The following is a 49,602-nucleotide window of genomic DNA, read 5'->3' as shown; positions in this document are numbered from 1 at the left end:
CATTGTCTGCACATCCTAGAGGGGCATGAGCATTGGGTCGATGCCGTAGCCATCAGCCCAGACGGGCGTAGTGCTGTTTCCGCATCGCGTGACAAAACCCTGAGAGTGTGGGATTTCAACTCTGGGCATTGTCTGCACATCCTAGAGGGGCATGAGCATTGGGTCGATGCCGTAGCCATCACCCCAGACGGGCGCAGTGCTGTTTCCGCATCGGCTGACACAACCCTGAGAGTGTGGGATTTAAACTCTGGGTGTTGCCTGTACACCCTGGGACATAAGGATATGGTCGATGCTGTAGCCATCACCCCAGACGGGCGCAGTGCTGTTTCCGCATCGCATGACAAAACCCTGAAAGTATGGGATTTAAACTCTGGGCGTTGCTTGCACACCCTGTGGCATGAGCATTGGGTCAATGCCGTAGCTATCACCCCAGACGGGCGTAGTGCTGTTTCCGCATCGGACAATACCCTGAGAGTGTGGGATTTAAACTCTGGGCGTTGCCTGTACATCCTGGGGCATGAGAGTTGGGTCGATGCCGTAGCCATCACCCCAGACGGGCGCAGTGCTGTTTCCGCATCGGCTGACACAACCCTGAGAGTGTGGGATTTAAACTCTGGGTGTTGCCTGTACACCCTGGGACATAAGGATATGGTCGATGCTGTAGCCATCACCCCAGACGGGCGCAGTGCTGTTTCCGCATCGCATGACAAAACCCTGAGAGTGTGGGATTTAAACTCTGGGCATTGCCTACACACCCTAGAGGGGCATAAGGATAGAGTCAATGCCGTAGCCATCACCCCAGACGGGTGCAGTGCTGTTTCCGCATCCGATGACGATACCTTGAGAGTGTGGGATTTAAACTCTGGGCGTTGCCTGCATATCTGGACTGGTGATAGTGCTATTCGCTGCTGTGCCGCCTCATCTGATGGCGTTACATTCGTAGCGGGTGAACAATCAGGACGGGTACATTTCCTACGCTGGGAAGGATTGAACTAGAAAAATCAAAACCCAACATAGAAGAAAGTCACTGGTAATGAATATATCCAATGACCCCCTTGTTATTATCGACCGCATTTTAGCAGGCAATGTCACAGAAGCCGACCTTGCAAGTTTACGCCAGTTACTAACTCCTAATAGCAGCCAAAATGTAGTGCAGTTAGGCAAATACAACGTCAACATCGGACAGGGGCAAGACATTCACATAGGCGATAATATTTACCAAGGCACTGATGCAGACACTATTAAAACAATTATTCAAGCTGTATTAGAAGAATTTGAACTTCCCCACCAAGGAGCAGATAAAAAATTGCAAAAATGGAAATATTTGCACACCTTCAAAAGTCATTCAGGTGCAATCAACGCTTTAGCAATTAGTTCTAATGGGCAAACATTGGTAAGTGGTAGCAATGATAAAACACTCAAGATTTGGGACTTGAGAACTCTGCAATTACTCTACAGTTCTCCCCCCAGCCAAACTGCTATTACATCCCTAGCTATTAGTGCAGATGAAAATACTATTGTAGCTGGTAGTCAGAGAGGCACAATCAGAATTTGGAACTTACAAACTAGAGAATTAATTAGCAATCCCACCAAATTACATGAAGGCTCAATCAACTGTGTTACCATCAATCCTGATTGTCAAACTGTTGTTACCTGTGGCTCTGATAGAAACCTCAAGGTAATAAATTTATTGACTAAAGATATAATTCACAACTTACCCGCAGGAACAACCCCCATCAAAGCAATTAGCATTAGCCCAGATAAACAAACACTGGTAACTACTAGCGAAGCAGGCACAATTAAAACTTGGAACTTAACCACAGGAAAATTAATTTATTCTCTTGCAAAAGCTCATGAAAGTTCAATAAATACAATAGCATTTACTCCTCATGGTCAAAAATTTATCACAGGTAGTTCCGATAAAACCATTAAAGTCTGGGCTATAAATTCCGCTCAACAAATAGAATTGCTACACACTCTAGACAGAGGAAAAACCCCAGTTAAATGTCTAGCAATTTATCCAGATAGTCATACTCTCATCAGTGGTAGTGAAGGCGGCGTAGTCAAATTTTGGGATTTAGAAACACAAGAAATACTGCACACACTCCTAGAAGTTCATCTAAGCTCAATCAATTGTCTTGCGATTAGTTCAGATAGCCAAAACTTTATAACTGGTAGTGAAGGCGGTAACATCAAACTTTGGCGCAGGTATTCTTAAAGATTTAGCTGAAGCAGACAATAGCGATCGTCAATCTTATAAAGAATATTGAAAGTGAGGAAGATGTGAAAAATCTCAGAGAATGCAATTGGTAAGTTATTGACAATCAAACAACTAGATCAATTTATGAAAAATAGTTTATGTAATATTTAAGATAACTTAATTATTGACTAGATTTTTTGAATGAAATACCTTATGGCTATACGATAATTTACTGTTTAAATTAAAACTAATGACATCCCCTGAAGAGTTAAACTCTATACTAGAGCGCATAGTAAAATACCAGCATACTGAAAGCGATATCGCGCTTCTACAACAGTGGGTCAGTAGTGGTAGTCAGATTGTCTCACAGCAAGGGAAATATGCGGTTAACCTGGGACAAGGACAGGAAATACACATAGGCGATCGCATTTATCAGGGTGCTGATGCCGAAGTTGTCAAGGGAATTTTACAAGAAGTTTTACAAACAGTTCAGCCTAATCTTCAACTGGCTGGAATTCCTGAGAACTTGCCCCGTAGCGGCGTAGTGCAGTTTGTCGGGCGGGAGCAAGAACTGGAAACTCTACACCAGCAGCTACAAGAGAATACACCAGTGGCAATATCTGCGATCGCAGGGATGGGCGGCATCGGTAAAACGGAACTGGCACTACAATACGCCTTGCTACGCAAGCAAACTTACCAAGGCGGTATTTGCTGGTTGCGTGCAAAAGGATTAAATGTAGGCACTCAAATTGTGCAGTTTGGACAATCACGGCTTCAACTCCACCCACCTGAAGACCTAGACTTAATTGGTCAAGTAGGATTTTGCTGGACTCACTGGCCAGCAGGTGAGGTGTTAGTCATATTCGACGATGTAACAGACTACGAAATCATCAAACCTTATTTTCCTCCTGCTGAACCTCGGTTCAAGGTAATGATTGCAACTCGCTTACGGTTAGGTAAATCCGTCAAGCAGTTAGAGATTGAAGTACTAAGCGAATTAGCAGCCCTAGCATTATTAGAATCGTTAGTGGGAACAGAACGCATTCAACGCGAACTAGATAATGCCAAAAAACTCTGTGCCTGGTTGGGATACTTACCTCTGGGATTGGAGTTGGTAGGACGCTATCTTGACCGTAAACCCGACCTGACTGTGAGTGAGATGCAGCAACGGTTGGAGAAGAAGAGATTGGATGAGCGATCGCTTTCTAAACCTGATGCTGACATGACCGCATCTTTGGGAGTCGCTGCTGCCTTTGAACTAAGTTGGGAGGTACTTGATGAGCCAACAAAACAGCTAGGTTGTTTACTTAGCTTATTTGCCCTCGCTCCCATTCCCTGGTCGTTAGTCGAGTCGTGTCTGCCACAAGATAAAGAAGACTTGGAAGAACTGCGGGATGATAACCTACTGAACCTGAACCTCATCCAACGTAAAGGTGTAGCCATTTATCAACTGCATCAACTGATTCGAGAATTCTTCCAGGCAAAGCAACATAGCATCACTAACTCTGAGCAACTCAAATGGCAATTCTGTCAAGCAATGGTAGCTGTTGCCCAAAAAATTCCAGAAAATCCAACTCGTAACTTGCTTCTAGAACTAGCACCTACCATGCCCCATGTGGCTGAAGCTGCCACAATATTAAATAATTACTTAGCTGATACAGATATACTCAAACCATTTGAAGCTCTAGGTCGGTTTTACGAAAGACAAAGTTTTTATCAACAAGCCGCAGACTGGTATGAAAGGTGTCGTAGCCTAACTGAGCAACGCTTCGGTAGCGACCATCTTGATGTTGCAACGAGTATTAACTATCTGGCATATATTTACAGGTTGCAAGGTCGTTACGTAGAAGCTGAACTGCTGTGTCAACAAGTATTAAAGATTAGACAAAGTTTGTTAGGTGCAGAAGCTCCTCAAGTCGCTGACAGTCTCAATCAACTAGGAATGCTTTACTTCCAACAGGGAAAATACGATGATGCAGAGGCTTTATACAAGCAAGCATTGGAGATGAAGCAACGTTTGTTAGGTTTTGAACATCCAGATGTAGCAGAATATTTAAATAACTTAGGGTTCCTCTACCTTGCTCAGGGACGCTACAGCAAAGCAGAACCACTATTTGAACAAGCAATTATTTTTTATAAACGTACAAAAGCAGAAATTTATTTGGCTACAACTTTAAATAACCTGGCACGGCTTTACGATGCCCAAGAACGCTACGCCGAAGCAGAAATTTTGTATATACAAGCACTAGAACTTTTCAAAAGCTTATTAGGAGAAGAACACCCTGATATTGCTATCTGCCTTAACGACCTAGCATTTATCTATGGACAAAAAGGTGATCAAGAAAGGGCAGAAACTACATACATTCAAGCATTAGAGATGCGACGAAAGCTTTTAGGAAATGAGCATCCTGATGTAGCAGTTAGCTTGAATGATTTAGCCAAATTCTACACTTCTTTGAAACGTTATGCCGAGGCTCAACCACTTTATCTGCAAGCCTTAGCAACCCTTGAGGAAAAACTCGGTAAAGAGCATCCATTTACAGTCAAAGTGTACCAAAATCTATTGGAATTAAGGTATACAGCCGACACAATTTAATTATAATCAGGTACTATTTTATGCGTTCACGAACTTTTACTCTGTTTTCTTTATTTACTGCTGCTTTAACTGGATTTTTATTTTGTGCTTGTCAAAAGCAACAAATTGTGAATCAAGGCAAACCTGAGCAAATTACTAATACAAATATTAGTAAAACCCCCCAAAAATCTATTCAAAATTCAGAAAAATGTGTTGTTGAAAATACAGAACAAGATACTAATACTAATTTAATTAAAAGTGAACAAATTACTGTTGAACAAGCAGATAAGCTCTGGCAAGAGGGAACTAATCAATATACAAAAGAGTTTAAATATAATAATGCATTAAAAAATTTTGAAATAGCTCTGAAAGTTTACCAAAAAGAGAAAAATTTTGATAAACAAGCAATTACCCTTGGTAGTATAGGAACTGTTTACTATCAAATAGCAGATTACAATAAAGCGATTAATTGTCATAAACAACGTCAAATAATTGCTGGTGTAATAAAAAATGGAAAAGAAGAGGCAGCTGCTTACGGTAGCTTGGGAAATGCTTACTATGCAATGGGTAATTACCCAAAAGCTCGTCTTTATTACAACAGAATTTTAAAAAGAATTGTTAGAAATGAAAAGATTTCTATGGATAAGGATGATCGAAAGCGAGCGGAAGCGATCGCTCTAGCAGGACTGGGAAGTGTTGCCCACAGTGTAGGTAACTATACAAAAGCAATAAAACTTCATGAAGAACGTTTGAATATTGTTAATGAAGCTCTCAATAATCAAGACTTAACTGAAGAAAATCGAAAATACTTTATTAAATTAAAGGCATCTGCTTTCGGTGGTTTAGGTAACGCTTACCACAAACAAGGCAATGATGAAAAAGCAATAGAATACTATAAAATACATTTGGAAACTGCTGTAGATGACAAAGATAAACGAGAAGAAGCAATTGCTTTAGGGGAATTAGGCAGTGCTTATCATAGAATTTGGCAGCGTAGTAATTTTAGAGAAGCAGATGATTTAGATAAGGCAATAAAACATTATGAAGAGCGTTTAAAAATTGCTGAAAGTATTGGCGATCGTCGTTTAGTAGCATCTACTTACGGTGGTTTAGGTAATATTTACTATTCAACAGGTAATCTTGAAAAAGCTAATCTTGAAAAATCCCATAATGATTATAATGAAGCTATTAAATATACTAATAATTATTTAAATATTTCAACAGGTATTAAAGATAAGCCTGGCATGGGTAATGCTTTAAGTATATTAGGAGTAACTTATTTTCAGATTAATAATATCCTTAAAAACCAGGAAAAAACACTGAAAAAAGCTGGCAGAATTACAGAAGCCGAACAAAAATTTGCTGAAGCTCAAGAAAATCTGGATAAAGCCATAAAAAACTTGAATGAAGCGATAGAAGTTAGGGAATCCCTGCGAAAAGGGTTAACTGAAATAGAAAAATATTTATTTTTGATACTCAACAAACTACTTACCTCAATCTCCAACAAGTTTATGTGAATAAAGGCAATTATGATCTGGCATTAGAGATTGCAGAAAGAGGAAGAGCGAAAGCGTTCGTAGACGTTTTGGCAAAGCAGTTAAAAATGAATAGAGAAGTATCTAGTAATTTGAAGATTCAAGATATTAAAAAAATTGCTCAAGACCAGCAAGCTACTTTAGTAATTTACTCAAATATATTAGAAAAAAATTCTATTACTAATCATAGTGAAAAACTTTATATTTGGGTAGTTAGACCAAACCAAGAAAAAGTAAATTTTAAACAGGTTGATCTGCAAGATCCAAAAGTTTCTAAAAGCCTGAAGGAAAGTTTTACTAAAATCAAACAGAATTTTCCACAAGGTGATAGACCAATTGATCTTTTAGGAGGTTCCATTCCTCGTACATATCTTCGTGGTACTAAAAAAGATATAAATTCAGGTCAACAAACTTCTCAAAAAACTATAGAAGTATTAGCAGCCTATTATCAACTTTTAATTGAGCCAGACGAAAAAGGAAAAATATTAACAAACGAAGATAAGAAAGTTATCTTCATTCCTCAAGGAACTTTATTTGAAATACCTTTTGCTGCTCTCTACGATAATCAAGCAAAACAATACTTAATTGAAAAACACACGATTTTGGCTTCTCCCTCGGTTAAAGCATTAGATATGCTCTACAAACGACAGCAAAAGGGTGAGTTGAACAGCAAACCTTTACAAAACAAAGACTGGCTAATTTTGGGCATAGAAGAAGCAAAGCCGACACAATTATGTTCTCAAAATGTACAGTTAAATAAATTACCAGGAGCAAAACAAGAAGCAAAAGATATTGCTTCTGTTATTTTCCAAGGAGAAGCAATGGAGGAGAAAACAGAAGCCGCAGTTAGGCAAAAAATGCCTCAGGCACGAATGATTCATCTGGCGACTCACGGCTTACTAGATAATTGTGAAGAAGACGCAGAAGTTCCAGGTGCGATCGCTTTAGATGCCTCTGAGAATAATGACGGTTGGCTGACTGCCAGTGAAATTTCACAAATGAAGTTACAAGCTGAGTTAATTGTTCTCAGTGCTTGCGATACTGCACGGGGACGGCTGACTGCGGATGGTGTGATTGGTTTGTCTCGGTCGGCGCTAGCTGCTGGTTCTTCTAGTGCGATCGTTTCCTTATGGAAGGTAGAAGACAAATCAACATCTTTCTTGATGAAAGAGTTTTATACACAATTGAAAGAACAGCAATCAAAATCAGGAAAATTCGACAAAGCAGAAGCTTTACGTCAGGCAATGTTGAAGACAAAAAACTATGTCGATAAAAATACAAAAAAGAAAATTTACTCTGAGCCTTATCAATGGTCTGCCTTTACCCTAGTTGGTGAACCTACAACACAGTTAGAGACGCGTCAGTGATGACTATCGACGATGAATTAACTTAAAGCCATCCTTGCTCGCATCGTCAAATACTAGACGACGAAGACAGATATGACATTTTTGCGGCAGTAGTTAAGTGGTAGTCAATTTCAACGATGTAATTACAATTTAGTTACGCAAAAGTATCAAATGGCACATATTGACCACCTCAAGCAAATTCTGGATCGGGTTGAAAAAGGAGAACAAACCGATGATGATATGAAGTTTCTACATCAGAAACTGCTGACTGGCGATCGCCTAGTTGTATCACAACTAGGTAAGTACAACGTCAATATCGGGAAAGGGGAAGATATACATATAGGCGATCGCATTTATCAACAACTGTATTTACCTTAGAACCAGATAAAGTTGCTACTTGGGCGCAAATGTTGTCGGGTAAGGGCAGTATTTGGGCATTGGGATATGTGTTTAAGTTAAGTGCAACTCCTGTTAATAAAGAAATTAGTTTATTTAACCTTACTCATAGTGATTTGAGTGCAGAACAGCGTGTACAGGCGTTTCGGGTAACAGCTTCACCAATGGCACGAAAACTCGCAGGATTATTAGCTTCTGCACCTGTGATTAGTTTGCCAATTGTGCGATTGATTCAAGAAGCAATGTTAAAAGATTCTCAGCAAGTTCATGTAGCTGAGGTATTTTTAGGGGGATTATTAAAACCATTATCTGAGATTAATGCAGATACTTATCCTGATTATGTTCAATATGAATTTATGGATGAGGTACGGGAGTTATTAATTGATTCTGTTCCTTCTCAGTATGTTTTGAATGTAGTGGATGAGGTATCAAAATATGTATCGAAAAAAGCAGGTTTATCACTAGAGTCCTTTGCTGCTGTATTAAGGAATCCTCAGCAAGTTATAAATGCTGATATTGCAGAGAAAGCAAAATATTTTGCAACAGTTACTGCTCAAGTCTTAAGACGTTTGGGTGGGAAGTATGCAAGAGTTGCGGATAATTTAGATGACTATAATAAGTATGCAAGAGTTGCGGATAATTTAGATGACTATAATCATGACTTGGAAGCAATATTGGATGAGTTCAGAACAATAAGAACAATATTGGGTGAGTTGGAAAGAATATCGAAACACTCTCAAGAACTTGAAGAATTTGGGGAACTAAAAAGAACTATACCAGATTTTAAAATACTTGTAAATTCTCTATTGAGTAATCCTCAGCAAGCTATAAATGCTGATATTACAGAGAAAGCAAAATATTTTGCAACAGTTACTACTCAAGTCCTAAGAGATTTCGATAGAGACTATAGATATAGACATTTGGGCGGAGACTATGCAAGGGTTACGGATAAATTAGATGACTATAATCATAAAGATTACGAACAAATTAATGATTTGACAAGTGTATTGTATGATTTGAAAGAAATTTTGGAAAGATTGGAAAAGGATCTATAACCTGCACGCTTTAGTGTACTAAGGACTAAGATAAAAGATTCTGAAATTCTTATAGATTCTCTTCGCGACTTAGGTATTCGTGTTAAGTTAGAGGCTGATACTCGTGGTCGTCATGGTATGAGAGTTCGTACTGATATTGTCGCTGTTCTTGAAGGTGAGTGCGACATAGGTTACAGTAAAAACAGCGACGGCTCTTTTGACTTAATCGCTGACTTGTGGGGAGTCGCCAAGAAACATAATCACACTGTATTGGTTAACTCTATTAACCAAAAATATGCTGTTAATAAAACAATTAAAGAAGCCAAACAGCGAAAAGGGAAAGAAGGGAAAAAGGGAAATGCTTCTATTTCCATGAGTAGCAGTGAACCCATTAGCAGTTTTAATATAAAAAATAAATGCCCTAGATGTGGCTCTAAGCAAACAATTAAATATGGATATTTTCAGGGTAAACAAAAATATAAATGTCAGAATTGTGGTACTGAATTTTCATGATGATAATATTTGATCGTCTTAGGTTTTACGCAGACAAAATATAGCAAGATTAAATGAAATAACAAAATACCTAAAACTAATATTTGTAACGATTAAACTCAAGCATAATTGCTTTTCTTAGGATATATAAAGGTTAACAAAGTAGCGTTAATTGCTAGGTATGATGGAAAAACCGTCAAACCTCCCAGTAGACAATGAATTTACCTGAGCTAGGCAACTATCTGGATCGGATTGTCAATTTCTGTTCCAGTGGAAAGACCGTGTTGGCTGGCGATCGCATACTGCTTGAACCATAATCAAAATGACCACCTTTGAAGAATTAAACGCCATACTTGAGCGCATCGTCAAAAAACAGCAGACTGAAACTGACATAACAGTTCTGCGAAAATGGCTCAGTGGTAGTGGTCAAATTGTCTCTCAGCAAGGGAAATATGCAGTCAACTTGGGACAAGGACAGGATATTCACATAGGCGATCTCATTTACCAAGGTGCACTTGCTGAAACGATACATTAGTTATTTGAAATAAGCGATAAGTTGCATCTGAATGACTGGGATTCTCTGGAATATGAGTAAGGAAATATTGCGAATCATTAATTGCTAACGCTGCAAAATACTCCTGAAATGTTGGATGAAAAAACGCATACACTGCCTTCCTTGGAACCTGCACATCCACTCCTACCTTATTCAGCCATCCCAACTGCAATGCTAACTGAAACAGCGAATTGGGTTCATCCGGTTCACCCAAAAACTTACATAAAAAATCATGTCGCAATCGAAATCGAGTTTCTTCTTTATCAATTGCCTCCCGTGCCAACTCACCCAACCCTGCATTTAACCGCCTGCGCTGTTCCGCTGTCGTCGAAAATTGCTCTCGCTTCCACTCATAAAAATCCGCCACAAATTGCTCATACAGCCCCGCTTTCGTCTCTGGTAGCGTTCCCTCTCCTAAATAGCAGTTAAAACACAGCATCGTCAGCCGCAGCGGATTTTTCACCAAATCCCGAATCCGTTCCTTCGCCGGCACCTTTAACGCCGCACACAACTGTTCTGCCTGCGTTCCCTGCTCTTCTGGTAACGCCCGAAACCACTGGCCAATAAACTGCTCCACCTGCTGTGGATAGGCAAACTCTAGTGTACGATAGGTATCAAATGTATCCAGCGTATTACAGTTGCTATCCCATAGATTCAATCGACAAGTCAGCAAAATTCGTGCCTGCGAAAGCAATCCTCCTATCCGAACCTGCCGCTCAATCTCTCTCAATGAATTGCTGAATGGAGCCTGCATTTCATCAGTTCCATCTAGCAACAGCCAGACTCGTCCTTGCTGAAACTGGGCAACAAAGGCATCCTTAATTTCTGGAGGGACTTCTGCTTGACCAATCTTTCGGATAATAGCTTGTAGCCATCGCTCCAATAAATACGGTTCTAGTTCTTGCCCCCGTAAATCTGCCAGTGGCACCCAAATCGCCATCGCCTCTTCTATTTCTTGTGCCACCCAACCAGCGATCTGCTGTAGTAAGGTAGTTTTCCCTGCTCCTGGCTCTCCAATAATAGCAATGCGTTTTCCCTTACTCTTAGGACTTTGCCCTTGCCGCAGCACCTGCTCAAGAAAATCTTGATGCGCAAACTGCTGGGTAACTTCTGTTTCTTCATACAAGGCTGAACCCTGCTCTGGTAATACATCCTCTCGCCGTCGGCTTTGTCTCTTACGTTCCACCAGTCCCAGGGGTACGTACACCTGTTCTGTTCGATAAGCAATCCCCTCAATACTAGTTAGCGGATTAGTGGTAAGTCGCTGCTGCTCCTCTAAGATTTCTTTACTAAGTGAGTGCCAGTCAACTTCTTTTTGGAAATTTTGCGGAGAGAGTACCTCTTGTAGTATTGCTCGGATAGATTCGGCATCCACTCCTTGATAGTGGCGATCGCCAATGTGAATTTCCCCTGCCTGCACCTGCCCAATATTAGTGTTAAACTTGCCATCCTGAGAAACGAATTGCAGCGAACCACTACTCATTCTTAAATATTGCCGCAGTACAGTAGCCTCCTCTTGAGAGGAATTGCCTAGGAGGATACGATCAAAAATAGCGATTAATTCATCAGGAGTCTTCATTTCTTGCAAGATATTGAACCAGGAGCAGTAGCAAGAACGGCAGCCACAGCATTACACCTTTAGACAAGCATAAATGATCAGCTTAATGAGTGGGGATAGTAAAATTAATAGGATACATATATAAAAACGAGAAAGTACCTGGCAGCTATGGAGTTAACTTCTTTTTTGAGCGATCGCTTGTGGCACTGCCTCATGTAATTTTATAAAAAAGCTAAAGTCGTAAAAGACTGCCCTATAACTACATTCAGGCAATTTAATACTCGTGTCTACCATTCAATAGAAATATAATGGCTGGCGAGAGCAGATCAGTTTTGCTCCCAGCCAGCGGTGGCGATTTTAGAATACTCAAAATCGGCGTGAGAATAATTGGCGATCGCCACGCTTGCAAAAGACGAGAGCCTGAATCAAGCTCTGTTACACTCCTGGGAAACTTGCCTCTACTTCACAATTACGAAACGAACCCATAGAATTGGCTTGCTGCCGTTGTTGGCGGATAGCTTGCAAACGATCTAACGCCTCATTCATAATTTTGACTATGTGACGTTCATAACGACTGAGTAATTCGATTTGTGGTCGGATAACTTGCGATCGCCTAGTTAAGTCTTGATAATCCGCGATCACTTTTTGGTGTTCTTTCTCCACCTGAATTATCTCTTTCTCAATTTTCTCAAGCTCGTTGAGCTTTTCTCTACATTTCTGCTCAACCTTATCAATCTGGAACTTAACTATAGAGCAACGTAACTGATTTTTAGTTTTAGGGTATTGCTCATCAGCTAGGTCTTGTTGAGCTATCCTTATTAAGACTTGAAGCTGACTGACCTCGCCATAAAGGGTTTGCTTTTCCTTCTGCTCTGTTAAAAATTCTTGGCAAGCATTAGCATATTCCACCGCACTTGAATAACACAGAGGATTAACAGAAATGCTCTTGAATGGATGCTGATATAAAAACTTTGTGATGGTCTTCTCTGCGTCACCTAGCCACTCTGACCAGATAGAATTGAAATATTTCTTCCTAACATCTTTATCTAGGTCACGATAGATTTTTAATGTCTCTAGTAGTACTAGGCTCAATTCTCGCTCAAGCGCTCTATTATCTGGGTGAAACAGTGTTTTATTCTTTAGTTCATAGTCATCTTTTTCGTAGTAAGGGTATTTAGCTACAGTTGGCGGTTCTAGGGGAGGAGCAGGCGTTAAAGCATGAGATGCCAACGCTGATTCTGTCATCCACAGGCGATAAAGTCGAATCCTCGCCATTGCTACTTGCTCCAGTAGCGTAATTTCGGTAGGTGACTCCGGTTGAAATTCGCCGATTAACTCCTCCATAAATTGCTGAAACTTCAAGGCATCTTCACCGATAACAGGGGCTTTAGTTGCCAACAATCCGTGACGAGTCGCATTCATTCTGGTAATCTTCCTTCCTTGCTCTGTCGTCGCTCCACGGCTTTTTTTTCCGTTGTTTCTGCTAACTTCTGCGGGGCAAACCATAATGTCAAGTGATGAGATTTTTTTAAAAGTTGATAGCAATCAGCATTACCAATCCTAGGATTGGTAAGTATTTGGGTATTTTGTTGATGTTGTTGATGATAAATTTTGGGCATCATATCATCTTGAATATTAAGCGAGTATAAGCAACATATAGCGATCGCTCATCCACAGAAACATTAGAAGATACAAAGCCTGAAAGCTTCTCCCTGATTAAGATTGAAGCTGATGATTTATCATCAACAAATCATCAACAATTTCATCATTTCCTCCTTCATAAAAGAAGGTTGGTGCTCAATAACTTCAATTACTGGCTAGCAGGGTAGTATTTTTTGTTGATAAGTTCGATAATGCCACCCTCAACTAAAGCCTGGCAGTCTTTGCGTAATTTATCACTGGGAATTTTCTTGAGTGCAGAAATTCCACTCTTAATTTATCGAATTTGCGAACCTGGCTTACGCTCCACAAATTCTTTGATCTTAAGCAAATTGCCAGCTAATTCTAGTTGTGGAGAATTATAGGTATAAATCAGTTTGAGTTGAGCAATGTAGAAGTCAATCATCAAACAGGCAATCTCCATAGCTTCGCCTTCTATAAATTCACTCGGATTAGTTTCACCTGCTAGCACAGAATTAATTAAGTGCAACCAAAGTGCAAATCGAGCTAGATAGGTTTCAAACTTTGGGTATGCAGTCTGTAACCCAGGATGTGTTTCTTGTTTTGTCCAATCAATTAATTGGTGCTGGTATGCTTGAAAAACTGCTTTTGCACCTTGAGTTAAGAAGTAATCTCTATTTGGTAGATTCCCTAAAATTTTGTAGATTTTTGTTAGGTACTCTGCAAGCTTACCGCCTGAATCATCCTCTTCTGCAAATAAGTTGATATAAGCTGGAGGGCAAGGGACTGTGCTGAAAAGCCATCGAGCAAACTCACCAGTGTGGTCTTCATGGTTTGCCATGAGTTTTTGAAGTGTTAATGGCTGAGTAGAACCTGTGCGAGAAATAGCAGATTTAGGAAGATAAACAGTACCTTCTTCTTTTACTGTATCTTTAGAAAGAGATTTACCATTAAATTCAGATAAGTCAAGCTCTGCATCATCACCCTTCCCGCCACGATACTTATTTCGTCCATTGAAAAATCCTGACCACTCATCACGGTAGTAGAGCAAACCACGAGGATTTTCACTGTGGATTCTCATTCTTGCTTCAGTAGTTGAGTTTTGCACTATATAGCGACGGCGTGGTGGTGGAGGTTCAGGTAATCCTACGCTATCTCCTCTTTTTTTGCTCTTCTCTTGGCGAAGTGCATATTGGTAATTGTCATTTTCTTGCTTAAACTTGCGGAATTCTTCTGTTTCAAGTTCTTCAAGTGGATCTATGGCGAGCCTTTGCGATGGAGTTTTCTTGCTACCACTAGGTGCAAGGTTGCAAGTCCAAATTATACAAGTCTGACAGTAACCAGATTTTGGATCAATAATGATTCGAGATGATGTTCCAATCCTAGAAGCAGCAACTGGAATAAAAGTATTGATCACAGCCTCTATAGATGTGGGCATTGCTTTTGCTACTGTTGTCAACGACTCTGCTAAATTGCCGTTATCTCCCCAGAATAAGTCATAAGGGTTAAGACGTGCTTTTTGACAATCCAATAAACTTGGTAGCGCTTTTTTTACATCACTGCGTTTCTCATTTTCCTCTAGTTCCTTGATTCGGGCATGATATAGCGCCCATACTTTGTGTATGCGTCTGCCAGATTTAATTGCTAAATCCTCAATTGCATCTGTAAGTTCTGATTGTGGCAAGTCCTCTTGAATTAACTTCTCCAATTCTGCTTCAAGCAGAGTTGTGCTAAGAGGATGTCTGACATTTTCAGTCTCGGTAACTACTTGCTTAAGTAATTGTGGAATATTGAGCAATGCTTTGAGATGATTCTCAATCTCTAATTTAATAGCAGGAGGGCATTTAGCATCAAATGTTGCTTTGTCCAATCTACGAATTTTCTGCCAGCAGCTTTCCTCTCCACCTAGGTATTGTGCAGATGGTTGGCAAGATGACGGATCTATAGTTTTAAGAATTCGTTGAATGCGATCGCTATCAATCCCTAATTTCTTACCCGCTAACTCAACAAGATTTTCAGCATCACCACTAATTGATATCTCATTCTCAAAGCACCAATTCTGCCAACCAAAAGCTTCCTTAGCTAGTGTAGTTAGTGCCTCACTACGATCGCCACTGGGATTAGCACCATTTGAGATCTCTTTTGATTTTTCTGTGAGTAACTTTTCTATAGGTAGTCCATGAGGAGCTAAGTGTAATTGAGCTAATGATGGTGGGAGGTTTGTGCTGGCTTGTTTTTTGGTTGAATAAAGACCTATTGATTCTAAATCTTCCACCTCAACTAATTCACCTTTATTTATTGATTGGTATGGATTTCCAGATGGGCCAATTGTTGGACTCAGAACCGTAAACCGACCATTACCTAAGCATTCCCCTACATGCTTACCTCCTGTGGATAATGCAAAGTTGGTAAACTCAGGCTTCTTTCTAACTCGAATACCAATTCGCCAACCCCCTGAATGAGTGCGTTCGATAAATGTCGCCTTTAAAGCTGGGTAACGATTTAGCCATTCTGAGACTAGGCGATCGCATTCTTGCTGTGAATCGAAATTTTTGACATCAAAATCAATCCAAACAGTGTTATTCCAACCGCCGAGAGTGCCTACTCCATTAAGAGGATTGGCGAACCATGTATCTAGCTCAATCTGTGTAGGTAATCTTTTTTGGTACTGAGTGTGAGGTATTAGATGAGGTTTATTGCTTTCATCTAAGTAACTAGGATTTTTGCCCGTAAAAAAGGGCTTAGGTGTTGCTCCGTCTTTTTCATACTCAATATTTCCATTTTTATCACTCTTGGGATACTTAAATGGGTCTTGTTTCGGCGCGACTGGTAGTGCTGGATATCCGTGTTTGGTAAGCCACTCAATAGCTGTGTTGCGATCGCTGATAAAATTATTGTGGATAGAAGTTGTCTCCATTAACATTGCTCACCTCCTGTTTCCACAATCAGATATAAAATTTTCTCTTGGAGCAACCCTAACTTTTTACAGTTGTAATTTTGAGATGCCATTTAGCTGACCTTCCTTCCGCGTTTCAGGGGTTGATTTGAGGGAAGAGAGTGAAGGTAAGCTTCTATTGCTCTTTGGTGAGCTTGAGGATTATCTCGATTAGCGATCCAATCAAGTATTAGCGGAAGATTATACAGCGTGGTTCTAGAATTAATCTTTTGCCAGTGAATGCTCTCCTGCCAAATTCCTTGGAGCCGATATCGCTTAAATGTTTCAGAAGACAATCCTATCTGGTTAGATAGTTGTTTTTTGGTGACAAAATTGTTCATATTAGAGTAATTTGTCATTAACTACTCTAATATGAACAATTTTAGTTTAAGAAAACTGAAAGCGACTTTTCGTGCTAAATCCTTACGTAGCAAGCATTCCAGAAATAAGTTATTTTTGACGTATCTTACTTTGGGTATGAGGAGAAAAGCTCTAATAGCCACCTTAAGATATCAACATATCAAGGCGATTTTTATTAATTGCTTACTATAGTTTAGTCTGTAGTTTCATCCATAAAAGTGACTTGCTTCTTTTTTCTTCTATCTCGCCTTTGTCTTTTTCCGTCTTGAGAATCCTCATCTTCTTTTCTACCTTGCCTTTGTATTTTTCCTTGATTAAAAGCCCGGTATTTTTCACTCTTCATCAACGCCACAAAAGTCTCTCTAGCACGCACCACAGGCATATAAAATTTCTGTCTGAATTGATGATCGCGCTCTGCAAAGCTAATTGCTTGAGTTATAATTTCCCAGGTATAGGGGCTTTCCTCCCGATCAAAAGGATTTTCAGATCCCCGAAGTTTACGGTTTTGCTGTTGCAGACGAGCCAGGTAATTCTTTACTGGCACTTGACCACCAAGACAAGCAAAATTTATAACCATAAGGTTCGTTTCTAGTATTAAGTCACGGAACATTAGTGCAGGATAAAGGGTCAAAGGTTTTAACGAGTGGATCTGTTCAAGCATTGTAAGAACAGCTTTCCATAGTTCAACTTCTGGTTTGATAATGGCTCTCTCGTTTCTTTTGAGCTTCCAATACGGAAATTTAGCATCAATCTTTTGCCGATAAAATTCCCCTACAACTGCCTTATGATATTGCAGTAGCTGTCTTCCTGTAACTGTCTGTATCAAATCTTGGTTTTGCTCCTCAGATGTAATTTCCTCAAAAACTGCCACAAGAATCACTAAGGGATTATTTATCTGAAATGCTGAGGGAGCTATTAAATAGGGGCTAGGCACTAATATGTATGGATTGGGCACAAATAATAGATTTTCGCTCATACGACTCTTAGATTTTTAGTTATGATAATTGACGATTGCTGTCGCAGAAAGGCAAGACTTTCAACGAAATGCTAGATTCAGACAAGAATGTTAGCAAGTAAGGCTCAAAATTCAATTGCTCCCTAATGTAGGACTTACGCCCAAATGACGTGAAAGCATTGATTTAATGTAGGGATAATTCATGAATTGCCCCTACATTTCTTACTAGATAAGTAATAATTAGTCGATTGGCCGTAAGCTCAACATTTTCAAGAAATCTGCATAGTGCTTCTCAATCATTTCAACGCTTGTATCGCACCATCCGGCGATGACTGACTCAGGAATGCCTTTAATAATTTGAAGAGTAATGAAGGTATCCCTACAGCTATAAGGCGTGGTGTCTGGCTTAATTGGGTCAACAATACGATTCCAGGCATTATTGCAAAAATTGTTGTAAGTGATTACTTTACCTTTTGGGCTGGGAAAAACTAAAGCATCTGGATGAGGGTTCTCAGGTTTGATAGATAGTAGTAACTGTCGCAATCTTTCTGAACAGGAGAATCGCCGCTTTTTGTTATTTTTCGACCCTTCCACTCTAATAGGAATACCATTCCCAGATGTTGTCACCAAACCTTCAAAGCGGATAAAACCACAATCTTCTGTTATATGCTTCCATTGGAGTCCGATCGCTTCTGATGGACGGCAGCCTGTTAGAAATAAGAATTCGACAAAGGGAGCATAGTGAGCATAACTGATACCTGTAAAGCCTCTACCGTTCCAGTTTCCCCGATGATTCTTAAAAGCCTGGATAATTTTTTCTCTTTCTTCTTCGGTAAAAGCGTTTGGCTTAGGTTCCAATTGATAACGGTACTTCGGCATTTCGTTAGCCATTCCTACATAAGGGTTAGTACCAATCAATCCATGCTTTACACCCCACTTACAAGCTGCATTGAGTTGAATTAATGCTCGTTTAGTTTGGTGTACCGTGGTAATTGCCTCTAAACCGGCTTTAACCTTCACAGCGTCTAGTAATGGTATATCACCCAAGCGCGTAAACAATTTAGTAAAGCTATTGTGGTACCCCTTAGTTGTTTCCTTCAAACTTGATGACTTGTAAGCAAGATAACCCTCCCAAAGTTCAGTAATTTTCATCCCAATTTGGGGTGTAATTTCAGACTTTAAAAGAGTAAGAGCTAATTCAGGTTTGTACTTTTTCAAAGTTGGATCAAAATTTCCTGAAGCAATATCCAACTCAATCTGAGCCTTTTTCGCTTCTGCTGCTTTGCGGTTTAATTTAGTGTCGGCCAATCCAATCGATAGATTGTGTCTTTTCCCCGCATGACGAAATCGTAGTTGTAACCGACCATGAGAAACAACAATAGAGACGTTTCCCTTAGGCGTCTTACGTTGAGACGGTTTGTCGTACATAGCGTTAATAGTACATATGTTCTTATAAGTTTACACCCAATTTACGCCCAATTTACGCCCAAACTACCCTAACTTACCCCAAATTTTTCTAGTTCACCAGTACTTAAGTACTAATATCTCAGCTATGTAGAAAAACAAAAACCCCCAAAACATAAGTGTTTCGGGGGTTTTCTTCAGTAAGCGGGCGGCGGGAATCGAACCCGCATTAATAGCTTGGAAGGCTATAGTTTTACCACTAAACTACGCCCGCAAATTTCCAACCTTTATACAATAACATACTTGTAGCTGAAATTCAAGAAGTTAGCTATCAAGGTAGCGGCTCTATTCGGATACGTAGTATAAGATTACTAGGCTTGGGATCGTTTGGATCGTTATCATACGCAGGTTCAAATTCCCAGCCATTGAAGACTTGATTGGCTACGAACTCCTCATAGTAGCTTTTTTCCTGTGCGGAGATAGCTTCATCCGCAATATTAATGTGCTCAAGTTTGCCTGTTTCAGAAATAGTTAATACCACTTTAAATTCTACAGGTCGGCCAGAATCCTTTTCGATATACTTGATATATTCAAGACCCTTGCTAAATGGCTGGTTGCTTGGTTTTATTCTGGCAGGATGAGTGTGTCTATCTCTTTCTCCTTGTTGAGGTTCTCCAACTACACTTGCGATGAGGCTTCCTCCTACTGCATTGGAGGATGACGGGGAAGACTCTTGATTATTAGTATTACCTGCAATTTCACCTTGACGTTGCTCACTCAGTTCACGCTGACGTTGTTCACTCAGTTCACGCTGACGTTGTTCACTCAGTTCACGCTGACGTTGCTCACTCAGTTCACGCTGACGTTGTTCTGCAATTTCACGTTGACGTTGCTCAGTCAGTTCGCGTTGACGTTGTTCAGCAATTTCACGTTGACGCTGCTTGGTGAAAGCTATGGCACTTTTATCTTGAGTGGTAGGTGCTGGTTTTGTTGTTAACTTATCTGTTGGAACTACTTGCTTTGGTAAATTGTTTGCTTGTAACTTCTGATTTCTGGATGATGACTTTGGCAATACTTGTTTTGGTGAAGAAGCAACTGGTTTTGCTATTGCTCTTGGTTTAGCTCTTGATTTTGTTTGAGAAGAAAGCTCTATAAATTCAATCGGAATATTGGCTTTGCCTTGTTGCTGCCACAACAGGCTAAAATAATATGAACGTATCAGCCAGAAGACTAGCAAGTGTAGCGCAACTGAACCTACTGCTACAGCAATCCACAAACTAGGTGGATCAGTATGCCGCCTCCATACCTTGTTTGGAATTGAAGTTGTTTCCGCAACCGATTGTGTCATATTAAATTAAAAATTGGATATGATTCGGTGCTTTTACTCACCACTACTGCTTCAAAATCCATTTATTTTTTAGCGATTAGCCATTATCTCTGATGACACAGCAAAGGTCAAAACTGTTTCATCTACTCCTTTAAGTTCTAGGGGACTAACTTTAGTAATTTCTTCATCCTGTAAATAGTCTGCTACAGCAGCAGAAACCAAAATAGTACCGGGAATAGCGGCAGATTGCAACCTGGCGGCAATATTCACACTTGGCCCAATCGCTGTGTAGTCAGCACGTTCGGCGCTACCAAACATTCCCACAACTGCCGTACCTTGGTGAATACCACAACGAAACCTTACGCCAGCATGTCCGCTAGGGTCGAATATACCTTGGTCTTTCCAACGCTGGTTCAACTGGTTAAGTGAGCGGTGCATTGCTCTTGCTGTATTGATGGCACGACGCACCTGTTCATTTGGTGTTAATTCTTCTGGCGCTCCATATAAAGCTAAAATAGCATCTCCCATAAATTTATCCACAGTGCCGCCATTGTCAAACACAGTCTTGGTCATAGCTTCTAAATACTCATTCAGCAACTCTGCCACTCGTCGGGATCTAAGAGTATTTGCTAGCTGGGTAAAGCCAACTATGTCACTAAACAAAACTGTAATCAAGCGCGGTTCCGGTCTTAAATCTAGCGTCAAATCTCCCATTGCGGCTTTTTTTACCAATACAGGTGGCAAAAAGCGCTTTAGTACTGATTCTGTCAGGTAAGTATTTAACTCCACAACCCGTCGTTCATTTTCTTTCAAGGCTAAGAGATTCCTTACTTCCGCCAGAAGTTCCCGGTCATTAAACGGTTTGGCTAGATAAGCATCCGCACCATGTTCTGTGCCTTCAATACGGGTTTCCTCATCAACTTTTGCTGTGAGTAGAATGATTGGTGTTCCTTTCAATTTATCTTCATTGCGGATCATCCGAATCATTTCCAGTCCCGTCACCAAGGGCATCATTAAGTCAGTGACAATCAAGCTGGGTAAAATTTCCTGAGCTAATTTAAAGCCTTCAGCACCGTTACGGGCTGTCTGGACTTGATAGCCATTGCTACGAATTATATCAGATACATAGGTTCGCAAATCTGGGTTGTCATCTACAACCAGAATTAAGTGTCCAGTTTTTACAGGATTACCATTACTTTGTCCTTGAGAGTCCTGAGTGTCAGAACTCGGTGATAAGTCTTTGGTAAGGCTTTCGATGTTATCTATTGTTGGCTCTACTAGTTCCAAATCAGCTAATTCCACACTAGCGCGGCTTGTGTTCAGTTCACAAGGTGTTTCTTGCACTTGCTGTGTGGGTAAGTGAGTATTTCCAGACACAAGCCATAAAGTAAAGGTAGTACCTTCCCCGTAAACTGATTCTACAGTTACTTGACCACCATGCAGTTCTACCAGTTCTTTGACTAAAGCCAAACCCAAACCACTACCTTCATAGGAACGGTTTTCCGAGCCTTCAGCTTGACGGAAGCGCTCAAATAAGTGGGAGATTTGTTCTTTAACAATGCCAATGCCTGTGTCTTGTACTTGCAATATACAACGATCTGCTTCAGATTGCAGCCTGACACTGATTGTGCCACCTTCTGGAGTAAACTTCATGGCATTTGACAGCAGGTTGTAAACCACTTTGTCAAATTTTTCCATATCTAAATATACTTGAGGGCATTCGCCAAACTCAGTTACTAGATGGAGTTCCTTTTTCTCACAGTAGGGGCGAAATGACTCAACTATTTGGCTGACAAACTCGACCAAATCGCAAGGACGGAAACTAGGCTGCATCCTTCCAGCATCTAAGCGTTGTAGATCCAGTAATTGATTTACCAGTCGGAGCAGGCGGCGGGAGTTACGTAAGGCGATCGCACTTTGGGCGTAAGACAATCCCTCACCAATACTTACTGCTGACTCTAAAGGCCCTTGAATTAAGGTAATAGGAGTGCGGAATTCATGGGAGATGTTTTGAAAAAATTCAGTTTTTTGTTTGTCTAATTGCAGCAAGCGTTCAGCTTGATCGCGAGTTGTTTGGTACAAGCGTGATTGCTGTACGGCGATCGCTGCTTGAGCTGCTACAGATTTAGCTAGATCAATCTCAGATGATAACCATCGACGTGATTTGCTACCTTCACGCAAGGTGATACTACCGATGCATTTGCCATCAGCTAGTAACGGAACAACCATGAGCGATCGCGCTGGCATTTTCAAAGGCAAATCAAACCCCTTGATTTCCGCAGGACAATTGCTCATATCAGCAATTACTACTGGTTCCTGCGTGCGTAAGATTTCTTGTAGGATCGGATTTCCTTGGATTGGTGCTTGAGAATCGGGTAGTTGTTGTTTTAATTTGTGATTACTACTACTTAATAATTGACCTTGAGCTAGCTTAATAATATCGTTTGAATTTTTACCGCTATCATACAGCCCTACACAGTGGACAAACTCATCTTCCTCTGTCCATAAAGAAAGAACGCAGCCATCTACTTGTAAGGCTTGCCCTAGTTGCTCGGTAATAGCCGCAAATATTTCTTCAGGATCTAGACTAGAGCGAATTGCCGTAGTAATTGTATTAATTAGAGCTTCTCGTTTAGCAAGAGCACGTACTTGTTCGTAAGTATAAGCTTGAGATAAAGCAAGGGCCGCCTGATCCGCTACCATTAACACCAGTTGCACTTCTTCATCCCTCCAAATGCGAGGTTGGAAGCACTGGTGCAGCGCTAGCACTGCCATCAGTTCTTGTTGACAAATCAGCGGCACAACTAAGCTGGAGCAAATGTTAGCTGCAACAAAAGCTGTGTTACGTTGTCGCAGTTCAGGAGTATCGCCCTGGATACGTTCATCATCTGCCACATTATGAATCACTTGTACTTCGCGGGTTTCCCACACTGTCTCAGCCAAAAGAGGTTGAGAGGCAAAGGAACCGACAGACAAAGCAGAAGAATTATCTGCTTGCTCCTCTGCTGCCTTTTGAGGAGCCTTTTGGTAAATAAATCCTTCATCTACCAACTGCTCATCTTGGAAGGGACGTAAGAGACAGACATCCACCTCCAACATATGACCCACTGTATCGACAATTGCTTGTAAAATTTGCCGATAGTCTAAAGCGCTACGAATTGTATTAGTGACAGTATTTAGCAGTGATTCCTGACGGAGTGTGCGGGTCAGTTCACGGGTACGGGCTTTAAGGACATTGTGAGTATCCAAGGCCTGGCGTACCACTGCTTTGAGTTCTTCTGCTTCCCATGGCTTGGTAACATATTTGAATACCTTACCAGCGTTGATTGCTTCCACTAAGTCTTCGACATCAGTGTAGCCAGTTAAAATAATCCGAATAATATCTGGATATTGAGTCGCTGTCAGGCTCAAAAATTCTGTACCGCTCATTATCGGCATCCGCTGATCAGAGATGATCACTGAGACCTCTCCCTCTTGCGCCAGCAGATCCAATGCCGCAGGGCCAGAGGTTGCCCTCAGCACCTTGTAATCGCGATAGAAGGTGCGGTAAAGCAAGTCAAGGTTGTCTGGCTCATCATCGACAACTAAAATTTTAGGCTTACTGTTTGCTTGGGATTTCATGCACCGCTTTCCTGCTGCAACGGCAGTTGGATAAAGAATAATCTGATCAGGTAAGGATGTTTCTGAGTCAGGTAAGAGCAGAGCATTTTAACCAATAAGGCTGTTTGGCTACATGAGTGCTGAGTGTAAAAGTATTTACTCACAGTAATTCGCCTCAATGGCTTGTAACGATTGCCATTCGCTCTGATGCAAGGCAATTGCTTTCATATTCAGTTTTAGTGTTACAAAGTTGATACTTGCTTGCCAAATCTTCCTTCTCCTCCGGCGAGAATTGTCCAATACTATATACATACAGCACTCAAGGCTGGCTGAAAAAGCCATCTGTAGCTGCATATTAAGTTTTCCCGTTGCAGCAGTTGCACTAACACTTGTAGGTAAATTTTATTTATCGTACTCATGGTAGAGTTAGATATATTACAACAATAAAATTTAAAGCCAAAGTATACTATTAGACAAATGCTTCTTTCCTATTTAGCAATCAGAACTTTCAGTAAAACAAGTGCCAGTGTTTCCCTAGTTGGGGAAAAGTCGTCCAATACCCAGTCAGCCTAAAATCAGTCCTTGTAACTCCAAACAGCTTATGTAGATATTTAAGTTATGCCAGAGCTATAACTTCTACGAATATCTACACTTTCGTTAACAAACCGATAAAGTACATCAGGAGTTCACTATCAACATCAAAAACATTGGGCTTGCCAATAAGTGAGATCAATTAACGAACATTTCAGGTCATCTTTTTTACCAACGCGATCAACGGCTCCTTGTACGGCATTGCTCATCAGATATAGCATAATGTCATAAATTATACAAATTATGAATTGAGCCATAGCGCGTATCTCTCAAGTTCAGAGCTTATAACTCAATGGAATCAATTGATGGCATACTCTTTTGTCCTCCTGATGTTCAACCACCTAGAGTAAGTAACCTGTCAATGCATTATTCAAAAGTGTGAAGAGTATGTTATTACCTTGAAAAATCAATCAGGTCATCTATATCATCTATATAAAGTGGTGTAAAACAATTAACTCAAGCAGCAAGAAGCATTATCTATTCTGTACAAAGGGTAAGTTAGCATCAGATACGGCAACATAGGATGCTTTTGAGAAAATTTTCTTTGAATGAAATCAATACTAAACTAGCCTTGACATCCTGGTTTTTTCACCCATATCACCAAGAGCCGGTCAAAGTTGCCGCTGATTCATCTGAGCGTCAACTCCAAATCCGTCCTGCAACACCTGCCGATCTCAATAGTGTTGCCCAAATCATTGCTGAAAGCTTTCACTCCCAAAATGGTATGTGGGGATGGGCTTTTCCGTTGCTACGTTTGGGTATTTACGAAGACTTGAAGCACCGCATGGCATCATCTGCGCCTCATCACGTTTGTTTAGTTGCTGTTGACACGACTTCGGGTGCGGCTAATGACTTAGTAGGAACTGTAGAACTAGGTGTACGTTTTAGTGATTCCTGGACACAGACTGGCAGAAGTTTTCCGTACCTGTCTAATTTAGCTGTCCGCCCTCAATACCGTAGGCATGGTGTAGCCTCAGGGTTACTTACAAGCTGTGAAAAAGTCTCCCAAGAGTGGGGATTTCAAGACTTATACCTCCATGTTTTAGAAAATAACCATCAGGCACGGCAGCTTTATTTCAAGCTGGGATATCAGATACATAAAGTTGAATCTAATTGGAATACATTTATCGCAAGACACTCACGTCAGATACTGTTGCACAAGTATCTACGGACTAATTCAATTAGCTGAAAATTATTGTAAATATATTAATCTTTACAAAATAACCATCTTAGTGAACAACCTGCCACTAGGAAAATTAGCGTTTATATTATGTGGCGGTATCTTACCCAAGATTACTACAACTTGTGGATAGTCTTGAGTTTGACCAAATAGGTAACCACAACAACTTAGAATTTGTTATTTTCGATTTAAAAATATTAGTATAGGAAAAAATAACATTTTGAAAATGACGCTTATGCTCGACAAACATTAGGCATAACTGACGATATTTAAATATATCTGGGTAATTCCTTGTTTAGCTAATTGCAAAAGTAGGTTGAAATGCAATACAGTTCAGTTAACGGTAAACGTCACCCTTTAGGTGCGGAGTTTACGGCTAAATGAACGTAGCCGCTAGGTCTGAAACTTTAGTAATTTTTGCTATTTCATAATTTGTTACATTAGTATTTTAAAGTTTGAACAAAACAATGACAATGTAAATAGCAAATATAATTGCAATTTGAGCAAGGGCAATTCCTTATAATAACTTTGTATTTAATATATTCATCTTTATAAAAACTTTAAAAAAAAAAGGCTCTCGTGGAAGACAAAACCAGTTAAATCTCATAAAATATGATTACTTAATTCAGGAACAATGTTTATTTATTCCTAATTTAGTTAATTGACCATAAAATTCTTGATAATAAGAAAAATCAAAAATCTCAATTGGTTTAACAGCAAGTCGCAGCTTTGAGTACATAACTACCCAATTATTCGCAAATTTAAAAAACATGGATAGCGAACAGCGCCGACGCTATCAGATTGCTATGGTATCAACCTATTATCCTGACACCAGTTTTCTTGACAATGTTGTCATGCCAGATGGAACTGAGCAATCGCATGGCTCGGATATCCTCACACTTCTGCACACGGGAAAGGTTTTCATTATCAATAGCCGTAGGCGAAATGGTTTAATTCTGTTTAAACGCTACCATGCAGAGTTTGCTGGGCCTGGAGCTGCGGTGGGCGGGGATTACGATTGTGATTGCCAAAAGGCAATACCTATAGGGAATCTGTCTTTATTAACTTCCGAATCTTATGAGGAACGCCAGAAAGCTTACCTAATTAGGCGACAATGGATTCGTTTAATTAAACAAATTACAGAAAACCCAGTACCTCAGCAACGAGTCCAGAAGATTCTTGATCAATTTGAACAATACTTTCCACCAGAAATGGTAGCTCATTTACCAGATGTCGCTTTTGCGCTTTTAGTGGGTGTGCTGCCACAAACAGTGGGCGTAGTTCGTCGTTTGGGCAGCGAGGTTCATGGCAGATTTAATTACTGAGTTAAGTGTTAAGATTCAAAACTTGCCAAAGCAGCTTGTAGCCGATTTAGGGTACGGACATTTTCCTCTGTCGTACCTACAGTAATTCGCAATCCTCCGCTAAGAAGCCGTACAAGAGTGCCGGAGTTTTTAAGTTTCTGATTCAGACTTTTTAAAGTAGCGTCTTGGGGCGAAGATCCATTGGGTTTAAGACGCAGGTAAATAAAGTTAGCTGCACTTTCTGTGACTTCTAAGGCTGGATGTTGCGATAAAGCTTGAATAAGCTTGTCTCGTTCAATGAGTGTTTGAGAAATTGACTCAAGCAAAAGTTTATGGTTTTGCAAAGCAACTAATGCCGCAGCTATTGAGAAACTGGGAAGATTGTAGGGTAAACGGACTTTTTCTAAAATGGCGATCGCTTCTGGATGAGCTATGCAATAGCCAACACGAACAGCCGCCAAACGAAAAGCTTTAGAAAAAGTGCGTAGTACTACCCAGTTGGGTCGTTGGAGTAATTCTCCGACTAGGGTAGTCTGGCTAAATTCAAAGTAAGCTTCATCAATTACTACCAGAATTTGTTCGCTCAGACTTCTCAGCCATGCTAACTCTGCCGCAGTTAAACAATTAGCGGTGGGAGAATTGGGATGCACTACGAAAACAGCTCTAATCGGGGGATTTTGAGTTTGTTCCATAGCAGATTGTGCTGCTTGTAAATCGATTTCAAAATTTATTTCACTTCTACCAACCTCTACTACGGGAATGCCCAAAGTTTGTGCCAAAACTGCATACATTGAAAAAGTCGGATTGGCAACGAGAATTGAGCCTTCTGCTCCTAGACAGGTGGCGATTAATAAAGAGCGGATGAGCTCATCTGAACCATTACCCACAGAAATATTGGCAGCAGTAATACTAGATGGCGAGAGGTTCGCTGACTCATTTACGTATTGGGCGATCGCTTCTTTGAGTGTCTCATGTCCACCATCGGGATAACGATTTGTTTCAGTTACTTGCTGATAAGTCCAAGCCAGCTTTTCTTTTAACTCTGGTGGCAAATCATAGGGGCTTTCATTCGTATCCAGCCGATCAAACTGTGTTGCTACTGCTTCGGCTGTATCGCTGCTGGGATGAGGTTTGTAAGCTGTAAATTGGGCTAAATCTGATCGGATGAAGGGAAGCATAATGTTAGTCGTTAGTCATTAATCATTGGTAATAGACACAGGATAAATGACTAAGGACATTCGTTATATGAGAATTTCATATTTTATAGCTTCAAGGTAACTGACAGAAGAGATGAATTGCTTGCCATATTTCTTCCATGACATTCCCTAATGCGTGATCGCTGTCAAGTTCTATTAAATCTACCCAAGGATGGGAACGCGCAAAGTCACGACTGGCTTCAATCGGAATAACTTCATCTTTGATTCCATGCAAAATTAGGGTAGGGATCGAGCGTTGCAACTGCTGTTCTTGGTATTGAGTTGCATCTGTAACGAAATCGTAACATAAGGGAAGTTCTCGCCCTTCCCCATAGTGGTAAACCATGAGATATTTTTCTTGTTGCCAACGCTGCACTTCTTTATCCCCAAGCTTAGGTAACCAATGGGATAAAAACCCAAAAGCTGGTGCTAGTAAGACTAGACGTTGTACTTGTGGGTGTTTCTGTCCTAAGTGAGCAGCTGTCAAACCGCCTAAACTTGAGCCTATGAGTGTTACTGGTGCAGAATCATCAGGAAATTCTGTAATCACTTGAGTTATTTGACGAGTGATAGTTAGGTGAGAAAAATCACCTGTATTCAGATCAGGAACTTTTATGTCTGTCTGAACTTCGGTAAAGCGATCGCCTATGTACCGTGCTTTGACAGAATTAGGACTAGAAGCAAAGCCGTGCAAGTAGATAAAGTAATTCAAAATTCAATTAAACCAGTATTTTAAGTACAGACGCTGTAGCGTCTGTACAAAATTTACCGCATCGTGACGAATTCTTCCGCGGCTGAGGGATGTATGCCAACAGTGGCATCAAAGTCTTTTTTGGTTGCGCCCATTTTGACAGCGATCGCCACACCTTGAATTATCTCAGCGGCACTGTCTCCTACCATGTGAGCACCCAGAACTTTGTCGGTTTTGGCATCCACTACCAACTTCATCATCGTTCTTTCTTGGGCACCAGTCAAACTATAGTACATGGGACGGAAGCGGGTGCGAAAAATTGTTACTGCATCATCACCAAGTTTGGCACGTGCCTCTGCTTCCGTCCAACCCACTGTAGCGGCTTCTGGGTTGGAAAAAATTGCTGTAGGTACAGTATCATGGCTAAATTCTCGGCGGTTGTTGCCAAATTCACTATCAGCGAAGGCGCGACCTTCACCAATTGCTACAGGTGTTAAATTTAAGCGATCAGTAACATCGCCGACAGCAAAGATATTTGTTTGGCTGGTTTGACTATATTCATTAACAGCGATCGCATTCGTAGTGCTGTATCCCGGCCCCTCAACGGAAGTGGGGACAACATCAACCCCAGCATTTTCTAAACCCAGTCCATCTATATTAGGTATCCGGCCAGTTGCTACTAAAAACACATCGGCAATCACTGGTTCTTCATGCTCCCCGGATAAAGACAATTTCAATCCTTCCTGTACAGGCTCAACTGCTGTTACTACAGTATTTTGTAAAAATTTAATGCCGTGGTTTGTCATTCCTTCTTGAATGCCAGTTTGGATGTCTTCGTCAAAACCTTTCAAAATTAGGTCTTTGCGGATAATCTGCGTCACCTGGGAACCTAAACCGCGCATGATCGAGGCAAATTCCGAGCCTATGTAACCAGCACCAATAATGGCGATATGTTTTGGTTGTTCTTTGAGGTGAAATATTTCATTAGAGGTAATGGCATATTCCATACCTGGTAAATCTGGTTTGACAGGCCGCCCCCCAACAGCAATTAAAATTTTGTCGGCTGTAATTTTGCGTTCATCAACTTCTACAGTGTGGGGATCTACCAAGCTGGCGCGACCGGGAATCAATGTTACTCCCGCTTTTTCTAAAAGGCTGATATGTAATTGCGACAGCCGCCTGACTTCCTTGTCTATAGATGTAATGAAATGTTCCCAGTCTAATTCTGCATTATTAACTTTCCAGCCATAACCTGCGGCATGATCGAAGAGTGCCGGAAAGTGAGAACCGTAAACCATGAGTTTTTTGGGAACGCAACCGCGAATCACACAAGTACCACCAACTAAATCGTTTTCAGCGATCGCCACTTTCGCCCCATAGCTAGCTGCTCGTTTGGAAGCCGCCAAACCTCCAGAACCTGCACCAATTACAAATAGGTCGTAATCATACGTCATAAATTTGTGTGTCTCTTTCGCAACAATTGAGCTTCCGAAAACTTATACAGCAGGTTTGATTTACAGCTATTTTCACTAATTTGAACCACAGTTTTTAATTGTGCCCCTACCAAGTGGTTGAATTAATTCCAAAGTGCTGTAACTACAAAAGATATTTAGCAACCCCGCATAAGTCCTGCTCTTAATTTAATCTAGCGTTAGCAGAGGTTTTGGCGTCAGTTTGGCGTCAAGATGAATGTTACTTGTGCTTTGATGAAAGTCGTTGTGCCAGCTAATGCCACATTAGTAATCAAAAACGGGTTTGAGAAAGCGATCGCTACAGTTTGCTCAGTTACGAATTTTTAAGTAGTTGGTCTTTCTGGTGGCTCTGGTGTGGGTGTGGGTATTGGCTCCGGTGTAGGTATAGGTTTCGGTAGTTCGTTATCCGGTTTTGGTAGCTCCGGTGTAGGTATAGGTTTCGGTAGTTCGTTATCCGGTTTTGGTAGCTCCGGTGTAGGTATAGGTTTCGGTAGTTCGTTATCCGGTTTCGGTAGTTCCGGTGTAGGTATAGGTTTCGGTAGTTCGTTATCCGGTTTTGGTAGCTCTGGTGTAGGTATAGGTTTCGGTAGCTCGTTATCCGGTTTTGGTAGCTCTGGTGTAGGTATAGGTTTCGGTAGCTCGTTATCCGGTTTTGGTAGCTCTGGTGTAGGTATAGGTTTCGGTAGTTCGTTATCCGGTTTTGGTAGCTCTGGTGTAGGTATAGGTTTCGGTAGTTCGTTATCCGGTTTTGGTAGCTCTGGTGTAGGTATAGGTTTCGGTAGTTCGTTATCCGGTTTTGGTAGTGTTATCGTTGCACTGGGCGTTGGTACAGTAATTTGAGGACTTGTGGAAGTTTGGCTAGTATCAGCACCAGTATTATTAGTATTCCTTATAGTCCCGTTATTATTAGCAGTTTCTGGTTGATCATTTAACAGAACTTCTCCTGTGCCCACAAAAGAGTCTTCTAGAAGATTCTCTTTGATGGGGCGCAATGAGGAATCATCTTGATTAATGTTGTTGTCAGGCAAATTTGAGGAACTAGCAGTTAGCTGTAAAAATGATGGATTTTCAATTACTCCCTCGCCTTTGATTGGCGTCTGTGTAGCTACAGATGCAGCAGTTTCAGCTTGAACGCTGGCGATCGCCGGATCAGGTGTGGGTGTAAGATTCTGCTTTGTCAAATCAAGGCCGCGAACAATATCGCTCGTTTCATAAAAATTTCTTAAATCAAAATCATATAAACCTTGAAATCTTCCTTTAATAATAATTATCAGTTGCCCTGCTTCCAGCAGCTGACGTTGAGAAGCTTCTTTGTTGGAAACTTCAATGCCACTATTTGTCAAAGCACCCACAATTGTGGTATCTGTTTTTTGGTCGTAGCGTACAAATAATGCTGAACCGCGAATTGCTGCTGCTGCATTCGGCGTTTGTATCCGTGTTTGTCCCCTACCTGGGGGAATGAGCAGCAGCACAGTTCCGTTGGATAGTCTCAAATTTCGAGTTTTAGGCAAAAACTGAAATACTGCCTGTTCCCCAACCCGTGCCAAAGAACCGTCGTTGAAGCGTAAGTCTGCAAGGGAAGCTCGGCCCGTAGACAACCCATCACCAGGAATCATTGCATCCAATTTGCGTGCCGGACGCTTCTTTTGGCTATTTCTGGGAATCAGCTGCACCAAGTTTCGTAGATCCTGAATCTGAGCTCGCGTTAGAGGAGTAATTGCGCTTGCCTGTTCTGGCAAAGGAAACACGATAACTCCCCATAAACCAATCATCAAAAGTGGGAACAATTTATGAAACATAATTTGGAAACTCGGCAAGTTTAACTACTACCAAACCAGTTATTGTTTATACTTTTTTAAGTGCTTTATCTTTAATATTTCCTCAGTTTAGCTATTCTATTTGATAAAATTGGCACATATATTATCATGTTTTTTCTAAGTTTAATAGATTATCACAATATATAAACAATAAAATTTAATATCTCTAACTTTTTCAGGTAAAGACGTATAAATACCATATATGGTAGTCTGTAATCTTGCTCTTAAAATTAGTGACAAAAATCAGGGATGAGTTAATCGGAAGTTTGGAATTCTTAATTACAACTTCCGAGGCAGCTTTTGGATCTACATTTGCCAAACGCGATCAACGCCATCAAAGATGCAACCCAATAGCTGGAAAAATTTATTGTTCGCAGTTTTGTTAACTACTAGTGGTACAACCTGGTGTTGCATTAGTGTAGATAAAGGATGGGCTGAAAATTCTGATGTAGAGATGTCAATTAAACGGAGATTAGGGAATAATTTAGCATCAAAAAGCACATTTTTAGCCAACGCTCAGATAACTCATCAGTTCTACCAAAAGTATCAAGGAAATCCAAGTAATTATGAATCGCTATTGCGGTCATCAGAGTTAGCAAAGACAGAAAAAAACCAGCAGTGTGCAAAGCTTAATCAGAGGAACTCGCCTGCAAAGCAAATTGACATTCACAGATTTAGCAACTGGGAAAGTTGTTTTGACACATACCCAAGTTCAAATCATCCATTGCAATTATCCTTTTCTGAAACGGTCTTTAAAGCCTCAAGAGCGACTATCTACTGTAAAGACAACTGGTGTAAAAATTCTATTGGCTTGAGGATTTTGTACTCACAGACGCCGCCCGATGATGTTACACAGCCACAACCACCAACTGCCGAACCCAATCCAGCAATCACAGAAAATCCTGACAAGATTCAACAGCAGAATAACCCGCCACAGTTAGAAGTACAGCCTAACAATTTTCCCAAACCTTCACCAGAGGCAATAGAGCGACTACTAGAAAGACCTCAGATAGATTACTCTCAAAGGCTAGAGATGCTGAGGCAGCTGTTGCAAAAAAAAACACAGATACAACCTGAATCTCAAAGCAATCTAGAACTAGGGTTACGGATACGGCAACGAACATTACCACCATCACTAGAACAACCGTCCCCCCCACTCATAGAAGAGCCTGTGGCTCAGTTTAAACCTATAGGCTACTTACAAGCTCGTGTCGCCTACTTTCATACAAGTAACATTTTTTCCTCAGATGTTGACCCAATTGAGGATAGCTTAATGTTTTATGGCCTGACTTTAGCCTCTGCGTATTTGCCATTAGGCCCTAAGACTTATATAAACGGGTCAATTGATGGCAACCTGATTCGTTATGTAGATCAATCAATCTACAATTACAACCAGATAAGATTCAATCTCGGCCTTTACCAGCAGCTATCACGGCGAATGTATGGCGAAATTAGCTGGAGTAATCAACTGTTGTTTTATGCGAACAACGGTGATTTTTTTAAGGCAGGCGATCGCTTCTTGAACGAGAATTCACTACGATTGTCTTTGGGACGGCGAGATCCTTTGAGTTCCAAATTTTTTTTAGATAGTTTCTATGAATTGAGCTTTAATTTTGCCGATCCAAAAAACCGTAATCGAATAATCAATTCTTTGTGGTTATCTTTAAGCTACTATTGGCAAAAATCTCTTCAAGTTGGTCTTAATTACCAGTTAAACTTGACAAACTTTACGCAACGCCAAGACTTACGAGAAGACGAATTTCATCGTTTATTTGGTCATTTAACTTATCGAACATCCAACTACAGCAGTTTTAATTTGCAGAGTGGTTTTAACTTTGGCAGTTCTAATGCAGCAAATATTGATTTTGATGGTTGGTTTTTCAGCGTAAATTACAACTGGGATTTAGGTCAATTTTGAATTGGGTCTTTCTTCATTCCTCCTGGTTATGGATTCTAAAAAATGATAAATATAAAGACATAATTAAACGTAAAATAGGAGAAGTAGCTCAAAAAATTTCTTCGTCTTTGCCTTATACTCTGTGCCCTGTGCCCTCTGGCTTTTAATGAGAAACATGAAGTTTTTTCAGTTTGACCTCATTTAAATAATTAATAACTAATCCAATCGCTCCAACTGCCGGCATAAAGTTTACCTGTATGAATGCCAGCTAGTTCTAAAGAAAGTAAATTTACACAAGCTGTAACACCAGAACCGCAATAAACTAAAATTTCTTCAGCTGTTTCTAGCTTTTCCCACCGACGACGCTGTTCTTCTAGGGAAAGTAGACAACCTGAAGAGTCTGTGGCTTCTTGCCAAGGATAGTTAATTGCGCCGGGAATATGACCGGCAATTTTATCGATTGGTTCTCGTTCACCTCGGTAGCGATCGCTCTCCCTAGAATCCACTAACACTACTTCTGGTAAATCTTTTCGAGCTTTCACAGTTGTAATATCTACTACCCTGTCTGTTTGTAGCTGGGGTTCAAAGGTAGCTATTCGGGGTTGAGGAATAATATCTGTGATGGGATACCCAGCTTTTTGCCATCCGGCAAAGCCTCCATCTAATACTGCCACTCGCTCATGTCCCAGATAACGCAACAACCACCAACAACGAGATGCAAAGGCAAAGCGGGAATCATCATAAGCTACAACCAAAGTTTTTTGGTAATTCACCCCCATTTTTGATAACTTGTCAGCTAATTCAGCAGGATTGGGTAAAGGATGTCTCCCCCCATGCTCTCCTACAGGACTAGAAAGATCTCGATTCAAATCTAGGTAGTAAGAGCCTTCGATATGACTTATTTGGTACTGCTGTTGTCCTAATTGTGGATCGGCGAGCGAAAAGCGACAATCCACAATAACGACTTGTGGATCTTTAAGGTGTTCCAACAACCACTTTGGAGAAACAACAAATGGAGAATCAGCCATAAACATTAATAAAGTAATTTTTAATTATTAAATGGAAAAACCAATGGCTAATGACGAAGACTTAGTACCACAATTAACAGCAGATGGTTCGTTTACCTTCACCTCCAAACAGTTTGGCGAAGCATTTCACAGCCATTATGGAGCGAAGCAGGAGAGTTTTTTGAAGTTTGCAGGCCCTACTCAATTGGCTGCACGTGCCCAAAAACCAATTTTGCGGCTGTTAGATGTTTGTTATGGTCTAGGATACAACACAGCAGCTGCTTTACAGACTATTTGGGCAGTGAATCCTAATTGTCATGTGGAGATTATTGCTTTAGAACTAAATCCATCTGTACCAAAAGCTGCGATCGCTCATCACTTATTTGATAACTGGGACTACAAATATACCGATATTTTGACCCAGCTAGCTTTTGAACATCAAATGCAGCAAGACCGCCTGAAGGCTCAGTTATTAATTGGTGATGCTAGAGGCTTGATTCGGCAAGTACACCAGTCAGGTTTTCGGGCAGATGCAATTTTTCTCGATCCTTTTTCACCACCTCAGTGTCCTCAGTTATGGACTGTTGAGTTCATGAAGCAAATCTCTTTGTGTTTAGATAAACATGGCATCCTAGCGACTTATTCCTGTGCTGCATCTGTACGCACAGCACTTTTAGCAGCTGGATTACAGATAGGTTCTACCCCACCAGTAGGAAGGCGATCGCCTGGTACGGTAGCCTACTCAGGACTCAGTGTTGAAGACTTGGTACTTCCTCCCCTTTCCCAAGCAGAAAAAGAGCATTTATTAACTCGTGCCGCTATTCCTTATCGTGACCCTCAATTGAGTGACCCTGCCCATGTCATAGTGATGCGACGGCAACAAGAGCAACAAGTTTCTGCACTGGAACCTACCTCTCGTTGGCGAAAACGGTGGCTTTCAGGAGATGAAAGCGCTGATTATACAAGCGTTGGTTCGATTGCCGATTCTTAAACCAGAAAAAATTTCTATTTTCTTCTAAATAAAGAATTATTTGGTGTACTACAAATCACTAAACTATAACTATTTTTTAATACTACTTAAAGAAAATATTCAACTTTAATATATTATGTAATAAAAAATTTTTAACAGCCTTGTATCTTTAAAAAGCAATCAAAACTTTAGGCATACCTCCTAATTTGGCATAAATCTTAGTGAATAGAAGACTTTGCCACGCCGCTAATTGAAGAAATCTCAGTAAATAGCCTGATTTAACTTTTGCGCTAATTGAACATACTAGAATAATAAATTAAAATATTGGGCAGCTATATTCAATGTCTTAAAAAATATTAAAAAGATGTTGTATATTATGCAGAGAAACATGCTGAACTTAAATGCATAAAGTTTCTATAAATGCCGAACAGAGTCCAGTTAAGTACTAACTTAATTGCTTAATAACTGAAACTGTTAACTTTTATTTAAAAAACTGGAGCGCCTTTGTGAATAAATGGAACCCCAAGCATATAGGCTCTACCACACCAATTGATAGCGGGTTAGACCCACTAAACAAAGTGAAGATTATAGGTTCAAATGATGCCCTAGAATTACAAAAACTAGAGGGTCATTCATTGGACTTATCTAAAGGAGAGTCTATGTTTGAAGCAACCCCAGCATTATCTTCGTGGATGAAAGATAAAAATATTAATTCTGATGACGACTCATTAAATTCTAGAACGTTACAAGCCAAATGCACAAAAGTGAATCGCTTTGATTCAGATCTGCCGAAAATTTTAGTAGTTGACGACCATGCTGCCAGTCGCATGACTGCTGCGGCGCTCTTGGCAATGGAAGGATACGATGTTATTGAGGCCGATAGTGGTTCCATTGCAGTAGAATTGGTGACACAAAAACAACCGGATCTGATTTTGCTAGATGTGATGATGCCGGGAATGGATGGGTTTGAGGTTTGCCAGATTCTCAAGCAACATGAGCACACTAGGCTAATACCAGTAATTTTTGTTACTGCTTTAAATGACAGGCGATCGCGTATTCGGGGTATTGAAGTTGGGGCGGATGATTTTCTGACCAAACCCTTTGACCGTGTAGAACTAGTAGCGCGTGTTAAGTCTTTAGTACGACAGAAGCGTTTGAATGAAGACTTAGACCATGCAGAACAAGTGCTGTTTTCGGTTGCGAGGGCGATTGAAAGTCGAGATCCGAATACTGGCAATCATTGTGAACGGTTAGTAAAACTGGGACAAGCTTTTGGTGAATACCTTAATCTCTCACGTAACCAGATTCGAGATTTAATGTGGGGGGGTAATCTCCACGATATTGGCAAGGTAGGCATTCCTGATGCAGTGCTACTCAAACAAGGCAAACTCACCCCCGAAGATTGGGAAGTTATGAAACAGCACGTTTTGATTGGGGAAAGAATCTGCCAGCCACTACGCAGTATGCGGGGTGTAATTCCAATTATTCGCCATCATCACGAGCGTTGGGATGGGTCAGGCTATCCTGATGGGCTGAAAGGAGATGATATTCCTTACCTGGCGCAAGTTTTTCAGATGATTGATATTTATGATGCTTTAACAAGCAAACGACCTTACAAAAAGAGTTTTACCTCAGAAGAAGCAATTGCTGTGATGTTGGAAGAAACCAATTTAGGTTGGCGCAATCCCGAACTCATGCAGCAGTTCGCAGAGTTTATTTGCGACCACGAGGATCGACACTTATAAACAATTTACATTTCAGTCTTTAATCATTAGCTGGTATTATTTGAGCCTAAATCTCAAAATACCAAGCGCATAAAGCGCAATTTATTGATAGCTGATAGCTAATTATGGTAGTTGTAGCAATTCTAGCGGCGGGACGCGGCACAAGGATGAAATCACACCTACCCAAGGTTTTACATTCCTTGGGTGGGCGATCGCTAGTAGAAAGAGTACTCGAAAGTGTAGAACCACTTTCACCTTCCAGGCGGTTAGTGATTGTAGGGTATCAGGCTGAGGAAGTGAAAGCAGCCATGGAGTCAATTCCCAGTTTGGAGTTTGTCGAACAGAGTGTGCAGCAGGGTACAGGTCACGCCATCCAGCAATTACTTCCCCACCTAGAAGGTTATACCGGGGATTTGCTGGTATTAAACGGTGATGTACCGTTGTTACGTACTCAAACTCTGCAACATCTGTGGCAAACTCACCAAGCAAATCAAAACGCCGCTACTATCCTGACGGCCCACCTACCCAACCCCAAGGGGTACGGTCGGATTTTTTGTAACAGTGAAAACATTGTGCAGCAAATCGTCGAAGACAAAGATTGCACTGCGGCACAAAGACAAAATCGCCGGATTAACGCTGGAGTTTACTGTTTCCGTTGGCAGAATCTAGCACAGGTATTGCCTCATCTCAAAGCAGATAATGCCCAAAGAGAATATTATCTAACCGATGCCGTTACTCAGGTGGGAAAAGTAATGGCAGTGGATGTGGAAGATTATCAGGAAATTCTCGGCATCAACGATCGCCTACAACTAGCCACGGCATACGAAATTTTGCAAAGGCGAGTCAAGGAAAAATGGATGGTGGCAGGTGTTACCCTCATAGACCCTAATAGCATTACCATTGATGACACTGTAGAATTACAGCCGGACGTCATTATTGAACCCCAAACCCACCTGCGCGGAAATACCGTTATTCAAGCAGGAAGTCGCATCGGGCCTGGAAGTTTAATCGAAAATAGCCAATTAGGTGAAAATGTCACCGTACTCTATTCCGTGGTCAAGAATAGCATTGTGCAAGCGGGATGCCAGATTGGACCTTATACGCATTTACGCGGTCATGTACAAGTAGGTGCTGGTTGCCGTGTAGGTAATTTTGTCGAATTGAAAAATACTCAATTAGGCGATCGCACCAATGTTGCACATTTGTCATATTTGGGTGATACCACTGTCGGCACTAAGGTCAATATCGGTGCAGGTACAATTACCGCCAACTATGACGGCGTGAAAAAACATCGTACCAAGATAGGCGATCGCACTAAAACTGGTGCTAATAGTGTTTTAGTGGCTCCAATAACTTTGGGTGATGATGTCTACGTAGCAGCTGGTTCGACTGTTACAGAAGATGCACCTAATGATTCTTTGGTAATTGCCCGTGCGCGTCAGGTAGTAAAACCAGGTTGGCGCAAAAAGAGCGCTGAGTTTTGAGTTTGTTTTTGAATTGTTAAAACCTACTCAGCACTCATAGCTCAGGACTCAGCACTGACGATACAGCCAATATTTGTAGCAACAGGAAGTTCTAAAGTATCGCCAATTTTGTTGCCATCATGGTAGGCGGCGAGTAGGACTTGGCTAGTTTTACCCCAAGCGATCGCCCCATTTGCATCTAAGGCGATCGCTCCTAAATCCCGCTTGTTATCGTGTGCTTCCGCAAACGAGCGTTGCATAGCTTCCTTGAGGGACATACCGTCAGTCACGCGCACTACAATCCGTGGTGCTAAACACTCATCAATGATATCTTCCCCAATCCCTGTGCAGCTGACAGCTGCATCGTTAGTAGCATAATTACCTGCTGGCATGGCAGAATCACTTACTCTACCAATCCGTTCAAAACCTTTACCGCCTGTAGAAGTGCCTGCGGCAAGTCTACCATAAGTATCCAATACTACTACACCTATCGTACCGCGTCGGGCATTGCTGCTTTCTACAAGTTCGGGTTCTGCTACCACCCCAGCCATCGTGCTTCTAAAATTGTCCTGACGCTCTTGTATCCACTCTTGTAACCGCAAATCAGTTAAAGCGTTGTAACTAGGAATTTGCAACTCCCGCGCTAGTTCGCCTGAGCCGTAATCTGACAGTACCCGGTCTGGGGAGTTTTGTAAAAATTTCGCCAATTGAATCGGATTCTTCACCCGTGAAATATTAATTACGCCACTAAAGCGCCCTGATGTACCATCCATCAACGAAGCACTCATGCGGATTTGACCATCAGATTGCAGAACCGAACCAGTACCAGCATTAAAGCGGGGGTTATCTTCCAACAATTGACAGCCGTGTACCACTGCTTCACAGGCATTTGCTCCTGAAATGAGGAGAGAATAGACTTCCTCTACTACTGCATAGAGTGATCGACGCACTGCCTCCACTCCTCCTTTTCCGTGGAGTGAACTACCAGCCCCCCCATGAATAATTAATTTTGGCTGCACCTGTGAATTCATATATCCTTTGCGCTATTTGCGTCTCAGTGATGTTACTTTTAGTCAGTTTCATTTTTAACTTCAGAACGCCGACGGCGGCAACGTTCTGAGCAGTATTTCACTTCGTCCCAGCAATCTTGCCATTTCTTGCGCCAAGTGAAAGGACGTTCACAGACCGGACAGATTTTTGTAGGCAAGTCAGATTTAGAACGTGTACGCCCCATATCGATGCTGTGCAGATTGAAGAAAAAATTTGTGAGCGATGGAAAATAATTATAACCAGATTGTTACAAAGGGAGGAGACATTGAGCGAACAAATCTGGAGTCAATCCTTCTATAGGCTTGTTTTTGGTCAACTCATCTCAAAATTTGGTGATATTTGGTGCTATCTCGACTGTATATGAATGTGAGTTATCTCTAGAGATGGGCTGCGACAGCATTAATAAGAGCCTGAAACTAACTAAGGATGATCCGCTAACAGCAACAGTAAACGGCTAACTACTCGATGATCTGGTAATTGATAAAAATGCAATTCTCCTTTGAGTTGCTGTATGAGATTTTGGCAAATTAGGAGATGCAAACCAGGTGGTTGGTCAAGGATAGAAGGAGCAAGCCAATCCTTGGCTGTATCTTGTTGTAGCTCTGCCAGTAGCTGTGGTTCAATAATGCCATTATCAGTAATCGACAAATCTAACGTCCGCTCATCTAAGCGGCGACACCAGATATCAATTCTGCCTCCACTATGAGAACGGTGGCAGGCTATAACTAATAATTCATGAAGTACTAATTCAATTTTGGCGATGTCGCCACTAATCGCTAATGGCGATTGATTTCCTAAAGCTTGAGATCCTTTGAGATCCTCAGAACTTTGAAGTGACTCCTGATGCATAGCCAGTTGTCCCAAACCGTGTACTCCTACCCAGAGTTTGTGTTGTTTGAGTAAATTGTCAACTCTATCGACTGCTCGCTTGAGCAAACTGGCTACAGGTATAGTTTCCCATTTCATCTGCAACTGCCAATGTTCAAGTTTGAGCATTCCAGTGATCGAGGCAGTTGTGTAGTCTAACTGTCGCAGTAGTTGCTGGTAGCGCGTCTGAGTTATTTCATTAGCAGGAATGTCTAAATCATTTATTTGAGAGATGAACAGTGTCATCGCCCTTTGAACTTCTTCTAGAGAGCGATGTTTGTACCAATTAAGTTGTTGTAATTCCTTCGTGGTTGACTCTAGAAGATGGGTAATTTGCTTTTGACGATGCGACCAAGCTAACTGACAAACAAGAGTTTCGGCAACGCTGAGGCTTTGTTCTGACCAGAGACGCTCGTAATGGTCTGCGAGTAACACTACACCTGTGGGTTGCTCAACAGTGGAAGTACGCAGTACCATTACTAAAATTTGACCAATACCAGGCCCATTCAACCATTCTCTGGTTTCTAGAGGCAAATCATCTACCTTCACTCTAAGAGGGCCATCTTGAGTAAGTGCCCACTGGATAAGAGCCTCAGTCTGGATGGAAATAGATGTATCTAGAACAATCCCAAATTGTGTGTTAGCAATTACTCCAGGGATAATTTCTGCCTGATGCTGACCAGGCGACCAGGATAGCATTATTGCCAAAGGACAACTTAAAATAGATGCTATTTGTTGCAGTGCTGTGCTTTCTAAATGATTTTCTTGTGCCTGGGCTGTTTTGCTCTGAGTTTGTGCAAAAATGCGTAGACATTGCTGAAAGCTATGTAAAATTGTTTTTTGCTGCTCGGCACTGGCTTGCAACAGCCATTGGCGGATCATCACACCTATTTGTTGACTAATAACCCACAGCAGTTCCTTTTCTAAAGTTGTCCAAGAGCGATGGGTTTCGTGAGCGATAACTAAAAGTGCTGCTGGTGCATGACCTTGAGTACAATTAGAAACCAAAAGCGAATGTACATTATTTTCTAAAAAGGAAGGACGCCAGTTAAAAAATCGCAAATCTTCGTCTAAATTTTGAATTTCTACCGCGGCAGTGGCATATTGTAAAAGCTGCCTATCCATCTCTTTAAGAACATTGAGCGTAAATGTCAAAGTTCGGCGATTGTGAAGCTGGCTTTGGAAAAGTATTTCATAGTTATTCTGGTCAGAGTTATACCACAACAATAAAAAGCGCGTAGCCGCTAATCGATCCAGAACTTTTTCAGCACAGATGTGTAATATATCGTGAAGGTCATGCTCACTATAGATAGCTCGTGCAACTTGACTAGTTAGCTGGGCATCCTCTTGAATTTGTTGGATGGTGCTTTCCATATTTTCAGTAGGAGCAACTAAAGAGATTAAGCCAGCAGCACCTTGCACGAAATTTTTATCTGCTTCTACCCAGATACGAGGTTGATTGCTCTCTACCGCCAGAAAACCTAACAAGTCTTTTTGCCAAATTATCGGAGCTGCCAACAGCGATCGCACCCGCAGGCGTTGCAGTAGCTTGCCTGTAAAATGGCTATTGAGGGAACTGCGTGACTCACCAATCCAGACAATTTGATTGACTGACAAAGCATAATAAAATTCACTCAATTCCTGCACGGTAATTTCCACTGCTGGTGGCTGCGGACTAGAATTGCGACTCATATTCACCAGCTGATTGCTCATCCGACACCAAAAGTAGCGTCCTTCTTTTACAAACCAGTAAATATTTGTACGGGAGGGGGAAACAAATTGATGGGTTGCTTTTACTACTGCTTCTAGCTTTTGATCAAGGTTACTTAAGCTGCCTAAATTACTCAGCAATTGCAACAGCGGCCCCTCAGAGCGCTTGGTTTGCTTTTGCTGCAAATCCATCTGATGTTGATAAAGGACTGCTCCCAGTTCGCCTAAGACCATTGAGAGTCTTGCTTTTGCTTCTCCAGCCAGGACGTAGCCCCAGTTTTGTGAACCCATTAAGACCAAACCCAAACAACGGTCTTTATGGCGAATTGGTAAAATAATCGTTCCTTGGATGCGGAATTTTTTTGCTGCTTCCTGCAATGTTTCAGCGCGGTGTTCAGCTCTTAAATCGGCTAAACCCAAGGGACGCTGCTCGATTACTACTTGTTCTAATAAGTCTCCAGGGCTAAGAACTAACCGTTGTTGTAAAAAATTGCTGTCTTTAGTGGGCGTAATGCCCCCTTTGCCAAACAATATGTGATTGAGGCGATCGTAAAAAGCAATCCAAATCAGTTGGTAGTTAAACTGTTCTTTAATATAAGAAATAGTAGTTTCGATCACAGAGTCAACATTATTCTCTTCCCTGAGTTTCTGGAGGACGCGTCCCAAGGACAGAATCTGTTTTTCAGCAGTTATCGGTTTTTCTGGCGGCCCCATCTGATTATTAGTCAACATAACTTGTAATATATAAGATGCCCGGAAAAGCACCCTGATTAATATTGCCTGTAAGTTCTAGGTAGTAGAGTAGTTCACTTCAGATCAAATAAAACCAGCATCAAGTGCGAAACTCTTAATAAATTTGAATAATGCGGATTAGACAGGTAAGAAAGCAGACTGTTGTATATTAATCCGTATTAGGAATTGACATGGATATTTATCAATTAGCAATTCGTCCACTTTTGTTCAATCTGGTCAAAGCAGATCCAGAATGGTTACACCAGCAGACGGTTCACACGATTAGTAGCCTCTCAAACACAAGCACTCGTCCACCTTCTAGATGGATTAATAGCCTTCTTCAGCAGTCGTTGTGCTTAGAAGATTCACGTTTAGAGCAAACTTTGTTTGGGCTAAACTTTCCCAACCCTGTAGGTTTAGCAGCTGGGTTCGACAAGGATGGAGTAGGCGCTAGTATCTGGTCGAGTCTTGGTTTTGGTTTTGCAGAACTGGGAACTGTGACATTTGTAGCACAGCCTGGAAATCCTCGTCCTCGCTTGTTTCGCTTGCCTTTGGATAAAGCTGCCCTCAACCGCATGGGCTTTAATAATAGCGGTGCAGCAGCAATGGCGGCACGTCTAGCACAAATGCAACACGAGTTAACTTTGCCAATACCCATAGGCATTAATTTGGGTAAGTCTAAGGTAACGCCCTTAGAAGCAGCTGCCAGCGATTATCTCAATAGTTTTCGTTTACTTAAGGATTTGGGAGACTATTTTGTAGTCAATGTGTCTTCTCCGAATACGCCAGGGTTGCGATCGCTCCAAGATGCAGCCATGCTGGGTGCTATTTTTGATTTGTTACAACAAGAAAATAATTCACAAAAACCGATTTTTGTCAAGATAGCACCTGACTTGGAATGGGAAGCGATCGCCGATATTATTGAGCTGGCAAAAACCTACCAAATAGCGGGAATTATCGCCACTAATACCACCATCCGCCGCGATTTACTGAAAACGCAGATAATTACCCAAACAGGCAAAACTGTACAGGAAGAAGCTGGTGGAATTAGCGGCGCACCATTACGCGATCGTTCCACCGAAGTAATTCGTTTTATTTGGCAGCAAACCCAAGGGCAATTGCCGATTATCGGTGTGGGTGGCATCTTTTCCCCTGAAGATGCCTGGGAAAAAATTACTGCTGGTGCTAGCCTGATCCAGGTTTATACAGGCTGGATTTACGAAGGCCCAATGATGGTACGCCGTATTCTCAAAGGTTTACTTTCCTATTTAGAACAAAGCGGATTAACTTCCATAAACGAAGCTGTAGGTTTAGAAGCAAAAAGTAAAAAGTAAAAACTTAAGCAATAAATCTTGGCAAAAGCCAAGAAAAAACGCTGATCTACTTTTAACTTTCACTTTCTTCTAAGGGGAAAAATTCCCTAGCTTTTCGAGAAAACGACCAAGCAATACCATCTGGGTCACGGCTGCGGCTCCATTCTGGAAAGTCCGGATCGTTTCGGCGTTTATACACTGTGCTGGAATAAACATTTAGTCGTTTGGCCAGTTCCGATTGAATCAAAGAGCCAAACAACAATTGTTTTTCCAGTGGTTTTTTGACTTCTTCATGAGTTGCAGAATCAGTTGCTGCTGGAACTAAGTCAGCTTCTATTTCTTCCTGCTCTGGCTGGGGTAGCGGTGGTGCTAGAAGAGTTTGAGCAGTTTGGGCTACTGGTTGAGAAGGTAGTTCTTTAACAGGCTCACTACTTTCGAGTATGTTGCCCAAAATAGTGGCATTGATAAAGTAATAGACCGGACTACCATCTTCCGTTTTCAGAATACTGGCACCAAACTCGTTAGCTTTAGTATCTAGATAGCGCGTTGCTGTTGTTCCCGGAAAATTACCCCTGATTGCCAAGTCCATTGGCGTCACCCTGCCCTGGGTTTCCCTAATCAGTTTATGGAAAATTGGATTAACTTGCTGGCACCACTGTTGCCATTGATACCGCTGCCAAGTTTTAAAACCCGTCACTATAGTTGCGATCGCCAGCAAAAATTTCCAAGTTGAAACTAGGAAAATAATCAAAAACGAGATTGGCAAAAGCAGAACGAGAAAGCCCTTCCCGCTCCTTTCAATAGGTGTTTCACTGATGCTCATTGCTGCCAAGTGAATTTGTCGAAAATAAATAATTATTATCTTGGCAAAAATTGTGGCATTTTTTTGTATCTTTTGGCAAAGCCACGGCAAATTTGTTGGAAAAATATAACATTAGTAATTTTTATACACTGTACATATCTTAAATAATTGACAAACTCAATAAGCTTATAAAAACTAAATTACAAAGGTTTTGCCTGAAAAAATCTGCTTTTGCCGATAGGAAAATATGGCAATAGTAGTATTTTATTGTATTAAAAAATACTTATATTTTTTAAATTGAGGCTAGAAATAGCACTTAAAATTTCCAATGACCAGCGTTTAAGGCATTGCTTGGTTACATAAAGGTTTTGACTCAAGCCAAGATTTTCAAAATTAGCGTCTTGGACACTTGACACTTAATAATACATATACTACATTAATAATACAAGCCGATATTCCAAAAGGAGTAAGCTTTAGCCGTAGCGGATAGCTCAAGTAATAGAGCGCCCACCTTGCCCGCAAGGGCCGATATATCGAGGGTTACCGCATATCTATTAAAAACCCTTGATTCCACTTCTGGAGGTGCAGGTGAAAATCCTGCTCCGCTACACCCAAAATCTAATTTTGAATTTTGAATTTTGAATTGTTATGTGGCGGGTAGCTCAGAGGTAGAGCGCTAAACATCCTTGTTCACCCCTTGCCTGCAAAGGCCGACGAATTGAGGGTTATCGATTTGGGTTCGAGAGGTCGCAGGTTCAATTCCTGCCCCGCCACCCAAAACCTAATTTTGAATTTTGCATTTTGAATTGTCATGTGGCAGGTAGCTCAGAGGTAGAGCGCCTAAAACATCCTTGTTCATCCCTTGCCTGAAAAGGCCGAAGAATGAGGGTTATCGCCTTCCACGCGGGATGTCGCAGGTTCGATTCCTGCCCTGCCACCTTTCATTTTTGCCCGCAAGGGCCGGGAGATGAAGCCATGAATTATAATTTTTTTACTAAAAAGAAGACATCTACACCACAAACTCAGCCTATCCCCGGACGAGAAGCAGAGATGATCCAGGGCCGTTCCGGCGGGTATATGTTTGATGCTGGTATTTGGAAAATGCTGCGCCGTTGTTTATTAATTGGCACGGCAAAAAGCACTTACTACGCAGGCAAACAAGAATTAACAGAAGATTTTGTGGCGATTATCAAGCAAGCAGTCGCTGAAAATCCGGGACGTGTTGCAGAAGAAATTATGTATGCTAGCGATGGACGCGCCATCAATAACAGTGCGCCTATCTTAGCTTTGGTATTGCTGTCGATGGGTGAAGCGCCAGAAGCCAAAAAAGCTTTTGCAGAAATATTTCCGCAAGTTGTCCGCACTGGTAGTCACTTCTACGAATGGCTAAACTACACCAAATCTCTGCGGGGATTTGGTAAGGTAGTGCGCGAAGTTGGTAAAACTTGGCTGTCGCGGGAAGATGTGAAGGGTTTGGCTTATCAACTGTTGAAATATCAACAACGTCAAGGCTTTTCGCACCGAGATGCATTGCGGTTATTTCATGTCAAACCACCTACAGAAACTCACCGTGAATTATTTGAGTGGGTAGTAAAAGGTTGGGAAGATTTACCCGCAGACATCCCCTCCGAAGCCTTAGCGCAGATTTGGTGGTATGAATGGCTAAAGCGGAATCCCACCCAAACTCATGAAGCTATTGCTCAAGGGCGCTTAACCCACGAAATGGCTGCACCTGTAGGCAAGATGGATAAGCAAGCTTGGCAACTGCTGTTTCAGGAAATGCCAATTAGTGCAATGCTGCGTAACCTCGGTTCTTTGACTGAACTGGGTGTGTTACGAACTGATGAAAGTGCCAATGTGCTGCGAGTGGAAGCAGTTCTCAACAACAAAGAACATCTGCGTAAAGGTCGCATCCATCCGATTGATGTTTTAAAAGCTCTTAAAACTTATCAATCTGGTGGCAAATTAGGGCGCAGTCAGAAGACATGGCAACCAGTTCCTCGGATTGTAGACATCTTAGAAAAGGCGCTAGAACTGTCTTTTGATGTTGTGCAACCTACAGGCAAAGTTTTCATGCACGCTGTGGATGTTTCTGGCTCTATGTCTTGGGGTGTTGTGGATTCAGTAGGTTTAAGCTGCTGTGAAATTGCCACTACAATGGCATTGGTAACAGCAAAAGCAGAGAGAAACTACATGATTCGCGGCTTTGCTACCGAATTTCGGGAATTAGGTATCACGGCTAAGGATACTTTTAGTTCTGCTGTGGCTAAAGCGAGCAACCAAAACTTTGGTGGAACAGATGCATCTGTGGCTTATGACTGGATGATTAAGAACAACTTCAAAGCAGATGTAGTCTGCTTCTGGACTGATAATGAGTCATGGGCTGGTTCTAAGCACCCCAGTCAAGCATTGACACAGTACCGCAAGAAGGTGAATCCTGATGTTAAGGCGGTGTATGTGACTCTTGCACCTTACCAGATTACCTTGGTAGATCCTCAAGATCAATTGTCCTGGGATTTGGCAGGGTTCGATCCGGGAACACCTCGTATCATCCAGATGCTTGCTATAGGTGAACTGTAGACATTGCTGAATACTACAAGATAAAGGATAGAGGTAAAACACACCTTATCCTTTATTTTTGGTATGTGCAAACTGCTGTAAGCTTCAAACTCTACCTAACATTAAGCTGTCGCGCCTACAAGTTGCACTATTTTCATTGTCAATAAAAGCTGCAAACCCTCTCCCTTGCTCCCTGCCCCCCTTCGGGTTCGCCAGTCCCCCATCGTGACGGAGACCGCCAAGACGGGGGCTGGTCTCACCTGCCCCCTGCGGTCTCAATGTGCAAATTAAATGCTTAACACCTTATAGTACTTACGCAAAATTATGAAAAAACGAACCGCGAAGGCCGCAAAGGGCACGAAGTTATAAGAGTTTTAGAGAGTTATTGCGTAAGTTTTATATAATATAGTGGGAAGACTATTCAAATAAAGCATTTTGCCAAATAACAAACTTCTGCGATCGCAGCTTGCATTGCTTTGATAAACTTCTCAGCAAAAATCATATTTAAATATTAATTCAATTATGATTTAAAATTAAAATAATACTGTCTGAAATCAAATTATACTTGCGTTAATTTTACAGTTTGTGCATATTGCATTGTTTACAGCACAAGCATCTACTACAAGCATAAATTCCTTAACATCACCGGATTTGTGCTTACTCTTTAGTAGACAACAAATATTTCTCCAGGGTTCAGCCTAATGTTATGGTAGCTTATTGTTAGATCCCAGGAGGCGGCTATATAATAGCTGTCTCTTGGGACTTCCTCCGTAATTGATTCAGGCAACTAAGGAGGCATTGCCAACTGTGACAAATAATGCTGAAGACCCGCATTCCCAAGAAGATATAAAAAATTTTCCATCTTTAGAAAGCTTGCAAGTTCTTGTAGTAGATGATAATGATGACAGCCTTGTTTTAACTACTTTTATTCTTGAAAGCAGCGGCTTTCAGGTAACTACAGCCGCATCAGCTGCACAAGCTTTCGAGACAATCAAACAATTAAAATTTGATATTTTAATTTGTGACATTGCTATGCCAGAAGTTGATGGTTATGCCTTAATCCGCACAGTCAGAGAGAGTAAGCTTTTAGGACAACAGGAAATTCCAGCGATCGCTCTAACTGCTCTTGGTTCTGAGGAAAGCCGTAACCTTGCTTTTATGTCTGGTTTTCAAAGCTATGTCAATAAGCCTGTAGATTCTAAAATTTTATTAGCAGAAATAAGACGTGTTATGAGCGAAAATCAAAAAAATTCTACATAGTTAGCTATTTCATAAAAAAAACATAGAGCGATCGCCACATTTTTCTTAAAAAGTTTGTCAGACATTATCTAATTCAGCACTCTTTTAACGGAACCCTCAGCAAATTA

At 41.2% G+C, this 49,602-nt stretch carries 37 protein-coding genes, 3 tRNA genes and 1 pseudogene; 21 read left to right on the top strand and 20 right to left on the bottom strand.

The features are described 5' to 3' along the window. The 10 genes and pseudogenes from AC5JL8_RS02095 to AC5JL8_RS02050 form a co-directional block, all read left to right on the top strand. Window positions 1-996 (top strand): WD40 repeat domain-containing protein (locus tag AC5JL8_RS02095; protein ID WP_495878117.1); only part of this gene is annotated, 996 nt, incomplete at its 5' end. A gap of 37 nt (window positions 997-1,033) precedes the next feature. Next, complete coding sequence (locus AC5JL8_RS02090) at window positions 1,034-2,218, top strand: hypothetical protein (protein ID WP_495878116.1); 1,185 nt, start codon at window positions 1,034-1,036, stop codon at window positions 2,216-2,218. A gap of 232 nt (window positions 2,219-2,450) precedes the next feature. Next, window positions 2,451-4,796, top strand: a complete 2,346-nt coding sequence (locus AC5JL8_RS02085) for a tetratricopeptide repeat protein (RefSeq protein WP_495878115.1) — start codon at window positions 2,451-2,453, stop codon at window positions 4,794-4,796. Window positions 4,797-4,816: 20 nt separating this feature from the next. Then, window positions 4,817-6,292, top strand: coding sequence for a tetratricopeptide repeat protein (locus AC5JL8_RS02080; RefSeq protein ID WP_495878114.1), 1,476 nt, complete (start codon window positions 4,817-4,819; stop codon window positions 6,290-6,292). Continuing rightward, on the top strand, window positions 6,289-7,677 hold the full coding sequence (locus tag AC5JL8_RS02075; protein WP_495878113.1) for a CHAT domain-containing protein: 1,389 nt from the start codon (window positions 6,289-6,291) through the stop codon (window positions 7,675-7,677). Before AC5JL8_RS02080 ends, AC5JL8_RS02075 begins: the two co-directional genes overlap by 4 nt. Before the next feature lie 150 nt (window positions 7,678-7,827). Continuing rightward, window positions 7,828-8,034: a hypothetical protein gene (locus AC5JL8_RS02070; protein ID WP_495878112.1), complete on the top strand. Its 207-nt coding sequence runs from the start codon at window positions 7,828-7,830 to the stop codon at window positions 8,032-8,034. Window positions 8,035-8,063: 29 nt separating this feature from the next. Next, window positions 8,064-9,107, top strand: a complete 1,044-nt coding sequence (locus AC5JL8_RS02065; RefSeq protein WP_495878111.1) for a hypothetical protein — start codon at window positions 8,064-8,066, stop codon at window positions 9,105-9,107. 30 nt (window positions 9,108-9,137) lie between these two features. After that, window positions 9,138-9,419: pseudogene (locus AC5JL8_RS02060) on the top strand (DUF1257 domain-containing protein); the annotation flags it as partial. Window positions 9,420-9,458: 39 nt separating this feature from the next. Continuing rightward, entirely contained in the window at window positions 9,459-9,599 is a 141-nt protein-coding gene (locus AC5JL8_RS02055; RefSeq protein WP_495878221.1) for a transposase, read from the top strand. A 301-nt stretch (window positions 9,600-9,900) separates the two neighbouring features. Continuing rightward, on the top strand, window positions 9,901-10,113 hold the full coding sequence (locus tag AC5JL8_RS02050) for a hypothetical protein (RefSeq protein WP_495878110.1): 213 nt from the start codon (window positions 9,901-9,903) through the stop codon (window positions 10,111-10,113). On the opposite strand, the gene AC5JL8_RS02045 is transcribed toward AC5JL8_RS02050, so the two are convergent. From AC5JL8_RS02045 to AC5JL8_RS01995, 11 genes are all read right to left on the bottom strand, one after another. Beyond that, window positions 10,076-11,710, bottom strand: a complete 1,635-nt coding sequence (locus tag AC5JL8_RS02045; RefSeq protein ID WP_495878109.1) for an NACHT domain-containing protein — start codon at window positions 11,708-11,710, stop codon at window positions 10,076-10,078. The two genes, AC5JL8_RS02050 and AC5JL8_RS02045, sit on opposite strands and share 38 nt — an antisense overlap. Before the next feature lie 414 nt (window positions 11,711-12,124). Continuing rightward, window positions 12,125-13,111: a hypothetical protein gene (locus tag AC5JL8_RS02040; protein WP_495878108.1), complete on the bottom strand. Its 987-nt coding sequence runs from the start codon at window positions 13,109-13,111 to the stop codon at window positions 12,125-12,127. Next, complete coding sequence (locus AC5JL8_RS02035; RefSeq protein ID WP_495878107.1) at window positions 13,108-13,311, bottom strand: hypothetical protein; 204 nt, start codon at window positions 13,309-13,311, stop codon at window positions 13,108-13,110. Before AC5JL8_RS02035 ends, AC5JL8_RS02040 begins: the two co-directional genes overlap by 4 nt. A gap of 314 nt (window positions 13,312-13,625) precedes the next feature. Next, window positions 13,626-16,232 carry a DUF3987 domain-containing protein gene (locus AC5JL8_RS02030; RefSeq protein WP_495878106.1) on the bottom strand — a complete coding sequence of 869 codons (2,607 nt, stop codon included), beginning with the start codon at window positions 16,230-16,232 and terminating at the stop codon, window positions 13,626-13,628. An 86-nt stretch (window positions 16,233-16,318) separates the two neighbouring features. Continuing rightward, window positions 16,319-16,603, bottom strand: coding sequence for an excisionase family protein (xisR, locus tag AC5JL8_RS02025; RefSeq protein WP_495878105.1), 285 nt, complete (start codon window positions 16,601-16,603; stop codon window positions 16,319-16,321). Between the two features lie 194 nt (window positions 16,604-16,797). After that, complete coding sequence (locus AC5JL8_RS02020) at window positions 16,798-17,580, bottom strand: hypothetical protein (RefSeq protein WP_495878104.1); 783 nt, start codon at window positions 17,578-17,580, stop codon at window positions 16,798-16,800. Window positions 17,581-17,799: 219 nt separating this feature from the next. After that, complete coding sequence (locus AC5JL8_RS02015) at window positions 17,800-18,987, bottom strand: Arm DNA-binding domain-containing protein (RefSeq protein WP_495878103.1); 1,188 nt, start codon at window positions 18,985-18,987, stop codon at window positions 17,800-17,802. Between the two features lie 179 nt (window positions 18,988-19,166). Further along, window positions 19,167-19,237 (bottom strand) — tRNA-Gly (locus AC5JL8_RS02010). A 57-nt stretch (window positions 19,238-19,294) separates the two neighbouring features. After that, window positions 19,295-20,311: a hypothetical protein gene (locus AC5JL8_RS02005; protein WP_495878102.1), complete on the bottom strand. Its 1,017-nt coding sequence runs from the start codon at window positions 20,309-20,311 to the stop codon at window positions 19,295-19,297. A 69-nt stretch (window positions 20,312-20,380) separates the two neighbouring features. Then, on the bottom strand, window positions 20,381-23,911 hold the full coding sequence (locus tag AC5JL8_RS02000; protein WP_495878101.1) for a response regulator: 3,531 nt from the start codon (window positions 23,909-23,911) through the stop codon (window positions 20,381-20,383). Window positions 23,912-24,588: 677 nt separating this feature from the next. Next, window positions 24,589-24,738 (bottom strand): hypothetical protein, encoded by a 150-nt coding sequence (locus AC5JL8_RS01995; protein ID WP_495878100.1) that lies wholly within the window; start codon window positions 24,736-24,738, stop codon window positions 24,589-24,591. A 266-nt stretch (window positions 24,739-25,004) separates the two neighbouring features. Here AC5JL8_RS01995 and AC5JL8_RS01990 point away from each other — a divergent pair, with 266 nt between their 5' ends. Together AC5JL8_RS01990 and AC5JL8_RS01985 are read left to right on the top strand one after the other, a co-directional pair. Further along, a complete protein-coding gene (locus AC5JL8_RS01990) occupies window positions 25,005-25,670 on the top strand; it encodes a GNAT family N-acetyltransferase (RefSeq protein WP_495878099.1) in 666 nt (221 codons plus the stop codon). A 761-nt stretch (window positions 25,671-26,431) separates the two neighbouring features. Next, entirely contained in the window at window positions 26,432-26,986 is a 555-nt protein-coding gene (locus AC5JL8_RS01985) for a hypothetical protein (protein WP_495878098.1), read from the top strand. 8 nt (window positions 26,987-26,994) lie between these two features. On the opposite strand, the gene AC5JL8_RS01980 is transcribed toward AC5JL8_RS01985, so the two are convergent. The 4 genes from AC5JL8_RS01980 to AC5JL8_RS01965 form a co-directional block, all read right to left on the bottom strand. Then, complete coding sequence (locus tag AC5JL8_RS01980) at window positions 26,995-28,143, bottom strand: histidinol-phosphate transaminase (RefSeq protein WP_495878097.1); 1,149 nt, start codon at window positions 28,141-28,143, stop codon at window positions 26,995-26,997. Window positions 28,144-28,234: 91 nt separating this feature from the next. Continuing rightward, window positions 28,235-28,873: a YqiA/YcfP family alpha/beta fold hydrolase gene (locus tag AC5JL8_RS01975; protein WP_495878096.1), complete on the bottom strand. Its 639-nt coding sequence runs from the start codon at window positions 28,871-28,873 to the stop codon at window positions 28,235-28,237. Between the two features lie 53 nt (window positions 28,874-28,926). Then, entirely contained in the window at window positions 28,927-30,306 is a 1,380-nt protein-coding gene (gene gor, locus AC5JL8_RS01970) for a glutathione-disulfide reductase (RefSeq protein ID WP_495878095.1), read from the bottom strand. A gap of 341 nt (window positions 30,307-30,647) precedes the next feature. After that, on the bottom strand, window positions 30,648-32,123 hold the full coding sequence (locus AC5JL8_RS01965) for a FecR domain-containing protein (protein WP_495878094.1): 1,476 nt from the start codon (window positions 32,121-32,123) through the stop codon (window positions 30,648-30,650). Between the two features lie 358 nt (window positions 32,124-32,481). Between AC5JL8_RS01965 and AC5JL8_RS01960 the strand changes: the two genes are divergently transcribed. Beyond that, on the top strand, window positions 32,482-34,059 hold the full coding sequence (locus AC5JL8_RS01960; protein WP_495878093.1) for a hypothetical protein: 1,578 nt from the start codon (window positions 32,482-32,484) through the stop codon (window positions 34,057-34,059). Window positions 34,060-34,247: 188 nt separating this feature from the next. On the opposite strand, the gene AC5JL8_RS01955 is transcribed toward AC5JL8_RS01960, so the two are convergent. After that, window positions 34,248-35,066, bottom strand: coding sequence for a sulfurtransferase (locus AC5JL8_RS01955; protein ID WP_495878092.1), 819 nt, complete (start codon window positions 35,064-35,066; stop codon window positions 34,248-34,250). Window positions 35,067-35,109: 43 nt separating this feature from the next. Here AC5JL8_RS01955 and AC5JL8_RS01950 point away from each other — a divergent pair, with 43 nt between their 5' ends. From AC5JL8_RS01950 to glmU, 3 genes are all read left to right on the top strand, one after another. Further along, on the top strand, window positions 35,110-36,036 hold the full coding sequence (locus AC5JL8_RS01950) for a tRNA (5-methylaminomethyl-2-thiouridine)(34)-methyltransferase MnmD (protein WP_495878091.1): 927 nt from the start codon (window positions 35,110-35,112) through the stop codon (window positions 36,034-36,036). 485 nt (window positions 36,037-36,521) lie between these two features. Beyond that, window positions 36,522-37,760: a response regulator gene (locus tag AC5JL8_RS01945; RefSeq protein ID WP_495878090.1), complete on the top strand. Its 1,239-nt coding sequence runs from the start codon at window positions 36,522-36,524 to the stop codon at window positions 37,758-37,760. Window positions 37,761-37,864: 104 nt separating this feature from the next. Further along, window positions 37,865-39,223: a bifunctional UDP-N-acetylglucosamine diphosphorylase/glucosamine-1-phosphate N-acetyltransferase GlmU gene (gene glmU, locus AC5JL8_RS01940; protein WP_495878089.1), complete on the top strand. Its 1,359-nt coding sequence runs from the start codon at window positions 37,865-37,867 to the stop codon at window positions 39,221-39,223. A 41-nt stretch (window positions 39,224-39,264) separates the two neighbouring features. On the opposite strand, the gene AC5JL8_RS01935 is transcribed toward glmU, so the two are convergent. The 3 genes from AC5JL8_RS01935 to AC5JL8_RS01925 form a co-directional block, all read right to left on the bottom strand. Continuing rightward, on the bottom strand, window positions 39,265-40,233 hold the full coding sequence (locus tag AC5JL8_RS01935; protein WP_495878088.1) for an isoaspartyl peptidase/L-asparaginase: 969 nt from the start codon (window positions 40,231-40,233) through the stop codon (window positions 39,265-39,267). 38 nt (window positions 40,234-40,271) lie between these two features. Beyond that, window positions 40,272-40,436: a DUF2256 domain-containing protein gene (locus AC5JL8_RS01930; RefSeq protein ID WP_495878087.1), complete on the bottom strand. Its 165-nt coding sequence runs from the start codon at window positions 40,434-40,436 to the stop codon at window positions 40,272-40,274. A gap of 236 nt (window positions 40,437-40,672) precedes the next feature. Beyond that, the gene (locus tag AC5JL8_RS01925; RefSeq protein ID WP_495878220.1) at window positions 40,673-43,543 is read right to left on the bottom strand and encodes a GAF domain-containing sensor histidine kinase; all 2,871 of its coding nucleotides are present in this window, start codon (window positions 43,541-43,543) and stop codon (window positions 40,673-40,675) included. Between the two features lie 209 nt (window positions 43,544-43,752). Between AC5JL8_RS01925 and AC5JL8_RS01920 the strand changes: the two genes are divergently transcribed. Beyond that, on the top strand, window positions 43,753-44,895 hold the full coding sequence (locus AC5JL8_RS01920) for a quinone-dependent dihydroorotate dehydrogenase (RefSeq protein WP_495878086.1): 1,143 nt from the start codon (window positions 43,753-43,755) through the stop codon (window positions 44,893-44,895). A gap of 52 nt (window positions 44,896-44,947) precedes the next feature. On the opposite strand, the gene AC5JL8_RS01915 is transcribed toward AC5JL8_RS01920, so the two are convergent. Further along, the gene (locus AC5JL8_RS01915) at window positions 44,948-45,691 is read right to left on the bottom strand and encodes a hypothetical protein (protein ID WP_495878219.1); all 744 of its coding nucleotides are present in this window, start codon (window positions 45,689-45,691) and stop codon (window positions 44,948-44,950) included. A 636-nt stretch (window positions 45,692-46,327) separates the two neighbouring features. Between AC5JL8_RS01915 and AC5JL8_RS01910 the strand changes: the two genes are divergently transcribed. The 4 genes from AC5JL8_RS01910 to AC5JL8_RS01895 all read left to right on the top strand — a co-directional run bounded on the left by AC5JL8_RS01910 (window position 46,328) and on the right by AC5JL8_RS01895 (window position 49,495). Further along, a tRNA-OTHER gene (locus AC5JL8_RS01910) sits at window positions 46,328-46,453 on the top strand. 37 nt (window positions 46,454-46,490) lie between these two features. Beyond that, window positions 46,491-46,614, top strand: a tRNA-OTHER gene (locus AC5JL8_RS01905). Window positions 46,615-46,651: 37 nt separating this feature from the next. Further along, window positions 46,652-48,256, top strand: a complete 1,605-nt coding sequence (locus AC5JL8_RS01900; RefSeq protein WP_495878085.1) for a TROVE domain-containing protein — start codon at window positions 46,652-46,654, stop codon at window positions 48,254-48,256. Between the two features lie 786 nt (window positions 48,257-49,042). Next, on the top strand, window positions 49,043-49,495 hold the full coding sequence (locus tag AC5JL8_RS01895) for a response regulator (RefSeq protein WP_495878084.1): 453 nt from the start codon (window positions 49,043-49,045) through the stop codon (window positions 49,493-49,495). The last annotated feature ends 107 nt before the right edge of the window (window positions 49,496-49,602 follow it).

The sequence above is a fragment of the Mojavia sp. genome (genome assembly GCF_059505145.1).
The sequence above is the reverse complement of the archived record's forward strand: the minus strand, read 5'-3'. Positions and strand labels throughout refer to the sequence as shown.

Bases quoted from the DNA above. Each gene is read 5' to 3' on its own strand.
- AC5JL8_RS02090 (WP_495878116.1), top strand. From the start codon at position 1,034: ATGAATATATCCAATGACCCCCTTGTTATTATCGACCGCATTTTAGCA.
- AC5JL8_RS02085 (WP_495878115.1), top strand. From the start codon at position 2,451: ATGACATCCCCTGAAGAGTTAAACTCTATACTAGAGCGCATAGTAAAA.
- AC5JL8_RS02080 (WP_495878114.1), top strand. From the start codon at position 4,817: ATGCGTTCACGAACTTTTACTCTGTTTTCTTTATTTACTGCTGCTTTA.
- AC5JL8_RS02070 (WP_495878112.1), top strand. From the start codon at position 7,828: ATGGCACATATTGACCACCTCAAGCAAATTCTGGATCGGGTTGAAAAA.
- AC5JL8_RS02065 (WP_495878111.1), top strand. From the start codon at position 8,064: ATGTTGTCGGGTAAGGGCAGTATTTGGGCATTGGGATATGTGTTTAAG.
- AC5JL8_RS02055 (WP_495878221.1), top strand. From the start codon at position 9,459: ATGAGTAGCAGTGAACCCATTAGCAGTTTTAATATAAAAAATAAATGC.
- AC5JL8_RS02050 (WP_495878110.1), top strand. From the start codon at position 9,901: ATGACCACCTTTGAAGAATTAAACGCCATACTTGAGCGCATCGTCAAA.
- AC5JL8_RS02045 (WP_495878109.1), bottom strand. From the start codon at position 11,710: ATGAAGACTCCTGATGAATTAATCGCTATTTTTGATCGTATCCTCCTA.
- AC5JL8_RS02040 (WP_495878108.1), bottom strand. From the start codon at position 13,111: ATGAATGCGACTCGTCACGGATTGTTGGCAACTAAAGCCCCTGTTATC.
- AC5JL8_RS02035 (WP_495878107.1), bottom strand. From the start codon at position 13,311: ATGATGCCCAAAATTTATCATCAACAACATCAACAAAATACCCAAATA.
- AC5JL8_RS02030 (WP_495878106.1), bottom strand. From the start codon at position 16,232: ATGTTAATGGAGACAACTTCTATCCACAATAATTTTATCAGCGATCGC.
- xisR (WP_495878105.1), bottom strand. From the start codon at position 16,603: ATGACAAATTACTCTAATATGAACAATTTTGTCACCAAAAAACAACTA.
- AC5JL8_RS02020 (WP_495878104.1), bottom strand. From the start codon at position 17,580: ATGAGCGAAAATCTATTATTTGTGCCCAATCCATACATATTAGTGCCT.
- AC5JL8_RS02015 (WP_495878103.1), bottom strand. From the start codon at position 18,987: ATGTACGACAAACCGTCTCAACGTAAGACGCCTAAGGGAAACGTCTCT.
- AC5JL8_RS02005 (WP_495878102.1), bottom strand. From the start codon at position 20,311: ATGACACAATCGGTTGCGGAAACAACTTCAATTCCAAACAAGGTATGG.
- AC5JL8_RS02000 (WP_495878101.1), bottom strand. From the start codon at position 23,911: ATGAAATCCCAAGCAAACAGTAAGCCTAAAATTTTAGTTGTCGATGAT.
- AC5JL8_RS01995 (WP_495878100.1), bottom strand. From the start codon at position 24,738: ATGGCTCAATTCATAATTTGTATAATTTATGACATTATGCTATATCTG.
- AC5JL8_RS01990 (WP_495878099.1), top strand. From the start codon at position 25,005: ATGCTTTTGAGAAAATTTTCTTTGAATGAAATCAATACTAAACTAGCC.
- AC5JL8_RS01985 (WP_495878098.1), top strand. From the start codon at position 26,432: ATGGATAGCGAACAGCGCCGACGCTATCAGATTGCTATGGTATCAACC.
- AC5JL8_RS01980 (WP_495878097.1), bottom strand. From the start codon at position 28,143: ATGCTTCCCTTCATCCGATCAGATTTAGCCCAATTTACAGCTTACAAA.
- gor (WP_495878095.1), bottom strand. From the start codon at position 30,306: ATGACGTATGATTACGACCTATTTGTAATTGGTGCAGGTTCTGGAGGT.
- AC5JL8_RS01965 (WP_495878094.1), bottom strand. From the start codon at position 32,123: ATGTTTCATAAATTGTTCCCACTTTTGATGATTGGTTTATGGGGAGTT.
- AC5JL8_RS01960 (WP_495878093.1), top strand. From the start codon at position 32,482: ATGCAACCCAATAGCTGGAAAAATTTATTGTTCGCAGTTTTGTTAACT.
- AC5JL8_RS01955 (WP_495878092.1), bottom strand. From the start codon at position 35,066: ATGGCTGATTCTCCATTTGTTGTTTCTCCAAAGTGGTTGTTGGAACAC.
- AC5JL8_RS01950 (WP_495878091.1), top strand. From the start codon at position 35,110: ATGGCTAATGACGAAGACTTAGTACCACAATTAACAGCAGATGGTTCG.
- glmU (WP_495878089.1), top strand. From the start codon at position 37,865: ATGGTAGTTGTAGCAATTCTAGCGGCGGGACGCGGCACAAGGATGAAA.
- AC5JL8_RS01935 (WP_495878088.1), bottom strand. From the start codon at position 40,233: ATGAATTCACAGGTGCAGCCAAAATTAATTATTCATGGGGGGGCTGGT.
- AC5JL8_RS01930 (WP_495878087.1), bottom strand. From the start codon at position 40,436: ATGGGGCGTACACGTTCTAAATCTGACTTGCCTACAAAAATCTGTCCG.
- AC5JL8_RS01925 (WP_495878220.1), bottom strand. From the start codon at position 43,543: ATGGGGCCGCCAGAAAAACCGATAACTGCTGAAAAACAGATTCTGTCC.
- AC5JL8_RS01920 (WP_495878086.1), top strand. From the start codon at position 43,753: ATGGATATTTATCAATTAGCAATTCGTCCACTTTTGTTCAATCTGGTC.
- AC5JL8_RS01900 (WP_495878085.1), top strand. From the start codon at position 46,652: ATGAATTATAATTTTTTTACTAAAAAGAAGACATCTACACCACAAACT.